General features: G+C 65.4%; 49 protein-coding genes (2 of these 49 only partly in view). 23 read left to right on the top strand and 26 right to left on the bottom strand.

The genetic code is table 11. The features are described from left to right. The 3 genes in view from ACFVJ3_RS16400 to ACFVJ3_RS16390 are tightly spaced (at most 32 nt apart) and all read left to right on the top strand, a layout consistent with a single transcriptional unit that may run on beyond the window. Positions 1 to 928, top strand: the 3' portion of a protein-coding gene (locus ACFVJ3_RS16400) for a carbohydrate ABC transporter permease (protein WP_378453027.1). Its footprint begins 26 nt before the window's first position; the window shows 928 of its 954 coding nt (coding positions 27-954); its start codon lies off the left edge, out of view; the stop codon is at positions 926 to 928. An 8-nt stretch (positions 929 to 936) separates the two neighbouring features. After that, positions 937 to 1,830 carry a carbohydrate ABC transporter permease gene (locus ACFVJ3_RS16395; protein WP_378453026.1) on the top strand — a complete coding sequence of 298 codons (894 nt, stop codon included), beginning with the start codon at positions 937 to 939 and terminating at the stop codon, positions 1,828 to 1,830. Positions 1,831 to 1,862: 32 nt separating this feature from the next. After that, positions 1,863 to 2,705, top strand: a complete 843-nt coding sequence (locus ACFVJ3_RS16390) for a metallophosphoesterase family protein (protein WP_378453025.1) — start codon at positions 1,863 to 1,865, stop codon at positions 2,703 to 2,705. 15 nt (positions 2,706 to 2,720) lie between these two features. Here ACFVJ3_RS16390 and ACFVJ3_RS16385 read toward each other — a convergent pair whose 3' ends face one another. Next, positions 2,721 to 3,806: an Lrp/AsnC family transcriptional regulator gene (locus ACFVJ3_RS16385; RefSeq protein WP_378453024.1), complete on the bottom strand. Its 1,086-nt coding sequence runs from the start codon at positions 3,804 to 3,806 to the stop codon at positions 2,721 to 2,723. Positions 3,807 to 3,891: 85 nt separating this feature from the next. Between ACFVJ3_RS16385 and ACFVJ3_RS16380 the strand changes: the two genes are divergently transcribed. The 4 genes from ACFVJ3_RS16380 (at position 3,892) to ACFVJ3_RS16365 (ending at position 8,973) form a co-directional block, all read left to right on the top strand. Next, positions 3,892 to 5,370, top strand: a complete 1,479-nt coding sequence (locus tag ACFVJ3_RS16380; protein ID WP_378453023.1) for an MFS transporter — start codon at positions 3,892 to 3,894, stop codon at positions 5,368 to 5,370. Between the two features lie 29 nt (positions 5,371 to 5,399). After that, positions 5,400 to 6,800: an amidase gene (locus ACFVJ3_RS16375; protein WP_378453022.1), complete on the top strand. Its 1,401-nt coding sequence runs from the start codon at positions 5,400 to 5,402 to the stop codon at positions 6,798 to 6,800. Positions 6,801 to 6,838: 38 nt separating this feature from the next. Beyond that, the gene (locus ACFVJ3_RS16370) at positions 6,839 to 8,245 is read left to right on the top strand and encodes a M20 family metallopeptidase (protein ID WP_378453021.1); all 1,407 of its coding nucleotides are present in this window, start codon (positions 6,839 to 6,841) and stop codon (positions 8,243 to 8,245) included. A gap of 263 nt (positions 8,246 to 8,508) precedes the next feature. Beyond that, a complete protein-coding gene (locus ACFVJ3_RS16365; RefSeq protein WP_378453020.1) occupies positions 8,509 to 8,973 on the top strand; it encodes a nitroreductase family deazaflavin-dependent oxidoreductase in 465 nt (154 codons plus the stop codon). Here the strand turns inward: ACFVJ3_RS16365 and ACFVJ3_RS16360 are convergent. Further along, on the bottom strand, positions 8,960 to 9,889 hold the full coding sequence (locus ACFVJ3_RS16360; protein ID WP_378453019.1) for a LysR family transcriptional regulator: 930 nt from the start codon (positions 9,887 to 9,889) through the stop codon (positions 8,960 to 8,962). The two genes, ACFVJ3_RS16365 and ACFVJ3_RS16360, sit on opposite strands and share 14 nt — an antisense overlap. A 223-nt stretch (positions 9,890 to 10,112) precedes the next feature. Here ACFVJ3_RS16360 and ACFVJ3_RS16355 point away from each other — a divergent pair, with 223 nt between their 5' ends. Beyond that, entirely contained in the window at positions 10,113 to 11,450 is a 1,338-nt protein-coding gene (locus tag ACFVJ3_RS16355) for an MFS transporter (RefSeq protein WP_378453018.1), read from the top strand. 37 nt (positions 11,451 to 11,487) lie between these two features. On the opposite strand, the gene ACFVJ3_RS16350 is transcribed toward ACFVJ3_RS16355, so the two are convergent. Together ACFVJ3_RS16350 and gntH are read right to left on the bottom strand one after the other, a co-directional pair. Then, complete coding sequence (locus tag ACFVJ3_RS16350) at positions 11,488 to 12,555, bottom strand: CobW family GTP-binding protein (protein ID WP_378453017.1); 1,068 nt, start codon at positions 12,553 to 12,555, stop codon at positions 11,488 to 11,490. A gap of 57 nt (positions 12,556 to 12,612) precedes the next feature. Continuing rightward, positions 12,613 to 13,920, bottom strand: coding sequence for a guanitoxin biosynthesis MBL fold metallo-hydrolase GntH (gene gntH / locus ACFVJ3_RS16345; protein WP_378453016.1), 1,308 nt, complete (start codon positions 13,918 to 13,920; stop codon positions 12,613 to 12,615). A gap of 133 nt (positions 13,921 to 14,053) precedes the next feature. Between gntH and ACFVJ3_RS16340 the strand changes: the two genes are divergently transcribed. The 7 genes from ACFVJ3_RS16340 (at position 14,054) to ACFVJ3_RS16310 (ending at position 22,515) form a co-directional block, all read left to right on the top strand. Beyond that, positions 14,054 to 14,200 carry a hypothetical protein gene (locus ACFVJ3_RS16340; protein WP_378453015.1) on the top strand — a complete coding sequence of 49 codons (147 nt, stop codon included), beginning with the start codon at positions 14,054 to 14,056 and terminating at the stop codon, positions 14,198 to 14,200. Next, positions 14,200 to 15,399, top strand: coding sequence for a DUF2254 family protein (locus tag ACFVJ3_RS16335; protein ID WP_378453014.1), 1,200 nt, complete (start codon positions 14,200 to 14,202; stop codon positions 15,397 to 15,399). Before ACFVJ3_RS16340 ends, ACFVJ3_RS16335 begins: the two co-directional genes overlap by 1 nt. A 74-nt stretch (positions 15,400 to 15,473) precedes the next feature. Further along, on the top strand, positions 15,474 to 16,394 hold the full coding sequence (locus ACFVJ3_RS16330; RefSeq protein ID WP_378453013.1) for an AraC family transcriptional regulator: 921 nt from the start codon (positions 15,474 to 15,476) through the stop codon (positions 16,392 to 16,394). Between the two features lie 120 nt (positions 16,395 to 16,514). Continuing rightward, a complete protein-coding gene (locus ACFVJ3_RS16325) occupies positions 16,515 to 17,978 on the top strand; it encodes a benzaldehyde dehydrogenase (protein ID WP_378453012.1) in 1,464 nt (487 codons plus the stop codon). Between the two features lie 188 nt (positions 17,979 to 18,166). Next, positions 18,167 to 19,753: a benzoylformate decarboxylase gene (gene mdlC / locus ACFVJ3_RS16320; RefSeq protein ID WP_378453011.1), complete on the top strand. Its 1,587-nt coding sequence runs from the start codon at positions 18,167 to 18,169 to the stop codon at positions 19,751 to 19,753. A gap of 20 nt (positions 19,754 to 19,773) precedes the next feature. Then, entirely contained in the window at positions 19,774 to 21,135 is a 1,362-nt protein-coding gene (locus tag ACFVJ3_RS16315; RefSeq protein WP_378453010.1) for an FAD-binding oxidoreductase, read from the top strand. A 39-nt stretch (positions 21,136 to 21,174) separates the two neighbouring features. Continuing rightward, positions 21,175 to 22,515: an amidase family protein gene (locus ACFVJ3_RS16310; RefSeq protein ID WP_378453009.1), complete on the top strand. Its 1,341-nt coding sequence runs from the start codon at positions 21,175 to 21,177 to the stop codon at positions 22,513 to 22,515. Here the strand turns inward: ACFVJ3_RS16310 and ACFVJ3_RS16305 are convergent. From ACFVJ3_RS16305 to ACFVJ3_RS16285, 5 genes are all read right to left on the bottom strand, one after another. Next, entirely contained in the window at positions 22,426 to 23,691 is a 1,266-nt protein-coding gene (locus ACFVJ3_RS16305; RefSeq protein WP_378453008.1) for a serine hydrolase domain-containing protein, read from the bottom strand. The two genes, ACFVJ3_RS16310 and ACFVJ3_RS16305, sit on opposite strands and share 90 nt — an antisense overlap. 61 nt (positions 23,692 to 23,752) lie before the next feature. Next, entirely contained in the window at positions 23,753 to 24,058 is a 306-nt protein-coding gene (locus ACFVJ3_RS16300; protein ID WP_378453007.1) for a DUF202 domain-containing protein, read from the bottom strand. Beyond that, positions 24,055 to 24,393 (bottom strand): YidH family protein, encoded by a 339-nt coding sequence (locus tag ACFVJ3_RS16295; RefSeq protein ID WP_378453006.1) that lies wholly within the window; start codon positions 24,391 to 24,393, stop codon positions 24,055 to 24,057. Before ACFVJ3_RS16295 ends, ACFVJ3_RS16300 begins: the two co-directional genes overlap by 4 nt. Next, positions 24,390 to 25,574 carry an acyl-CoA dehydrogenase family protein gene (locus tag ACFVJ3_RS16290; protein ID WP_378453005.1) on the bottom strand — a complete coding sequence of 395 codons (1,185 nt, stop codon included), beginning with the start codon at positions 25,572 to 25,574 and terminating at the stop codon, positions 24,390 to 24,392. The genes ACFVJ3_RS16295 and ACFVJ3_RS16290 overlap by 4 nt, the downstream gene beginning before the upstream one ends. Positions 25,575 to 25,588: 14 nt before the next feature. After that, complete coding sequence (locus ACFVJ3_RS16285) at positions 25,589 to 27,139, bottom strand: long-chain fatty acid--CoA ligase (RefSeq protein WP_378453004.1); 1,551 nt, start codon at positions 27,137 to 27,139, stop codon at positions 25,589 to 25,591. Between the two features lie 119 nt (positions 27,140 to 27,258). Between ACFVJ3_RS16285 and ACFVJ3_RS16280 the strand changes: the two genes are divergently transcribed. After that, positions 27,259 to 27,861 (top strand): TetR/AcrR family transcriptional regulator, encoded by a 603-nt coding sequence (locus tag ACFVJ3_RS16280; RefSeq protein ID WP_378453003.1) that lies wholly within the window; start codon positions 27,259 to 27,261, stop codon positions 27,859 to 27,861. Here the strand turns inward: ACFVJ3_RS16280 and ACFVJ3_RS16275 are convergent. Next, positions 27,825 to 29,171 (bottom strand): MFS transporter, encoded by a 1,347-nt coding sequence (locus tag ACFVJ3_RS16275; protein ID WP_378453002.1) that lies wholly within the window; start codon positions 29,169 to 29,171, stop codon positions 27,825 to 27,827. The two genes, ACFVJ3_RS16280 and ACFVJ3_RS16275, sit on opposite strands and share 37 nt — an antisense overlap. 331 nt (positions 29,172 to 29,502) lie before the next feature. Here ACFVJ3_RS16275 and ACFVJ3_RS16270 point away from each other — a divergent pair, with 331 nt between their 5' ends. Beyond that, positions 29,503 to 30,183 carry a class I SAM-dependent methyltransferase gene (locus tag ACFVJ3_RS16270; protein ID WP_378453001.1) on the top strand — a complete coding sequence of 227 codons (681 nt, stop codon included), beginning with the start codon at positions 29,503 to 29,505 and terminating at the stop codon, positions 30,181 to 30,183. A gap of 3 nt (positions 30,184 to 30,186) precedes the next feature. Here the strand turns inward: ACFVJ3_RS16270 and ACFVJ3_RS16265 are convergent, their stop codons facing one another. Next, a complete protein-coding gene (locus ACFVJ3_RS16265) occupies positions 30,187 to 31,416 on the bottom strand; it encodes a cytochrome P450 (protein ID WP_378453000.1) in 1,230 nt (409 codons plus the stop codon). A 144-nt stretch (positions 31,417 to 31,560) separates the two neighbouring features. Between ACFVJ3_RS16265 and ACFVJ3_RS16260 the strand changes: the two genes are divergently transcribed. Together ACFVJ3_RS16260 and ACFVJ3_RS16255 are read left to right on the top strand one after the other, a co-directional pair. Continuing rightward, a complete protein-coding gene (locus ACFVJ3_RS16260) occupies positions 31,561 to 32,340 on the top strand; it encodes a hypothetical protein (RefSeq protein ID WP_378452999.1) in 780 nt (259 codons plus the stop codon). A 201-nt stretch (positions 32,341 to 32,541) separates the two neighbouring features. Beyond that, positions 32,542 to 33,948: a guanine deaminase gene (locus ACFVJ3_RS16255; RefSeq protein WP_378452998.1), complete on the top strand. Its 1,407-nt coding sequence runs from the start codon at positions 32,542 to 32,544 to the stop codon at positions 33,946 to 33,948. A gap of 122 nt (positions 33,949 to 34,070) precedes the next feature. Here the strand turns inward: ACFVJ3_RS16255 and ACFVJ3_RS16250 are convergent, their stop codons facing one another. The 3 genes from ACFVJ3_RS16250 to ACFVJ3_RS16240 all read right to left on the bottom strand — a co-directional run bounded on the left by ACFVJ3_RS16250 (position 34,071) and on the right by ACFVJ3_RS16240 (position 37,269). After that, positions 34,071 to 34,538 carry a DUF4440 domain-containing protein gene (locus ACFVJ3_RS16250; protein WP_378452997.1) on the bottom strand — a complete coding sequence of 156 codons (468 nt, stop codon included), beginning with the start codon at positions 34,536 to 34,538 and terminating at the stop codon, positions 34,071 to 34,073. 86 nt (positions 34,539 to 34,624) lie between these two features. Continuing rightward, positions 34,625 to 35,788, bottom strand: a complete 1,164-nt coding sequence (locus ACFVJ3_RS16245; protein ID WP_378452996.1) for a Gfo/Idh/MocA family protein — start codon at positions 35,786 to 35,788, stop codon at positions 34,625 to 34,627. A 629-nt stretch (positions 35,789 to 36,417) separates the two neighbouring features. Further along, positions 36,418 to 37,269, bottom strand: a complete 852-nt coding sequence (locus ACFVJ3_RS16240) for a hypothetical protein (RefSeq protein ID WP_378452995.1) — start codon at positions 37,267 to 37,269, stop codon at positions 36,418 to 36,420. A gap of 84 nt (positions 37,270 to 37,353) precedes the next feature. Here ACFVJ3_RS16240 and ACFVJ3_RS16235 point away from each other — a divergent pair, with 84 nt between their 5' ends. Together ACFVJ3_RS16235 and ACFVJ3_RS16230 are read left to right on the top strand one after the other, a co-directional pair. Continuing rightward, positions 37,354 to 38,802, top strand: coding sequence for a hypothetical protein (locus ACFVJ3_RS16235; RefSeq protein ID WP_378452994.1), 1,449 nt, complete (start codon positions 37,354 to 37,356; stop codon positions 38,800 to 38,802). Further along, the gene (locus ACFVJ3_RS16230) at positions 38,802 to 39,821 is read left to right on the top strand and encodes a glutamate ABC transporter substrate-binding protein (RefSeq protein WP_378452993.1); all 1,020 of its coding nucleotides are present in this window, start codon (positions 38,802 to 38,804) and stop codon (positions 39,819 to 39,821) included. The genes ACFVJ3_RS16235 and ACFVJ3_RS16230 overlap by 1 nt, the downstream gene beginning before the upstream one ends. 401 nt (positions 39,822 to 40,222) lie before the next feature. Here ACFVJ3_RS16230 and ACFVJ3_RS16225 read toward each other — a convergent pair whose 3' ends face one another. The 12 genes from ACFVJ3_RS16225 to ACFVJ3_RS16170 form a co-directional block, all read right to left on the bottom strand. Beyond that, positions 40,223 to 40,984, bottom strand: a complete 762-nt coding sequence (locus ACFVJ3_RS16225; RefSeq protein ID WP_378452992.1) for an alpha/beta hydrolase — start codon at positions 40,982 to 40,984, stop codon at positions 40,223 to 40,225. Positions 40,985 to 42,086: 1,102 nt separating this feature from the next. Further along, entirely contained in the window at positions 42,087 to 42,785 is a 699-nt protein-coding gene (locus tag ACFVJ3_RS16220) for a GntR family transcriptional regulator (protein WP_378452991.1), read from the bottom strand. Positions 42,786 to 42,931: 146 nt separating this feature from the next. Beyond that, complete coding sequence (locus ACFVJ3_RS16215) at positions 42,932 to 45,256, bottom strand: ATP-binding protein (protein ID WP_378452990.1); 2,325 nt, start codon at positions 45,254 to 45,256, stop codon at positions 42,932 to 42,934. A 474-nt stretch (positions 45,257 to 45,730) separates the two neighbouring features. Next, entirely contained in the window at positions 45,731 to 47,044 is a 1,314-nt protein-coding gene (locus ACFVJ3_RS16210; protein WP_378452989.1) for an aminotransferase, read from the bottom strand. Between the two features lie 166 nt (positions 47,045 to 47,210). Next, positions 47,211 to 47,555, bottom strand: coding sequence for a cupin domain-containing protein (locus tag ACFVJ3_RS16205; protein ID WP_378452988.1), 345 nt, complete (start codon positions 47,553 to 47,555; stop codon positions 47,211 to 47,213). Between the two features lie 532 nt (positions 47,556 to 48,087). Then, positions 48,088 to 48,768, bottom strand: a complete 681-nt coding sequence (locus ACFVJ3_RS16200) for a GntR family transcriptional regulator (RefSeq protein WP_378452987.1) — start codon at positions 48,766 to 48,768, stop codon at positions 48,088 to 48,090. Positions 48,769 to 48,805: 37 nt separating this feature from the next. Further along, positions 48,806 to 50,260 (bottom strand): NAD-dependent succinate-semialdehyde dehydrogenase, encoded by a 1,455-nt coding sequence (locus tag ACFVJ3_RS16195; RefSeq protein WP_378452986.1) that lies wholly within the window; start codon positions 50,258 to 50,260, stop codon positions 48,806 to 48,808. 80 nt (positions 50,261 to 50,340) lie between these two features. Then, positions 50,341 to 51,594 carry an aspartate aminotransferase family protein gene (locus tag ACFVJ3_RS16190; RefSeq protein WP_378452985.1) on the bottom strand — a complete coding sequence of 418 codons (1,254 nt, stop codon included), beginning with the start codon at positions 51,592 to 51,594 and terminating at the stop codon, positions 50,341 to 50,343. 126 nt (positions 51,595 to 51,720) lie between these two features. Next, complete coding sequence (gene solA, locus ACFVJ3_RS16185) at positions 51,721 to 52,914, bottom strand: N-methyl-L-tryptophan oxidase (protein WP_378452984.1); 1,194 nt, start codon at positions 52,912 to 52,914, stop codon at positions 51,721 to 51,723. Positions 52,915 to 52,919: 5 nt separating this feature from the next. After that, positions 52,920 to 53,687 (bottom strand): amino acid ABC transporter ATP-binding protein, encoded by a 768-nt coding sequence (locus ACFVJ3_RS16180; protein WP_378452983.1) that lies wholly within the window; start codon positions 53,685 to 53,687, stop codon positions 52,920 to 52,922. Beyond that, a complete protein-coding gene (locus tag ACFVJ3_RS16175; RefSeq protein WP_378452982.1) occupies positions 53,684 to 54,598 on the bottom strand; it encodes an amino acid ABC transporter permease in 915 nt (304 codons plus the stop codon). Before ACFVJ3_RS16175 ends, ACFVJ3_RS16180 begins: the two co-directional genes overlap by 4 nt. 9 nt (positions 54,599 to 54,607) lie before the next feature. Further along, entirely contained in the window at positions 54,608 to 55,525 is a 918-nt protein-coding gene (locus tag ACFVJ3_RS16170; RefSeq protein WP_072937548.1) for an ABC transporter substrate-binding protein, read from the bottom strand. A 394-nt stretch (positions 55,526 to 55,919) separates the two neighbouring features. Between ACFVJ3_RS16170 and ACFVJ3_RS16165 the strand changes: the two genes are divergently transcribed. Then, on the top strand, positions 55,920 to 56,594 hold the full coding sequence (locus ACFVJ3_RS16165) for a haloacid dehalogenase type II (RefSeq protein ID WP_378452981.1): 675 nt from the start codon (positions 55,920 to 55,922) through the stop codon (positions 56,592 to 56,594). Positions 56,595 to 56,620: 26 nt separating this feature from the next. Then, positions 56,621 to 57,671, top strand: the 5' portion of a protein-coding gene (locus ACFVJ3_RS16160; protein WP_378452980.1) for an NAD(P)/FAD-dependent oxidoreductase. 227 nt of this gene lie beyond the right edge of the window; 1,051 of the gene's 1,278 nt are visible here — the first part of the coding sequence; the start codon lies at positions 56,621 to 56,623; its stop codon lies beyond the right edge, outside the window.

Raw genomic sequence — 57,671 nt, 5'->3', positions numbered from 1 at the left:
CTCGGCCGTCCGCGCCGGCACACCGGCAGTTCCGTCGCCGGCCGGCCGGGTGCGACGCGGTCTCGCGCCGTACCTGTACCTCCTGCCCGCCGTAGTCCTGCTGATCGTGTGGATCTACAAGCCGCTCGGAGAGACCATCGGCCTGTCGTTCTACAAGTGGAACATGGTGCCCACCAGCCCGAAGGTTCCGGTGGGAATGGACAACTACGTTCGCGTACTGTCGCTGCCCGAACTCCATCAGGCACTGCGGAACACGATTGTGTACGTCCTCGCGTTCATGGTGTTCTCGTTGCTGCTGCCGATGGTCGTCGCGCTGCTGTCGAACCGGGTGGCCGGACGCTGGAAGACGCTCTACCAGGCCCTGATCTTCGTCCCGTTCCTCATCACCCCGGTGGCAGGCAGTGCGATCTGGCGGTGGCTGTTCAATCCCGAGGGCGGCACGATCCCCCGGGCGGCCGCAACCCTGGGTTTCGAGTTGGGCAACGTCTTTCGAGAACCCGGCCTCGCGATGCTCGGTGTCGTGCTGATCGTCGGGTGGCAGATGCTCGGCTTCGGTGTGCTCGTCATCTCCGCCGGACTGGCCGGAATCAATCCCGACTACGCGTCGGCGGCGGCCCTCGACGGCGCGTCACAGGCGACCATCACCCGCAAGATCACCCTGCCGCTGCTGTCCCCGACGCTCGTGTTCCTCGGCCTCATGACGATCCTGCTGGGCGCGCAGTGGGCGTACCCGATCATCGACATCGTCACGCAGGGCGGCCCGAGCGGCGCCTCCACCAACATCTACTACCTGCTGTACCAGTTCGGATTCCAGAATTTCGACGCAGGATTGTCGGCTGCCGCGGGAACCCTGTTCTTTCTGGGCTTCGGACTGATCGCCGTCGTGTTCGTTCGTGTGTCGGACCGACTGAGCTTCTACGATAACTAGGACACCCCATGGCATTTGCACTTGTCGATGCACCGGCCCGATCGACCACCGTCGCTGCCCCGGCCCGCGATCTCGGCGACGCCCCGGTGGCCACCCGTTCCCGCAGCCGGGTGGCGACCGGGCACGTGGTTCTCGCCGCCGTCACCGTGTTCAGTATCTTCCCGGTGTACTGGATGTTCGCCACCGCATTCCGTCGTCCCGAGGACTCCTTGTCCGTCAGCCCGGTGCCGTCTCCCTTCAGTCTGGACAACTTCCGCTACGTGTGGGAGACCATTCCGATGGCGTCGATGCTCGTCAACACGTTCGTCATGGCACTGGCGATGTCCGTCAGCCAGCTTCTGGTCGCGATCCTGGCCGCCTACGCGTTCGCGCGGTGGACGTTCTTCGGGAAGCAGGTGCTGTTTCTGCTGTTCGTCGGATCGTGGCTGGTGCCGTTCCAGGTCACCATGATTCCGAACTACCTCCTCATCTCTCAGATGGGCCTGCTGAATACCGTTGCCGGGATCGTGATCCCGAATCTGTGCTCGGCGTTCGGTGTTCTGCTGATGCGCCAGCACATGGAGGCGTTTCCGCGAGAATTGCTGGATGCCTCCCACATCGACGGCCAGAACTCGTGGGCAACCCTGTGGAAGGTGGTGCTGCCCAACATGAGACCGGCGCTCGCGGCGCTGGGCATCATGCTGTTCATCTCGGCATGGAACGAGTACCTGTGGCCGTCGCTGATCATGCGCCAGTCGAATGCGGTCGTCCAGATCGGAATTCGCGGCTTCCTCGGCGCAGAAGGCAACAACTGGGGTGCTGTGATGGCGGCGTCGGGCCTCGCGTGCCTGCCCATCTTTCTGATCTACCTGTTCCTGCAGCGCTACGTGCGCGACGCATTCGTCCGGTCCGGCCTCAAATGACGTTCGGCCGGCCACAACCCGAAGGAGCTCCGATGAAGATCGTCCAGATCAGTGACACGCACCTGTCCGCCCGCGGAGGACGCACACAGCAGAACTTCGAACGCGTCGTCGACTACGTGAACAATCAGGTCCGTCCCGATCTCATCGTGCACTCCGGCGACATCGTGATCATCCACCCCGACGATGCCGACGACCGTGCGCACGCCCACACGTTGATGCAGCGGTTCACCGCTCCGGTGCTCGTCGTGCCCGGCAATCACGACGTCGGGGAGCCGGGCTCCGCGCCGTGGAAGGGTATCGGCGTAACCGATGGGCGGGTCGCCGCCTTCGAGACGGCGTGGGGTCCCGATCACTGGCGCCACGACGTCGACGACTGGACGGTGCTCGGGCTGAACAGCGAGCTCTTCGGTTCCGGTCTCGACCGGGAGACCAGCCAGTGGGCCTGGGTCGAGGACGTCGCCGAGAACGTTCCCGACTCGCAGCGGGTGATCGTGTTCCTGCACAAGCCGGTCTGGAAAGCACTGGACGAACCGGTCGGGCATGCCGTCGACATCGGGGAATCCCGTACCCGGCTGCTCACGGCTCTCGGGAAGATGTCACTTGCCGCCGTCGGCAGTGGGCACCTGCACTGCTACCGGCAGACCGTCCGCGACGGGGTGCTCGAGGTCTGGGCGCCGTCCACCGGATTCGTGGCCGGCGAGGGTGACGCCGTTCCCGGGCCGCTCCATCAACTCGGCATCGTCGAGTACGACTGCACCGGCGGGGTCGTGCGCGCGGGCTACCGATCCGTGCCGGGCCTCGAAGACGTGACGGCGACCGCCGTGCCCGAGGTGACCGAGGCCATCGATGCGCTGGGGCCCAGCCCGGTCGGGTGACGTCGATTCGAGCTGTTACGAGCCGACGTCGGTAACAACTTGCCCCGCTTCCTCGGCGTTCACTGCCCTGTCCCGCGTCCGGGGCGGGGCAGGGTCGTCGTGAAGGCTGGACAGTCCGGTGACGAATCCCCGGGCATCCAACAGGCGCCCGAGGTGTACTGCCGGTCGTATGACGACGGCGCGATCGGCGATGCGGGCTCCCGCGAGGACCTTCTCGAGCAAGGCTTCGAATCGGTTGACGTCGGCAAGGTCACGAATCCATAGGGTCATGACGAGGTTGTAGCGGCTCGCGGTGGTGACCGCGAGCCGGACTTCCGCGAGCCGCGACAGCGTCGACCGAAGCCGATCGATCGACGACGCAGGCACTTGCACGAAGTACCAGGCGTTGATCGGCCACCCGGTGTAGCTGCGGGCGACATCCGTCCGTAGTACGAGGTCACCCGAGTGACGGAGTGTCGCAATGGCATCGGCAACTCGCTGATTGCTGACGCCCGCCTGCGCGGCGATGTCACCGGTAGGTGTTCGTCCGTCGCGGTACAACTCGCGGACGATCACCGCCTCGAGGTCGGCGGGAACCTGCCGTGCTGCACGTGGCCGGGGCGCCTTGGCCCGGGGAACCCGCCGAGCCTCCGACTCGGAGAGGGCGTTCAACCTCCAGTCGCTGCCCTCCACGAGAACCTCGGTCACCAGGTGCGTGCGAGCGTGGGTGATCAGACGCTGATCACCCAGACGATCGATCACGAACGCCGACAGCGACTCGAGGTCGGCTGCCGCGACCACGGCGACGAGATCGCGCCCACCGGACGTGTGATCGATGGTGCGCACAATCTCTTCGTCGGCGAGCAGACTCGCAGTCTCGGCGGCTTTCCCCTGCGCACATTCGATCTCGACGATGGCCACTGCGGGGAAGTAGCGACGTTGCCCAGTAATCCACGCAAGCCCCTCATCGGTGATCCTGGCCCATCGCCGGGCGAGCCCGACGGGATCGGTGGCGAGAGCCCGGCCCAGTTCGGTCCACGATGCTCGCGGCTCGAGTTGCAGAGCGTGAATCAGCCGTAGATCGGAGTCTCTGCGCAGAGAATCCGGTTTCGAGGAGGCCACTTTGCATCGTTTCCTGACATTTAACTTATCGGATTTCAACCGGACTGAGGATACGACCACCACACAGATTTCGCTGGAGGAACATATGAGCACTACGCCGCACACCGGCGCGAGGCGGGCCACCGGAACCTCCGCGGCCGTCGGCTTCCTGATCGTCATGGAGTTCGGAAGCGGTCTGTTGCAGGGGTGGTATCCACCGCTTCTCACAAGCATCGGACAACACCACAGGACCTCGGCAGCAGCGCTGAACTGGGTGAATGCGATATTCCTACTCGCATCGGTGGCCTGCGTGCCGATCATCGCCAAGCTCGGTGACATGTACGGCCATCGCAGGATGCTCGTGGCGTCCGCGGCGGCAGTGGCCGTGGGATCCTTCGTCGTCGCGTTCGCCCCGTCGTTCGCCGTCCTTCTCGTGGGCCGTGCCCTGCAGGCCCCGTTGATCGCTTTCCTGCCGTTGGAATTCGCCATCGTCCGGCACCGGGATCCCGACCGGGCGGGGCGCAATATCGGTCGTCTGATCGGGGCACTCACCGGCGGCGTCATCGTCGGCGGATTCCTCGCGGGCTGGTTCATGACCCGCATCGAGAACCTGACCGTCGTGCTGTTGGTTCCCGGGATCATGTTGGCGATCTGCGTTCCCGTCGCCCACTTCCTCGTTCGTGAGACGACCGTACGCAAGGAGGGGCGCATCGATTGGGCAGGGGCGGCTCTCCTGTCGTCCGGCCTGCTCATGGTGATGGGGGGCGTATCCAACGGCAACGCGATCGGGTGGGCAAGCCCGCTGATCGTCGCTCTCGTCGCCGCAGGTGCGGTCGCGTTGGCGGCGTTCGTGGTGGTCGAGAATCGAGTGACCAACCCCCTCATCGACTTCCGCGTCCTGAAGCGGGGCCGTCTCGTGCTCCCGATGCTCATCGCTGCACTGCTCGGAGCTCAGTCGTTCGGTTCCCAGGCGCCCATCTCGTTGTTCTCGCGAGCCGATCCGAATGCGTACGGGTACGGCCTCGGTGTGACAGCCACGGTCGCGGGTCTCCTCCTGTCGATCACTGCCACCGGAGCATTCATCGCCTCGACGATCAGCGACCGGATCGCGCGCACGCTGACACCGCGCTTCGCCGTCGTGTTCGGGGCACTCGTCAGCGCCGCCGGATACGTGGCGATGCTTGTCGCGCACGGAAGTGTGGTCACCTTCTCGATCTGGCTGTTCTTGTTGGGCTTCGGCGTCGGAATACTCGCGGGTGTGGTGCCGGCGATCATCGTCAATCGCGCTCCCGAGGATTCGGTCGGTATCGCCTCCGGCCTCTACAACAGCTCCCGAACCGGAGCGGGATCGGTCGCCGGGGCAATGTTCGCCCTCCTCATGTCATCTCTGGTCACCTCGGTGACCGTGGGCGAGAAGACGAGCTCGATTTCGTCGTTCACCTCCTACGCGACAGTCTGGGCGATCTGTGCGGCCCTCTGCATCGCCATCGCTGTCCTGGCCCCGTTCCTCGGTTCTCGTCGCCCGCGGATCGCTTCCGAGGTCCCCGCGCCGACTGTCGGCGAAAACGAACCGGCTCGCGCCTGATCACGTCATTCAATCGAAAGGAATTACCTGTGCACGACACCGCAATTGCCGGACACCCGACGAGCATCGCCGAACTTAACGAGGCATTCGGCAACGGATCGCTCACGCCGCTCGACGCACTGGAATCGACCATTGAGCGGATCGCAGCGAAGGATGATACGCACCGCGCGATCTACGTGATCGACGCCAACGAAGCTCGTGAGTCCGCGCGGCGCAGCGGCGAGAGGTGGCGCAGCGGCACCGCACTCGGCCCCCTGGACGGCGTGCCGGTCACCATCAAGGAAAACACCGCGAAGATCGGTCTGCCGCAGTCGTACGGAACCGCCGCACGCGAACCCGTGATCGCAACGGAGAACTCACCCGTCGTCGACCGTCTGCAGGAGGCGGGCGCCCTGGTGGTCGCCAGCACCAGCATGCCCGATTTCAGCGGGCTGGGCTCCGGGGTGTCGTCCCGTCACGGCATCGCACGCAACGCCTGGAATCTCGCCTGGAACACGGGCGGCTCGTCATCCGGCGCGGCCGTCGCTGCCTCCCTCGGGTACGCGCCGGTCAACATCGGAACCGACATCGGTGGGTCGATCCGCATACCCGCGGCGATGAACGCGGCGTTCGGGTTCAAGCCGTCCTACGGGCGGGTGCCGATCAACGACACCTACCTCGGCCGCTGCGCGGGTCCGATCACCCGCACGGTGCGCGACGCCGCCCTCACGATGGCTCTCCTCGCTCGCCCTGATGCACGCGACCACAGCGCGCTCCCCGACGAATCGATCGAGTGGACCGACCTCGACATCGACATCCGCGGGCTGCGCATCGGCGTCAATTTCGCTCCGGTGGACGGTAAGACCGCCGATCCCGAGATCGTCGCGGCGATCCGTCGGGCGGTCGCGGTGTTCGAAGCCGCCGGTGCCCGGGTGGAGATCGTCGAGCCCTACCTGTCCCGGGACTACCTGACCACTGGATTCATTCCCTTTTTCACCGCGCATCTGTGGGCGCAGATGAACGACAAGAACATCGTCGACGACCTCTCCAAGGCGAATCAGGAGATGGTGGCGGCGGTGTCGAGCATCGGCTCGCTTTCCTCCCTCGAGCTCATGCAGGCCTACGACTCGATCGGGCCGTTCGTTCAAGAAACCGTGGATATGCTGCGCCGCTACGACGCAGTCCTGTCCCCCACCTCCGGCATCCTCGCCGGGCCGGCCGAAAGCCCCATGATCCACGAGTTCGCGGGCCCGGCCAACTTCACGTCCGCATTCAACGCCGCGGGCACCCCCGCGGCCTCGATCAACTGCGGATTCTCCAAGGACGGAAGGCCGATCGGCCTGCAGATCGCCGCAGGTCGCCGGCAGGACCTGACCGTCCTCCAGGTCGCCGCCTGGTACGAGGCCCATCGGGGTCCCGCGGCAACTCCGCGGTGGGGCTCCCTCGACTGACCATCCCATCACCCTCTCATTCGACGGATAGGAAAGACATGAGCACCACGCACGACCTTGCCCGCCTGATCGACGAGCTTGCACCCCGGTTCAGCGCGCTCAGTGACGCGATCTGGGACAATCCCGAATTACGTTGGGAAGAAACAGCATCAGCAGAAAGTCACATCGAGCTGGCACGCACGGAAGGGTTCCGCATCACCCGGGCGATCGGTGGTGTGCCGACCGCATTCAGCGCGGAGGCCGGTTCGGGTGAACCCGTCATCGCCATTCTGGGTGAATACGACGCGCTCGCCGGCCTGAGCCAGGAATCCGGCAACCCCGAACGCACCCCCGACCCGTCCAACACCTCGGGTAACGGCCAGGGCTGCGGCCACCACCTCCTCGGCGCCGGCTCGCTGCTCGCCGCCACCGCCGTCAAACGCCATCTCGACGAGAACGGGCTACCGGGCACCGTCCGCTACTACGGATGCCCCGCGGAGGAAGCCGCAGCGGGCAAGACCTTCATGGTCAAAGCCGGGGCGTTCGACGACGTCGACGCGTCGATCTGCTGGCATCCGGGCGACAGCACCCTGGTGCAACGTGACCACAGCCTCGCGTACATGCAGTCCTATGTTCGCTTCACGGGCGTCGCCTCCCACGCCGGAGCGTCGCCGGAACTCGGCCGCAGCGCATTGGACGCCCTCGAACTGATGAACGTCGGCGTCAATTTCCTCCGCGAGCACATGCACTCCGACTGCCGCATCCACTACGCCATCCTCGACGGAGGCGGGCGCTCGGCGAACGTCGTCCAGCCGTACGCCGAGGCCTACTATGTCGTCCGGGCACCCAACGTCCGGGACATGCGCGCACTGTTCGAGCGCGTTCGCAAGATCGCCGAGGGCGCCGCGTTGATGACCGAAACCGCGGTGGAGATCGAGATCGACGGTGGCTCCTCGAACCTCTTGGGAAACACGGTGCTGGAAGAATCGATGCAGGACACGCTCCTCGAGCTCGGTCCGGTGCCGTTCGACGAGGAAGACCTGGCAATCGCACGAAAGTTCCGCACGGACAAGCCGATCGACATGTTCGGCACCACAATCGAAGAGGGCGACAGCCCCCTCCACGACGGCGTGATCACCTTCGTCGCCGGCGCGCCCCGGCGCGTGCTCACGGGGTCGACCGATGTCGGCGACGTGAGCTGGGTCACTCCCACCGTGCAATGCACCACCGCCTGTGTCACTCGCGGCACCCCCGCGCATTCATGGCAGCTGGTCGCCCAAGGGAAGCTCCCCGCCGCACACAAGGGCATGATCCACGCGGCCAAGGTCATGGCCGGATCGGCGATGAACCTCCTCACAGATTCAGCCCTGCTGAAGCTCGCGACGGAGGAGTTCCTGGAACGAACCACCAAACAGCCGTACGACTCGCCGATCGACGACGGAGTGATCGCACCACCGCTGCGGTAGGCAGTGAGACGGGCACTCATACGAGTGCCCGTCTCAGGCGTGCGCTGGATCGAATCCCGACATGGTCGTCCTCACCGGCGACCAAAGCGGTCAGGAATCGAGAAGCGCCGACCACCGGGCTACACCTAGCGTCATTGCCATCCACATGAACGAACAGCGCTGAACGCCACCGACGCCGGTCGAGCCGGGAGATACTGTCAGGAGCTGTGGATCTGGCTCTGTCGTAAATGTCGCGAGGCGAATGGACCGAATGGAGAGAGCACATGACGACGAACAACCAAGCAGGCAAGCGGAAGCCCGGAACCCCCGGCGCGTTTTCGCGGTGGATGCAGCGAAAGATGAACGCCCGCATGAACCGCAAGATCCGACGTGGCCACGGCCAGTTCATGGGCATGGACGTACTGATCCTGAACACCGTCGGCCGCCGAAGTGGGGAGCCGCGGCAATCGCCGGTGGCGTGGTTCGACGACGGTGGTGACGCCCGGCTGGTCGTCGCGTCGGGCGGCGGTAGCCAGAACCCGGACTGGCACGCCAATCTGATGGCGCACCCCGACAAGGCGACCATCGAACTGCCCGGCCACGGCGCCACGCCGGTGACCCCGCACCAGCTCGACGGCGCCGAGCGTGAGCAGGCATGGCAGCGCATCGCCACCGCCCAGCCACGCATCGCGAAGTACCAGAGCAAGTCCGACCGGGAATACCCCGTGATCCGACTCACCGCGCGGTAACTACATCCCGATTCCGGCTCGCGTCGGCGCCCAAGGCCCTTCTCACCGTGGCACGGAACCATTCGGTGCCGGGGTCCGGGAGCACCCTCTTGTAGGTGTAGAGCGAAATCTCCACGGCTGGAACGGAAAACGGTAGTTCGAACGTTTTCACGTCGGCCATCCGGCAGAACTTGTCCGACACCGACCGGGGGATGATCGAGAGATGGGGCGTCTTCTCGATCAGCTGCGGAAGGGCCGCGAAATGCGCGATGCGCAACGCGACGTCGCGTGAGTGGCCGAGCAGGGACAACGACCTGTCGACGTCCGTGTGGCCGGCGCTCACATCGACGGCGACATGACGCTCGGCCAGAAATTCGTCGAGCGTCGGATCGGTGCCGACACGCGGATGCGCTGCGCTGCAGATTCCGCAATAGCTGTCACGGAGCAGGACGTCGCGTTCGAAGTCGGGCGCGGTGATCCTCGGGGTGCAGATGACGGCGTCGGCCTGCCCTTGCCGGAGTTCGGTCTCGACCACGGCGAAGTTGAGCGGAATGATGTGGACGTCGACCCCCGGAGCAGTCTCCGCGATGAGACCGAGCACCGGCGGTAGCAGACTCACTTCACCGAGGTCGGTGGCGTGGAGTCGGAAGGTGCGGCGCGACGTCGCGGGATCGAACTGGCCCACACCACTCACCGTGGTGTCGATGACCTCGAACGCCTGACGAAGCCTCGGATACATCGCACTCGCCAGCTCCGTCGGCTGCAGACCTGACGGCGATCGGCTGAAGAGGCTGTCGTTGAACTGTTTCCGCATCCGGCTCAGGGCGTGGCTGACCGACGGCTGGGTGAGCGAGAGGCGCTCGGCAGTTCGTGTGACGCTCCGTGTCTCGTACAGGAGCAGGAACGTCCGCACCAGATTCAGATCGAAGTCGGTCATGAAATGAAATAGACACCATCGATGGGGGTATGTCAAACATTCATTGGAGCTATTCCGCCCCGCCGGATACCGTGACGTGCAGCACAGCGAGGGCCGCCCACCCGGGACACCCCACCGGCGAATTGTCGGCGCAGGTCCCCGGTTCGGTGTGGCGCAGCCAGACCCGACGGCCACTCGCCAGTCGCCCGATGAACCCTCACACCATTGCGAGAGAGAAGCCGACATGAGCGATCAATCAGCCACGGGACAACGAGAAGGGTCCGGGACATCGGCGCGCGTCGTGCTTCTGCTGTGCCTGCTGGCCGTCGTGTTCGAGGGCTACGACATGGTGGCCTACGGGACCACCCTCCCGTCGATGCTCGCCGACCCCGCGTGGAACCTGACCCCGGCGCGGGCCGGAGTGATCGGAAGCTACGCGCTCGTCGGCATGTTGGTCGGCTCGATCCTCGTCGGTGGGATCGCCGACCGACTCGGGCGCCGAACATTGATGATCAGCGCCACCGGGTGGTTCTCGGCCTGGATGGGCGTGTGCGCCATAGCCCCCGACGCCACACTGTTCGGAGTGGCACGCTTCTTCGTCGGCGTGGGCGTCGGCGCACTCATTCCACTGGCCGCCGCCATGGCGGTCGAGTTCTCGCCCACGGGTAAGAACCACACCTACAGTGCCATCGTGTGGGCCGGCTTCCCCGGCGGCGGCGTTCTGGCGTCCCTCCTCGGACTCGTGGTGGTGGATGCGTTCGGTGTCCGGGCCATGTACTGGATCGGCCTCGTACCACTTCTGGTGTTCGTGCCGATCATGCTGAAGTTGCTGCCCGAGTCGCCGAGCTTCCTGCTCGCCCGCGGCAATGTCGACGAAGCGAACCGCATCGCCGACCGCGCCGGAATCGATCGTCCGGAGCCTCCGCGCCCCGGTGAGAAAGTGGGGCCGCGGGCCCTGTTCACCCGGGAGTTGCGGCGCGCAACCCTGCTGTTCGGGCTGCTCAGCGCATGCGGGCTGCTGCTGACCTACGCGCTGAACACGTGGCTTCCCAAGTTGATGCAGTCGTCCGGATTCGGCAGCAGCTCCGCACTGACCTTCCTGCTGGTACTCAATGCCGGCGCCATCATCGTTCCGCTGTTCGCTTCCCGGCTGTCGGACCGGATCGGCCCGCAAGCTGTCACCGCCGCATCGCTGGCGAGTGCCGCGGTGGCGATCCTGGTCCTCAGCACGGATGTGTCCTCGTGGTTGTTGTTCGCCCTCGCCTTCGTCGCCGGTGCCGGAACGATCGGCGCTCAGGTCCTGATCTACGGATTCGCCGCCTCATACTTCCCGGCGTCGAGCCGCGCGGCCGGAACAGCGTGGGTGGCCTCGGTCGGCAGGCTCGGCGGCGTGACGGGTCCGACGCTGACCGGTCTGGTGATCGCCAACGGGTCGAATGTCGCACCCGCCTTCTACCTGTTCGCGCTGATCGCCGTCATCGGTGCGATCGCCGCACTGCTGGTCCCTCGGCAGAGGAAGAATCCGGCCGTCGAACCGGCCGCAACGGTGCCCGGAATCGCGCGGCAGGACGCAACGACGTGAAGCCCGCACAGCACTTTACGGGAGACGTCGTCGATGATCAGGTCCGACGATTGCGGTGGTTGGGTTCAGCCCTGGCGGGTGCCTGTGCCATCTCGATCTGGGCGCGTAGCGCCGCGGCGTCGATGCGGCCAGCGGCGCCGATGACGACGATCCGTGTGCGTGGTGTTCGCTCGCCCCATTGATCCTGGAGCGCGATGTCCACGCGTTTCCCGACCACCTGGAGCACCGCCCGCCGCTCGGGTGCATCCGAGGTGTAGATCACGCCCTTGACCCGGTAGATGTCGGGCGGCAATTTCTGAACCACTTCGCGCAGCGCCTCCAGGGAGAGCGGCAGCTCGCTCTCGTAGCCCCAGGTGCTGAACGTCGTCGACGGGTGGTGTGAGTGGTGGTCGTGACGACAGTGTGGGTCGGTGCAGCCGCCGCTGTCGAGGGCGCGCAGGGTGAGGTCGGCTTGGACCGGATCGAAGCGACCGACGGAGAGCAGGATGTCCAGAGGCACGTCGCCGTGGCTGGCCTCGACGAGCCGGTAACGGTGAAAGCGGCTGTCCAACCAGGCCCGGATGTGGTCGATCTGGGCCCGATCCACCAGATCCACCTTGTTCAGTATGTTCAGGTCGGCGAACGCCATCTGACGGATCTTGAGTTCCATCAACTCGGGGATCGCCAACAGCTGCTCGGCGTCCACGACGCACATGATGCTGTCCAACCGGATGCGGTCACGGAAACAGTCCGCGCCGAAGGTCACCATGATCCCGGACGGGTCGGCGACGCCGCTGGCCTCGAGGAGGATGTACTCGGGCCGCTCGGGGCGGTTGATTGTCGCCATCGTCGTCTCGATGAGATCGTCGCGGATCGTGCAGCAGATGCAGCCGTTGGCCAGGCTGATGACATCGGATTCCACGCCGACGATCAGCTCGGCGTCAACGTTGATGGAGCCGAAGTCGTTGACCAGCACCGCCACCCGCAGTCCGTGGTCGCCGTTCAGGATCCGATTCAGCAGAGTCGTCTTCCCCGCGCCGAGGAAGCCGGTCAAGACCGTCACGGGAATCGGCGCCGGCCCGGCGCCGAGGTCGTGATCAATTGCGTCACAGCTCAACGGTTGCATGGGTTCCCCCGACGACACCGGTGCGCAGCCCCACCTTCTGGCTTCGGATCATGATTGTCAGCCGAGCTTCATGCGGAAGTCCTTGGGGAAGTTGGGTGTCTGTTCCCGATACACATCCGGGGGGTAGTAGTCCTTCGGGTCGATCTCGGCATCGCGGGTGGCCTGCTCCTGGATCTCGTCACGGTAGTACTCGGGGTTCGGGAAGGCGATCTCCGGTGGTGACGTTGCCGGAGTGGGTGATTGGAGCTTGTGAAGATCTTCCGGGCTCAGCAGCAGCGTCGGATCAGGTCGGGCAGGATTGGCCGCGTCGGGGAGGACGGCGTCCCGGACCCAGATTGCGTCCTTGGTGACGTTCACGACCGTCACGTCCACGCCGAATTCGAACCACCCGTCGTAGTGCGTCCGGACCCCCGCGATGATTTCCGGTGCCGTCCCCCTGTCGTACTCGAGGTGGGTGACCATTCCCAGCCGCGGCTCGAGCTGGTTGAGCAGGTATCCGACCGCGTACGGGATGGTGTGGGCACTGTCGATGGTCGTATTGCCGATGAGCTGAGGTATCCCCATCCGCGCCTCCGAGACAGCCCCCAGGTCGGCCTGCACCTCGGTGACGAACACATCCACGTCCTTGGCATGCTTCAGCGTCAGCTTGTCCGGCCGGCCGTCGCCCGTCCACACGAAGGACAGACCGTTCCAGTCGAGGCGATAGGCGCTCGCCCCGTCCATGACGTGTGAACGCGGCCAGTGCCGAACCTGGACACCGTTCTTGTCGTAGCAGAGGCCGTTCTCGTCCTGCCAGTCGAACTCGTTGACCTCTACTTCATATCCATCGCCCACCGCAGACGTCTTGAAGGACTTGGTGTGCCAGTGGGTCATCTGTTTCATGCCCTCGATCATGAACTTCGTGCCATCCTTCGGTGTTCGTCCCGAGGGGCCGTGCACCCGGAGAGGCTTCCATCGGAGCAGCCAGGGGGCGAAGCAATAGAGGTAGGGCAGATCCGCGAAGTGATCGACGTGCAGATGCGAGAGGAAGATGTCGTTGACCGCCATGATCGGCACCTGCATGGCGACGATATTGCGGAGGCAGCCCGAGCCCAGATCGAAGAAAAATCGGTCACCGTTGCCCAGTTCGACCATGATGCTGGTGCCGGCCTGGTCACGGCGCGGCGGGAAGGGGCAGCTTCCCACGAAGGAAATACGCATTTCGTCCGGACCGAGCTTCTCGCCGACCGGGAAGTAGTTGCTGGCGTTCCTCACGCTCGGGGTGGGCCGGAAATAGGGCGGCAGGCTTATACCGCTGCCCGGTCTTCCGCCGTAGGGGTTCTTCGCCGTCGCCGCGCCATCGCCGGGTTCGCTGGATGTTTTCACCGGAGTCTCCTATCCACTGACTAGCAACTACCCAAACGGGCGGGCGATAACCATCAACGGCGATGTCAGCGAACGCCGCGATGGTCGTGCGGGGGGTAGTCGTATCACCTCGGCTTCGGCCATGATTGGTTTCATGGCCGACACGGGTGGCGAGGTGCGGTTCCGCCGGCTGAAGACGCCGCGCTCCGCGGCAGTCGCCGGCATCGTGTTCGCGGTGCGCTTCGCCCCCGGCGTCGTCCTGCTACGTTCTACGGCCGGCCGGATGTCGATGGTGCAGTGATGTCGACACCCCACACCCCGCACGCCCTCCACCGCCTGAGCATCCGCGGTCGGCACACAGGGCATGTCCAGCTGTTGTTCGTGCTCGCCGGGCTGGGGCTGGGCCTCGCCACACCGAGGATCACACGCGGACCCGAAATGCAGGCCAGTCTGGTCACCGGAATGCTGGTCAGTTTGGGACCCGCTGTGCTGGGCGTTGTCACGCTCATCTTCTCGCTGTTGCTGGGGGTGGTGCAGTGGATGTCCTCCACGTTCACACCGCGCCTGACAATGCTCGGCGACTCCCCGCTCGTGCGGCGGACCTACGGGTTCACCGTCGGAGTGACCGTATTCTGCATCACCGTCGCCGTCGACAACAGTATCGCCGGCCGAACCGAGATCTCAGTGATCGTGCCGGGCATCGCCATTCTTCTTCTGGTGGTGGTGGTAGCACTGGTGCGGAAGCTGCTCTTGGGTGCCTTCACCAACATTCAGCTGGCACACAATCTCAGCTCCATCGCGACACAGGGCCGCGAGGTCCTCGACACCTGCTACCCCGAGACGACCGGCCCGACGTCCTCACCCTTGCCCCCGTTGCATTCGACGATCACCTGGCCGAGGCCGGTAACCACATTACAAAAGGTTCACCTGGACCGACTGCTCGCCGCCGCCGAGGCCTCGAACGCGGTCATCGTCCTGCGCGAGACCCCAGGGACCACCCTGCAGCAGGGCACACCCGTCACCGACATCCACGGAGCGGAACTGCCCGCCTCCACCGTTCTGGACGGCCTGGAAGTAGGTACCGCCCGGACATTCGAGCAGGATCCGTTGTTCGCGTTCCAGTTGTTGGCCGACATCGCGTTGCGAGCGCTCCGGACCAATGATCCAGCGTCAACCATCCAGACCCTGGACTACCTCGAGGATCTACTCGGTCGCGCCGTCTCCCAGCAGACCGGACCCCGACGCGTCGCCGACCGCAGCGGGGCACTACGTCTCGTCATCCACTACCCCGGCTGGGAGGACTTCGCCCGGACCGGCCTCGACAGTGTCATCGCCGCCGCGATGGACTTCCCCACGGTCCTCGTCCGCATCAGGTTGCTGCTCGAACGCGTGCGGAACCGGGCCCAGCCCGACCGTCACGACCTGCTCACCGATCGATTGGCCTGGGTCACCGACGAGCTCACCACCCGCTTTACTCACCTACAACGGCACGAGACGTAAGACGGCTACGCATAGCGTCATACTGTTCGAGCAGAACTGTCGTGCAGGCGAAGATGTGGTGTGGTGATGCCGACGTGAATCGAGTGACGGACTACTGGAGCGAGATCATGTCCACCGAATTCGGTGGACTCGCACCTCGGCTTGCCTCGGACGCCCCGGTCACGGGGACGATGCAGTCGGTCCTGCTCGGCAACGTGGAGGCCTTCACCATCTCGGGGACACCGCAGGTGCTGAGCCGCAGCCCCCGAGCCGCTCGGCGGAATCCGTCCGAGTGGTTGAAGCTGTGCGCGGTGAACAAGGGTCGCGCAGTGCTGCATCAAGGGGAGCGGGAACTCGTCGTCGACCGAGGTCGTGCGGTGATGTACGACGTGGCCCTGCCGTACGAACTGTCCTTCACGGACACCTGGTCGTGCTCCGTCGTCACGTTTCCACGCCACTCGTTCGTTCTCACGCCGAACGAGGTCCGGGAGTGTTTGGAACGCACCTACGACGTGCGGGCCGGGTCCGGCGCGCTGCTCGAGCACTTCGTCACGACCGCGGTCGCAGAGGGCGCCGACGTGGACCCCTCGGCTGCCACCCTGCTCGGTGACGCGGGCATGAGCCTCGTGTCGGCGGTGCTCACCGCGCCGGAGACTCGCTCGGCCCCGCCCTCGTCCGCGGTTCGGGACCAGATCCTCCGCCATGTTCGCCGCAATCTCGCCGACCCGGGCCTCAGCGTCGGCTCGATCGCGTCGGCACTGCACATGTCGCCGCGCACATTGCAGCGCATCTTCGCCGACTACGGCCACACCCTCAGCGCGGTCATCCGCCGTGAACGGCTGGCGAGCGTTCACCGGGACCTCACCAACCCGAATCTGCTCGACCGCACCATCTCTTCGCTGGCGTCGCGATACGGCTTCTACGACGCGCCCGCGTTCACGCGCGCGTTCCGTGCCGAGTACGGGATGACACCGTCGGATGCCCGGCACCAGGCCCATCCCCACACTGTCGCCTGACGGCAACAATCCTGTCGCTCCGGGACAACACGGGCCCCCGCATCCGGGGCACAGTGTGTTCCACATCGCTTCGTTCCCGTGAAGTGATCGACATTATCGACTCTATGAATGGGAGCTGACATGACTGACCTTCTCGGCGGCGAGACCTGGTCCGGCAAGATCTTCGACGGCAACTGGGTCACCGCCTCGGGCGGCAGCATCAAGGTGACCGAGCCCGCCACCGGCGCCGTACTCGGCGAAATCGGCGCAGCGGACGCGTCCGACATCGACCGCGCCGCCCGCCGCGCCGCGGCCGCTCAGCCGGCATGGGCCGCCCGCACCGGTCACGCCCGCGCGGACGTATTGCGCAAGGCCGCAATGACACTCGACGCGAACCGCGCCGAGGTCGAACGCTGGCTGATCCGCGAGGGCGGCGCCGTCCCGGGCAAGGCCGCTTTCGAGGTCGACCTGGTGCTCTCCGAGCTGTGGGAAGCGTCGGCCCTGCCCACCCAGCCGTGGGGTCACCTCCTGCCCACCAGCCAGGAAGGCCGCGTCAGCATCGGACGGCGTGTTCCGTTGGGTGTCGTCGGCGTCATCAGCCCGTGGAACTTCCCGCTGGTCCTGGCGATGCGGGCGGTCGCACCCGCCCTCGCTCTCGGTAACGCGGTCGTCCTCAAGCCCGACGTGCAGACCGCGATCAGCGGCGGCGTCGTGATCGCTCAGCTGTTCGCGGCAGCCGGACTGCCGGAAGGAGTACTGCACGTACTCGCCGGGGACGCCGAGCCCGGGCAGGCGCTGTCCGAGCACCCTGTCGTCTCCCTGATCTCGTTCACCGGCTCGACCTCCGTCGGACGCCAGGTCGGTGCAACCGCGGGACGGACACTCAAGCGCGTCTCGCTCGAGCTCGGTGGGAACAACGCCCTGATCGTCCTGGACGACGCCGACCTCGATGCCGCGAGTTCGGCCGGCGCCTGGGGCTCCTTCCTCCACCAGGGCCAGGTCTGCATGACGGCCGGACGGCACATCGTCCTCGAATCGGTGGCCGATCGGTACCTCGAGAAGCTGACGGCGCGCGCCGCCAACCTCCCGGTCGGGGACCCGAACACCGGTCAGGTCGCGCTCGGCCCCCTCATCAACGAGCACCAGGTCGCCAACGTCGATCGCATCGTCCAGGCAACCCGCGACGCCGGAGCCGAGATTCGCACCGGCGGAACATTCGAGGGATTGTTCTACCGGCCGACCGTTCTCGCGGGCGTCACCCCGTCCATGCCGGCCTTCCAGGAAGAGATCTTCGGTCCGGTCGCTCCCGTCGTGGTCGTCAAGGACGAGGCGGAAGCGATCGCCGTCGCCAACGACACCGAGTACGGTCTGGTCGCCGCAATTCAGACGGGTTCGGTCGAACGCGGAGAACGCCTGGCCGATCAGCTCCGCACGGGCATGGTCCACATCAACGACCAGACCCTGAACAACGACGCGTATGCGCCGTTCGGCGGTACCGGAGCGTCCGGAAACGGCACGCGATTCGGAACGCAGAGCAGCTGGGACGAGTTCACCCAGTGGCAGTGGCGCACCAGCCGCTCTGTGGCGCAACAGTTCCCGTTCTGACAATCGCACACCCCTCGGGTCTGCCGGCCGATCGCGTCACACCGCGGTCGGCCGGCAGACTGCGTTCACCAAGTACATGAATACCTTCTATGCCCCTATTGGAAACATTCATTGGAGCTATTGTCCCAGGAGCGTTAGCGTGGACGCGGAGACACAGGCGGTGTCGCCGATCACACGAGGGAGAACCGATGGCAACGGTGAGTGAAGTGACGTACAAACTGTTGCGGGCCCGGGGGCTCACCACCGTGTTCGGCAACCCCGGATCGAACGAACTCCCCTTCCTCTCCGGAATGCCGGACGACTTCCGCTACGTGCTCGGTCTGCACGAAGGCGCCGTCCTGTCGATGGCGGACGGGTACTCGCTGGTCACCGGGGAGGCGACTCTGGTGAATCTGCACGCCGCGTCCGGCTCCGGCAATGCCATGGGCGCGCTGACCAATTCGGTCTACTCGCACAGCCCGCTCGTCGTCACCGCAGGCCAGCAAGTTCGATCGACGATCGGGCAGGAGGTCATGCTGTCCAACGTCGACGCAGGCACGTTGATGAAGCCGCTGGTCAAGTGGAGCAGCGAGCCCTCGTGCGCGGAAGACGTGCCGCGCACCATCAATCAGGCCATCCACACCGCGCTCCTGCCCGCGAAGGGGCCGGTCTACGTGTCCGTTCCCTACGACGACTGGGCGGCGGAAGCTCCCGCGGAATCCGCCGGTCTCGTCGGGCGCGACGTGCACAGTGCCGCTTCCCTGTCCGGTGATCAGATCAGCGATCTGATCGAGACGGTGGAGTCGGCCACGAACCCGGTTCTCGTGCTCGGCCCGGCGGTCGACGCCGATCACGCCAACGCCCATGCGGTGCTCCTGGCCGAGAAACTCCGCGCACCCGTGTGGATCGCCCCGTCCCCCTCACGTTGCCCGTTCCCGACACGGCACCCGACCTTCCGCGGCATTCTGCCCGCCGGCGTCGGTGACTTGTCGAAGACCCTGGAGGGGCACGATCTCATCCTCGTCGTCGGAGCGCCCGTGTTCCGCTACCACCAGTACGTTCCGGGCAACTACCTCCCCGACGGCGCCCGGCTGATCCACGTCACCGACGACGGCGGAGAAGCGGCGCGCGCCCCGATCGGTGAGGCGTACGTCGCCCCCGTCGGGAGCACGCTCGAAATCCTCGCGAACATGGTGAAACCCAGCGACCGCTCCCCACTTCCCCCGCTCGGGAACATCGAGGAGCCCGTCTCGGTCGGTGCCGGACTCGATCCCGCCCATCTGTTCGCCCTGGTCCGAGCGGGCGCTCCGGACGACGCGATCTACGTGAACGAATCGACGTCGACGTCCGACGCGTTCTGGTCGCAGATGGATCTCACGCACCAGGGCAGCTACTACTTCCCCGCGTCCGGAGGTCTCGGTTTCGGGCTTCCCGCCGCTGTCGGGGCGCAACTCGCCTCCCCGGACCGTCAGGTCATCGGCCTGATCGGAGACGGTTCCGCCAATTACGGCATCACCGCTCTGTGGAGCGCCGCGCAGTACAAGATCCCGGTGGTCGTCATCATCTTGAACAACGGCACTTACGGTGCGCTGCGCGGGTTCTCGAAGATCCTGAACACCGGCGAGACTCCGGGTCTCGACGTCCCGGGAATCGACTTCGTCCACCTCGCCGAAGGCTACGGCGTGCGCGGCACCGCGGTCGCGACTGCCGAAGACTTCACCACAGCGTTCAAGTCCGCCCTGGCCTCCGACGAGCCGACCCTGATCGAAGTGCGTACGAACTTCGACGAATCGTGAATGCCGACCGAGGATTACGCATGACTCTCATCGATACCCTGAAGGAACTCGTTCCCGCCGACATCGTCGTCACCGACCCCGACACGATGGAAGGCTACCGCCGCGACAGCGCCGATCTGGTGACGGCAGGCAAGCCGATCGCCGTCCTGCGTCCCCGCACGACCGCACAGGTGTCGAGCATCATGAAGTGGGCAACGCAGACCGACACTGTCGTCGTGCCGCGCGGCGCAGGAACCGGGTTGTCCGGCGGAGCAACCGCTCTCGACAACTGCGTCGTGGTGAGCATGGAGCGCATGGACTCGATCCGCGAGTTCGACTCGACGAACCACACCGTGGTGGTCGAAGCCGGAGTGGTAAACGCAGACGTGGGCCGGGCGGTCGCGGACGCCGGGTTGTTCTACCCACCCGACCCGGGAAGCTTCGAAGTGTCGACGATCGGTGGCAATCTCGCGACCAACGCCGGCGGCATGCGGTGCGTGAAGTACGGGGTCACCCGCAACTCCGTTCTCGGACTCGAGGTCGTTCTCGCCGACGGACGCGTGCTCCGCACGGGCGGAAAGACCGTCAAGAACGTCGCGGGTCTCGACCTGACTCAGCTCTTCGTCGGCTCCGAAGGCGCCCTCGGCATCATCACCGCGGCGACTCTCCGGCTTCGGCCCAAGCCCGCGGCCACCGCGACGTTCGTGGCGAGCTTCCCGACACTCGACGCCGGCGGTCGGGCTTTGAACTCCATCTTCGCCGACGGGGTTTCCCCGAGCATGCTCGAGATCATGGACAACGCGACGATCAACGCGGTCGAGGACTACCAGCGAATGGACTTGGACCGGGGCGCAGCACTTCTCGTGATCGGCCAGGCAGACGGAGCCGACGCTCTCGCGCAGGTCGATCGGATGGTCGCGTGTTGCGACGATGCCGGGGCCGACCTGTCCGTGTCGACGTCGGATCCCGCGGAGTCGGAGATGCTGCTCCAGGCCCGGCGGCTCGCGGGATGGGCCACGATGGAGCAATTTCCGACCATCATCGAAGACGTCGGCGTTCCGCGAACACGGCTGGCCGAACTCCTGTCCACCATCGCCGACATCTCGGAGGACACCGGGGTCCGCATCGCTACCGTCGGTCACGCCGGTGACGGCAACGTCCACCCGATGCTCCTGCTTCCCGACCTCGGTGAGGACGCCCGCAATCAGGCGATGGTCACCGCCGACCGCATCTGCGCTGCAGCGCTCGCCCTCGACGGAACCATCACCGGTGAGCACGGCGTGGGAGAACTCAAGCGGGAGTGGCTCACCCACCAACTCGACGACGTCTCGCTCGATGTGCAGGCAAGCATCAAACGGGCACTCGATCCGAAGATGCTGCTCAATCCCGGCCGCGGGTTCTAGCCGAACGCCTTGTCGATCTCATCACCCGAAGGAATCACGATGACTTTCACGTTCAGCGAATGGCTCGGCTTCGAGTCACACAGGCGCCGAGCGCTTCTGGGTGACTGCCAGGGTGCGGCGGTGGCCGCGAGAATCTCGCACAACGCCTACATCTCGGTGGTGGACCACGTAGATCCACCCATTGCCGACGGTGAGCTCGCGGGTGTGCCGTTCGCGGTGAAGGACAACATCGACGTGGCCGGTATGCCGACCACAGGTGGGAGCCCGCTGTTCGCACTCGACGTCCCCGATATCGACGCCGGTGTGGTCAGCACGTTGCGTGAGGCCGGAGCGGTGGTCGTCGGCAAGACCAATCTGCACGAACTCGCCTTCGGGATCACGAGCAACAACGCCACGTACGGTCCGGTCCGGAACCCGCTGGACGTCTCTCGTGTGGCCGGCGGATCGAGCGGAGGCAGCGCTGCGGCGGTGGCGCTGGGAACGGTGCCGTTCAGTCTCGGCACCGACACCGGAGGATCGGTCACCATACCGTCGGCGTTCTGCGGGATCGTCGGATTCCGTCCCACCACCGGCCGGTATCCGAGCGACGGCGTCGTCAACCTGTCGTTCTCGCGAGACACGATCGGCATTCACGCCCGGACGGTCGAGGACGTGCGCCTCGTCGACCGCGTCATCACCAGAACGAGTCCGATGATCGGGATGCCGGATCCAGCCGATCTGGTACTGGGCACCGTCGCGAGCCGGTACGACGACATGGAACCCGCGGTCGCGGAGGCGACGCACCTCGCGCTCGACGACCTGCGCTCGAGTGGTGTGAAGATCGTGGAGTTGTGCATGCCCGACGATCTGACGCTCGCGGCGGAGCCTGGAATCGAGTTGGTGTTCTACGAGGCTGAACGCTTGCTCGCGGCGCGGGTGAACAATGGTCGCGGACAGACCGGCCCCGTCGACATCGCGGATCTGACCGACGCGATCGGATCGCCGGATGTGCGGGCGATCTTCGAGTCCATCGCCGCCACCCGGGTCACCGCATCGGCGTATGAGCAGGCGCGCCGCAGACGGTGGCAACTTCGGCGTCTGTATGAGGAGACATTTGCCGCCGCCGGGGTGCACGCGCTGATCGCTCCCACCGTTCACGTTCTTCCGCCTCACATCGGACAGGACGACACCATCGACGTCAACGGGCGACCCCAGCCGGTGTTCCCCACGGTGACGCGCAACTCGGCCCCGGGTTCGGTTGCCGGGGTCCCGATGCTGTCCGTCCCCGGCCGGGCTACCGCTGAGGGATTGTCAGTGGGCCTCTGCCTCGAGGGCCGCTTCTTCGAGGACCAGCAGCTTCTCACCGTCGGTGACCTGGTCGGCAACATTCTTCACCGGTGACCCCGACAGGTGTGTCCCGAGCCGGGTGAACACCGCCGGGAACGGTGGCGTCGCGACGCACGGCGAGATGATCTGCGATCCGAAATGTGCGACGACGAGGTCGAGTTCGCGGGAGACGAACAACCGCTGGCCGTGGATTCCGCTGGCCATGAAGGAGTCGAACGGGTCGTTGAGAATCCACCAGTAGTCCCGGTAGCTCATCGTGGCAGGCGAATTCGCCGACGCACGCGGCAACCGCACCTGAGCGGTGGCTCCCTCGGGGACGGTGCTGATCGCACGCACCACCGACTCCGGGACGATCTGGCGTTCGCCGAGAGCGCCACCGCAGCGGAGCATCTCCCCCACCTTGGCGATGTCCCGGAGTGTCGCCGCGTACCCTCCGCATGCGGTTTCGGCGCCGGCGGCGTCGAGGATGTACCGGGCGTCCTCGTCGGCGCCGATCTTCGACCAGAGCAACTCGCTCATCAGTTCCGAGACGGTCGCGCCGGTGACGCGGCTGATCAGCGCGCCCATCGCCTCACAGCTTCCGTTCTCGTAGTGGAAGACCTCACCGTACGGGCCGGTCGCGCGGGCCGTCGTCAATCGGTCGAGCAGGGTCGTCGGGCCGTCGTATCCGTCGGGCCGCATCGCGGGGGCCACGACTGCCCACCACCGGTGCGCCTCGACCTCACGATGGAATTTTCGTCCCCCGTAGGCCACCTGTGTCGTCATGTCGAGTAGATGACGAATGGTGGCGTCGCCGAACGCCGTTCCCGCCAATTCGGGAACGTACGTGGCGACCTGATCGTCCCGCGTGAACAACCCCTGGTCCTCCAGAATCCCGGCGAGCAGGCCGATGAACGCCTTCGCCATCGACGCGGTCAGGTGCAGGTCCTGACGGCGAAGGCCGTGCAGGTACTGCTCGTAGACGACCGCGCCGCGGTGTAGCACGATCATCCCGTCCGAATGCGAGTCGACGAGGAACTGGTACAGGGTGCTCGCTCCGCCGCCGCCGGTCTCGACGGCGAGCCGTGAGAGGTCCTGCAATTGCTCCGGCAGTTCCCAGCGCGAACCGTCGCCGCGCCAGACTCGACGGGTGGGGCCGGTCTCGCCGACGGTGGTCGCCTGCCGGCGGACTTGCGCCGGATCGGTGAATCCGAGCGTCCATTTCAGTTCTGCGAGTGGCAATTGCGACACAGCTGATCTCCTCTGTCGGATCGGGATACGGGTTGGAGATGTCCCGCGGGACATCGGTTTGTCAGGCCAGTGCGGCAAGGGCGGCGCCGGCCGTCGCGACAACGGCGAGGCTGACAGCGGCGGGTATCAGAAGGGCGAGTGGGCGGGGGTCGTCGATGCGCCGGCGGTATCGGCGGTGCCGCGTCACGGCGCCTGCGACCACCGACGCGGCAGCGACGCAGGCTCCGGCTACCGCAACGACGTGGGCGATGTGCGGGTGCACGAGCGCGGCGCGCACGAGTGCGGCGAGGCACAGGCAGACCGCCGGCAGTGTGCGGCGCCACGCCAGCACCGTGCGTTCGGCCTGCAGCCCCGGCAGCGCGGTCACGTCGCCGCCCAGACGACGCCGAGCGCGGCGGCGAGACACACACCCGCGACCACGGCCGGAGCCAGACGCGATGCCGGTAGCGGCACGGCGCGGCGCATCGCGGACTGCACCGACCGCCACCGCAGCAGCGCACCGACCGCGACGAGTGCGGCCAGCAGGATGCAGACCGCGCCCAGCGCGTCGTGGAACGCGGACCCGCCGCGCGGCAGGTAGAACTGGCTGACCGCGACCCCGCCGGCCAGAAGTGCGAGCGCGGTGCGGATCCAGGCCAGGAAGGTCCGCTCGTTGGCGAGCGTGAACCGGTAGTCGGGCTCCGTCTCCGTGTCGGCGCTCACGGGAGCAGGAGGAATCGTGCGATGCCGTTCTTCTGGATCTCGGAGGATCCGGTGAGGATCCGGAACATCCGCAGACGCTGGAACAGCGATTCCACCTCGCTGCCGCGGACGACTCCCGACTTGCCGTGGATCTGCACGGCGGCGTCGGCGATCGCGAACGCCTTCTCCGCCACGAACAATTTGCACATGAAGGCTTCGATCCGCGGCCGCTCGCCCCGGTCGAGCGCGGCGAGTGCGTCGTAGGTCATCGACCGAGCCGCGTAGTAGTCGGTTGCCATGTCCGCGAGCCGGTGCTGGATGCTCTGCAGCATGCCGAGCGGCGCGCCCTGCACCTGCCTGGTGCGGGCGTAGTCGACGGCCAACTCCAGGGCTCGGCGTGCTCCGCCCAGAGCGGTCGGGCAATGCAGCAGTCGGTTGACCGTGACGCGTCCGAGCCCGATCTTCAGCCCCTGCCCCACGTCACCGAGCAACTGTTCCGGTCCGACGTAGCAGTCGTCGAGAACGATGTCGGCCTCGATGTGCTGGCCCGACATCGGGGTCTCGCCTTGGCGCACCGTGCATCCCGGGGTGTCCAGGTCGACGAGGAACGCGGAGTAGCGCGGGTCGGCGTCGCCGTCGTCCGCCATCTTCGCGATGAGGATGGAGAAGTCCGCGAACGGCCCGGCGGTGGAGAACACCTTGTGTCCGGTCAGGCGCCAACCGTCGCCGTCCGGGGTGGCGATGGTGAGCATGCCGCGCACGTCGGAGCCGGCATCGTTCTCCGTGAGTGAGAAGCAGCACGCGCGTTCGCCGCGCGTGACGGGGAGCAGGTATTTCTCGATCTGGTACTCGGTGGCGTACTGGAAGATGCTGCCCACCCGCAGCGGTCCGCCCATGTCGCCGAGTACCGAGGTCGACAGCACCCGCGGTGACGCGCCCACTTCTTCCTTGAGCGCGGCGAGTTCGGTGAACGACAGTCCCGCGCCGCCGAGGTCCGCGGGCAGGCTGACACCGTAGAAGCCGAGTTCCCGGCTGCGTCGCCACACCGGCTCGAGCGTCTCGCGGGTGTACACGCTCTCGGGGGTGACGCCGAGTTCGCGTTCGTAGTCGGCGAGTTCGCCGTCCAGGTAGTTCCGCAGCCGTGCGACGAGGTCGTGCAGGCGAGGGTTGTGATCGTAGGTGGGATTCAGGGTGAAGGTCATCGAAGGCTCCGCTTTCAGTTGACGTGGCGGGCGGCCTGCGCCCAGTAGGATTCGCGCACCGACTTGCGGTCGATCTTGCCGTTGCGGTTGACGGGGAGCCTGTCGACGAAGTCGATCGAGCGGGGCTTCTTCATGCGCGCAAGGCGTTCGGCGCAGTGCTCGATCAGCTCGTCCTCGGTGACCGGGGTGCGCGTGACCACGACGGCTTTGACTGCCTCGCCCCACTTCTCGTCGGGGACACCGACGACGCACGCGCCGGACACGGCCGGGTGCTCGTACAGCGCGGCTTCCACCTCGCTGCAGTAGATGTTGAACCCGCCCGAGATGATCATGTCCTTCTTGCGGTCGACGATGAACAGGTATCCGTCGTGGCGGAAGTATCCGACGTCCCCGGTGTGGACCCAGCCGTCGACGAAGGTCTCGGCACTCAGATCCGGCTCGTGCCAGTACTCGCGCACACAGTCGGGGCCGCGCGCGACGATCTCGCCGATCCCGCCGGCCGGCAGTTCGTTGCCTGCGTCGTCCACCACGCGAACCTCGGTGTCGAATATCGGCCGCCCGCACGACATCAGCAGTTCCGGATCGGATTCGACGCCTCGCACGACGTCGTCATAGGTGAGCACGGTGATGCCACTCGTCGTTTCCCCGAGACCGTATCCCTGCATGATGACGGGGCCGAACATCGCGACGGCGTCGCGCAGCCGTTGCGGTGAGACCGGGGCGCCGCCGACACCGACGCACCGCAGGCTCGACAGGTCGACGTCGTTCGCGGCGGGATGGTCCATCAGCATGTTGAGCATCGTCGGAACGACGAAGGTGGTGGTGATGCGTTCCTTCTCGATGGTGCGCAGGAACAACTCGGTGTCGAAGGCCGGCAGGACGACGACCGCGCCGCCGCGGGCGAGCACGCCGAGCATCATCATCCCGGAGGCGTGGGTGATCGGCCCCGGGGCCAGGTACCGGTCCGTCTCGGTGGGCGCACCCGTCGGGCTCATCAGGCGTTTGCGCATGTTGGCGAGTCGGTTTCCGTACGTCTGCACGGCGGCCTTGAGCTTTCCGGTGGACCCGGAGGTGTAGTTGAGGACGGCAGGCGCGTCTTCGGTGAGGTCGACGGCGACGGGATCGCCGAGTCCGTCGGCGAGGAGATCCGCGTACCGGTCCGCGCCGGGTGCGCTGTTCCCGTAGTCGTAGACGGCGATGTCGAGGCCCAGGTCCGCGACGACCTTCAACGCGACGTCCGCGTGCGCGGGGTCGACGAACAGCGTCGTGACGTTCGCGTCGCGCAGGACGTGGCCGAGTTCGTCGGCTCCCAGGCGCGCGTTGACGGGCACGCGCACGAATCCCGCCTTGCACACGGCCATCTCCGTCACGACGAGTTCTCCGCAGTTGCCGGCGAACGTGGCCACTGCGTCGCCGATCCCGAGGCCGGTGCGCATCAGCGCGGAGGCGAGACGGTTGGTCGAGTCGTCGAGTTCCCGGTAGGTCAGGCGACTCTCGCCGCACACCACGGCCTCGCTGTCCGGCCGGAACTTCGCACTCCGGGTGAGGTAGGTACCGAGATTCATGCAGGCTCCAAGATCGACGTGTTGATCGTTATTGGACATAGTGTCCAGCATCGGGCGCGATGTCAAGGGTGCACTATGCTGACGGGACTGCTGGCGTGAGACGAAGGGCGGAAGTCACCGTGGCCACCGAAGACCGGCGTGTGCGCCGCACCAAGCGGCTGCTGCGCGACGCACTCGTCGCGCTCGTGCTCGAACGGGGCTATTCCGCGGTCACCGTGGAAGACGTCACCGAACGCGCCGACGTCGGCCGCGCGACGTTCTACACGCACTACACGGACAAGGACGAACTGCTCGGCCAGATCGTCGCCGACCTCGGCGAGGACCTGAAGGAGCGGTTGCGGCCCCTCGTGTCCGACTCCTCGGTGGGGTTCACCGGCAAACCGGTACTCGAAATGTTCCGGCACGCCGCCGAGGAACGCGACGCCTACCGTGTCGTACTGCGCGGCGAGGGCGACGGGCGCGCACTGCGGAGATTCGTCGACGAACGCACCGCCCTTGCCGCCCAGATCTTCTCGGCCCGATCCGCCGCGAACGGGGTCACACCCCGCATCGACATGGAAGTGCTGGCGCGGGCGTGGGTGGGCGAACAGGTGGCCGTGCTGCAGTGGTGGCTCGAGTCCGATCCGCCACCGCTCACACCGGAAGCCGTCACCGAAATGTTGTTGGAGCTGTCGCTGCGCGGGCGCTACTGGGCATCCGGCTTCGACGGCTCACCCGCGTAGGACGAAGACGCCACCTGGCAGTCGCGCACGGCGGCGCTGTCTCGTGCGTACGGCCGGTACAGCAGACCCGAGCACAATCCGTTGACAACGGTGAGCACCACGGTCACGAGCAGGAGCGCTCCCTGCAACCCGATCGCATCGCCCAGATAGCCGACCAGCAGCGCATATCCCGCGTATGCGAGCGCCTCCACCGTCGACAATGACACCGCGAACGCCAGCGCCCGCTGTTCCGGGCGCACCACCGCCATGATCAGTGGACGATTGACCACCGGCACCTGCCCTTGCAGGAACCCGACCACCGCGAAGATCGCGACGAAGTATCCGATCGACGACGTCGGCATCTGCAGTTCGGCGAATGCCGCTGCCGCGAAGGCCAACTGACTGGCCTGCAGCATCATCACGCGCCCACTCGCGGGCCACCGGCGGTGCACGGCGTCGTTGAGGCGCCCGCCGACGACGGTTCCGAGCAGATACCCGATCGCGAACGGCGTCGCCGCGATCGCTGCAGTGGCCGTCGAGAATCCGCGCTCCTCCACCAGGAACACGACGCCGAAACTCATCATCACGTTCTGCCCCGAGAACAGCCGCTGCACCAGGATGTAGCGGAACGACTTGATGCGCAGCAGCTCCCGCACACCGGCGACGACGTTCTGCGCCTTCTCCTCCGCTTTCATCGCCGCTTCGCCGGCTCCGCGCTCGCCCCGGCCCGGCCGCGTGTCGTCGAGAAACACGACGACGAGAACACCGATCAGAATGCACATACATCCGGAGAGGACGTAGCCGTACCGCCAGCCGTCGTCGAATCCCGACAGCTGGCCGAACAGCGGGGCGCTCACCCCGGTGATGATGGCGACGCCGCCATACAGCATCCCGGTGGCCCGGCCCCGCCGTCTGTCGTCGTAGAGGTCGCCCATGATCTCGAGAGCGATGGGCCCGGCGCCTGCGAAGCCCGCAGCCGCGATGCCGTACAGGATCACGAACTGGGTGAAACTGCTCGACAGGCCCGCCAGGACGACCCACACACCCCAGAAGCCCGAGCACGTCGCAAGCACCGCACGCCGCGAGAATCGTTTGGCCAGGAACACCCACGGAACCGCGGCGAAGATTCCCACCGCCTTGGACACCGCCACGATGACGCCGAGCGCCGACGACGAGAGCCCCAGCGCCTCCCGCATCAGGGGGAACAGCACCGTGGTGATGCTGTTCTCGGCGTTGTCCATCGCGGTGGAGGCCGTGAGCAGACCCAGGTTCTTACCCCGGTTCCGCCGACCTGCCCTCAGCGTGGGCGTGGTGGAGACGTCCAGTGCCATCTGCGTCCTCTCGACGAGTCACCCTGCGATTCGCGTGGTCCGCATCACAGGAGCCAATGCTGGCGACAGTATCCACAAATAGACGTCGTGTCCATAATCGTCCCTTGAGAAAGTTCCGGATTCTTGACGCGTTTTCCGGACTCGTGCTCGCAGGAGATCGACTGCACCGGGACCGACACCTCATCACCCCTGTTCACAGCCCTGCCATGCAACCGGCAGTCCTGCAAAACCGACCCCGCACCCGTTAATCTTCAAGCGACAACGGCGCAGCCAGTCGACCCGCACGGGTTCGAGCGCCGTGGGAACCCGGATATCGACGAGGAGCGCGCCCATGCCGATGGCACCGTTCGACCCCATCACCGCGATTTACACGCCGGCTCACGCCTGGATGTACGAGACGATCGTGGCACCGGCCGTCTACCGCTCACGCCACGTCATCGACGAGTACTTCCTGCCGCATCTCCCACCCAACGCCCGCATTCTGGACGTCGGATCGGGCGGGGCGCTGTTCACGAACTACCTCGCCGACCAGCGCCCCGACGTGCACATTCTCGGTCTCGATCTGTCGGAGGCCCAGATCAAGCGCGCCACCAAACGCATGCGTCACTACGGCAACCGGGTCCGGTTCGACGTGGGCGACGCCACGCAGCTCGACTTCGCCGACCAGACCTTCGACGGCGTGATCAGCTACGGCTCCATCAAGCACTGGTCGTCGCGTGAGGCCGGGCTCGCCGAGTGCGTGCGCGTCCTCAAACCGGGTGGCCCGCTGCTGATCACCGACGCGGACCGCAGCACGAGTTTCGAGGACGCCGAAAAGTTCGTCGAGAACTACAAGGCGCCGCGCGTTCTCGGCAGCATCAATCTCGCGATCTTCCACACCTGGATCGCCGGCCGCTCCATCAGTCTCGACGAGGCGCGTGACCTCGCGAGCCGACACGATCTCGTCGACGAGCACGTATCCCGCATCACCGATATGCCGCTCGTCATGATTGCCGGGCAGCGGCCTGCGTGAACCTCATCGTCCGTCACGTGTCCGGGCCGGCAGTGCGGCGACGCCATTGATGAACGCGGAGAGCAGCAGTTCCGGTTCGCCCACAGCGTGGAGTGCGGGGTGGGCGGTGAAAAGTTCTTCGAGCATGACACGCAGCTCCAGCCGTGCGAGGTTGATGCCCAGGCAGTGATGGATGTCTTTCGCGCCGAAACCGAGATGCTTGCCGGCGTTCGCCCGGGTGATGTCGAACCGGTCCGGACCGTCGAAGACGCGCTCGTCGTGGTTCGCGGACAGGTACCACATGACCACCTTGTCGCCCGCCGCGATGTGGGCGCCGCCGAGCTCGGTGTCGACGGTCGCGGTGCGCCGCATGGAGGGCACCGGGGAGGCGAAGCGGATCACCTCGTCGATCGTGTTGTCGATGTGGCCGGTGAAATCGGCGAGCAGCAATTCTTTCTGGTCGGGGTGCTCGCTGAGCAGATGCAGCGCCCAGGCCAACGCTTGCCGGGTGGTCTCGAAACCAGCCGTGATCAGCAGGATGACGAACGAACCGAACTCGGTCGGCGTGAGGGTCTCGCCGTCCACCATCGTCGACACGAGCCGGGACGTCAGATCCTCGCCGGGGTCTGCCTTGCGTCTCTCGCCCAGTTCGAGGGCGTATCCGTAGATCTGGCCCAGGCCGGCCGCGCCGCCGGGTGCGGTGACGAACTCCTGATCACCACCTCCGGCAATGACGTCGGCCGCCGCGGCCAGGATCATCGGCCGATCGCTCTCCGGGATCCCGAGCAGCTCGCAGATCACCTGCACCGGCAACCGGGTCGCGACGTCGGGGAGGAAGTCGAACTCGGCATCGCGGGGAAGGTCCGCGGCGATCTGCGCAGCGTCGCCGCGCATCCGCTCGGTGATGCCCCGCACCGAGGTGGCGGTGAATGCCGATTGCACGATGCCCCGCAGACGCTGGTGACGGGGGTTGTCCATGGCGATCATCGACATGGCGAACTCGAGGATCTCGACCGGGACATCGTCGATGGTGAAGCCCTTGGCCGAGGAGAAGACCTCCGGGTTCCGGCTCACCGCCACCACGTCGTCGTATCCGACGACCGACCAGAAGCCCGGACCGGCTGTTTCCGTGTGGAACTCGATCGGCGACCGCTGACGAAGCTCCTCGAACAGGGCGCGACGACCCGCGAAACTGCGGTCCCAGAACGCGCGTGATGCGGGCGAGATGATTTTTTCGGACGCAGAACCCGTCACCGGTCCCCCTCGGTCGGTCGTACAGATACTGCGACCCTACTGGGGAAGCAGTGGTTACGCTGATGAGGCATCACCGCAGGTCAACGGCTATGATCATAGGGTCGCCCGGCGGTGCGCCGGAGATGAAACGGGGAGGATCGACCTGTGGCGTCGAGGATTCGGCTCGGCAACCTGCGAGAGGTGCGCGATCATCCGTTGGGGATGACCGAGGCAGGATTTCGGGCCGAATCGACTCAGCACGAAGCCTTCATCCGAGGTCGCGGCCCCTTTCCCGGTGATGCCGACAGCGTCCGCTCCGAGCGTGAACTGTTCGTCACCGCGCCGGACGACGAGGTGCTCGCGGTGGCGACGATCACCGGAGTCCGCGAGTACGACGACGGACTCATCGTCGATGGAGACCTGGTCGTCGATCACGAGCGGGTGGGGACGAGGCTGCTCATCAGGACCCAGGCCGAGAACGTGTTCTCCTGCGCGGACGAGGAATCGGCGTGGGCGGGCTCGGTCGAGCGGGCTCGATGGGTCTACGTGCGGGCGCTGGTCGAGGTCGCAACGGTCAAGACGGCTTCCTTCGACCGCCGGATCGCCGCAGCAGATCCCGCCGCCGGCCCCGCGATGATCCTGGCCACTGCCAATGAAACGATGCAGGTGGTGCCCCGGTACGTGATGATCCACCGCAGCGGAAAGCTGCGTCTCGGTGGGCCGTACGCCGACACCGCAGACTGGGACAGCCACGTCGAACCCTGGACAGATTACGGATACGTCGATTGCCTGCGCCTCGACGACGTCCTGGGCACCACCGGCGACCTCGACATCGACGTGCTTCGGCCACTCACGTCGCGGGCCGCCGCCGCGGAACTCCTCGAGTCATTGGGCTGGGACAAGGTCATCCGCCGATTCGTCGACAACCGCACACCCTTGCAGTAGCACCCGGCCGGCAGTGATTGCCGCGGGCGCTTGGACTGTTCGGCCGCGACCAGGGTCTGATCGGTGGCATTGTAAGTACGGGCTGTTATCTCATCGTGGGTGCGGCATGGCCGCACTGGTGCTACTCGGCTGGGTTTCGTCCAGCCGCCGAAGTTCATTGCAGAAGGCATGATCCGTTACCACTCGACGGGAGTTCATCGCATGGCCACGCACACTCATCTCGGGCACATCTTCCACATCGCCGGCGCGCCGAAAGTGACCGAAGCCGCGGCTGCCCTGGTATCGATTCCCGACGGCGCCCTGGTGCTGGACGACGGCGGGCGAATCGCGTTCTGCGGTGACAGAGCCGAGATCCCGTCGGAGTACGAGTCCGGCACCGTGCACGACCACAGGCCCGGTTTTCTGCTGCCGGGGTTCGTCGACACCCACATCCATTTCCCGCAGACCTACGCCGGCGACTCCTACGGCGGCGGCCAGCTGCTGGAATGGCTGACCCTGTGCATGTTCCCGTCGGAGACGAAGTTCTCGGACCCGGAGTTCGCGCAGCAGGCGGCAGTCGAATTCACCAACCGGCGCATCTCGGCGGGCACCACGGCCGCCATGGTGTTCGGGTCGGCGTTCCCGCATGCGCAGGACGCGTTGTTCACCGAGACGCAGAAGGCCGGTCTGCGCATCGTCAGCGGCCGCGGAATTCAGACCGTCGGCGGCGAAACCGCTCAGCCGCTGATGACCTCCGAAGAGGACGCAATCCGGCTCACCCGTGAGGAGATCGAGAAATGGCACGGCGCCGACACCGGCGATGTCGCCACCGCGTTGCTGCACGTCGCGATCATCCCGCGGTTCTCGTTGTCGGTGACGCCCGAAACCCTGAAGAACCTCGGGGAGCTCTACGAAGAGGTGCGGGACCGCGGCGTGTACGTGCACTCGCACCTCAACGAGAACAATCGCCCGGGCACTGGCGAGGTCGACTCGACCAAAGAGACCTATCAGGTGGATTCATACCTGGACACCTATGACGGGAAGTTCCTGCCCGGCTCGGAAGTGGGCGGCAAGAGCCTGCTGGGCCGACGCACCATCCTCGCGCACTGTGTGCACTGTCAGGATGTCGAGCTCGAACGGATGGCCGAGACCGGTACGTCCGTCTCGCACTGCCCGATCTCGCAGCTGTTCCTGGGATCCGGAACGATGCCGTGGAAGCGCACCGTCGCCTCTGGCGTGAACATCTCGGTGGGAACCGATTTCGGCGGCGGCGACGAATGGCTGATTCCCCGGGTGCTCGGCGACGCGTTCAAGGTGCACATCACCGAGGCGGGCGACGACGGGGTGTCGATGCATCCGGCCGAGATGCTGTTCGTCGGCACCCTCGGCGGTGCCCGGGCCCTGGACATGGAGAACCGGTTCGGCAACTTCGACGTCGGGAAGGAAGCCGACTTCGTCGTCGTCGACCCGTCCGGCACACCGACGCTCGACGGGCTGCTGCGCAACGCCGTTCGCGCCGCCGACCCCGACCTGGCCCGCGATCAGACCCTGTTCGCGCTGCTGATGGGGATTCACGATACGTCCATCTCCGAGGTCTACGTCGCGGGCCGACGAGCCAAGGCGTCCTAGAGACGACGGTGCGCGCCGTGACCGCCTGCACTGAACACCGAGAGGTGAAAAGTGATGAAAGCTCAGGCGGTCCCGGCGAACACACCGAAATTTGTCAGCGGCCGTCGACCCGTGACTCGGCTCTACGGGTTGACCGAGGAATGGTGGTTGGCGATCAACCACTTTCCGTCTTCGTACCGATAGACCCATGTCACCCTGGCCGCCACATCTTGACCGTTGGCATTGATGACCCAGCGGCCCACGTTGTATGCGAGGTTGCAGTCCGAATATTTGAAACTTTCTTCCATTCGGGCTGTCGGATCGGCCTTGATCAGGTTGACGAAATACTCCGTTATCTCCTCCGGAGTGTCGGCGATTGGCACCGACAGAGTCGGCAGCAGCACCGCGTCCGGCCGGTACAACGCGGCTACCCTGCTCGCGTCGCCGCTTACCAGTGCATCATTCCAACTGGTGAAGAGCGCATCCAGTTCACTGTCTGTAGCGCGGACGCAATTGTCTTCGGAGTCAGAGGAACTGTCCGACGAACAGGCGACCGCCGAAATTGCCAACGCGAGAATTGCAAAGCCCAAGCCGAACGGTTTGGCATTCATACCAACCTCCGCGGAGAAAGGCGCCTACGGGAATTGACCCGATAACCGATAAAGCGTAACCCCGGGGCCAGGCTGTGCGGATCGGATCAGCGCACGTCGACCCATGCACGAGATCCGATCGATGCCGTGATGGCGTCGAGGGTTTCGGCCGCGGCCACGGCGTCGGCGATCGTTGCGCCCTGGGGCTTTCCGTCGACGATCGAGGTGATGAAGTTGTTTCCCTCGATGACCTTGAGGTCGTCGTAGCTCATCGAGGACGCGGAACCCGGCTGGAAGCGGGCGTACGCTCCGGCGTCGGGACCCACCCATACCGTGGTGATCGACTGGTCCTGGTACTTGCTCCCGAGGCTCGTTCCGAGTTCGTTCATCCGGCGGAAGTCCCAGTAGACCGCACCCCTGGTGCCGTGGATCTCGAACCCGTAGTTGTTCTGCTCGCCGACGGCCACGCGGCTGGCGTCCAGCGCTACTCGTCCGCCCGATGACAGGCGAACCAGCGCGCTGACGAAGTCGTCGTTCTCCACCGGCCCCAACTTGCCGCCCGTCGCGCGCGCATGCCCGCTGGTGGCACCCGTCGGGATGGCGCGCTGGGGGATGAAGATCGCAGTGTCGGCCACGACTGCGTCGATGTCGCCGAGCAGGTACCGGACCAGGTCGACACAGTGCGAGGCAAGGTCGCCCAGAACGCCCGACCCACCGCGCGCGTTCTCGTAACGCCAGCTCAGCGCGCCGTCCGGATGCGCGGCGTAGTCGCTGAGGAAGCGGAACCGCGAGTGCGTGATGGTGCCCAGTTCGCCCGACGCGATGAGGTCGTGCGCCATCGCAACGGCCGGTGCGTTTCGGTAGTTGAATCCGACGGTCGACTGGACGCCTGCCTTCTCGACGGCGGCGGCGACCGCCTTCGCATCCTCGGACGACAGGCCGACCGGCTTCTCGATCCAGATGTGCTTGCCCGCCTCGGCCATCGCGACGCCGATCTCGCGGTGCAGGAAGTTGGGTGCGGTGATGCTGACCGCGTCGATGTTCTCGTCGGCGGCGATGTCACGCCAGTCGGTCAGCGCTGCGCCGAACCCGAACTGGGCGGCAGCCTCCTCGGCGCGGCCGGGTACCTCGTCGGCGACGGCGCCCAGACGGATCGACGGCGCTTCCGGGAAGTGGTGGCGCTGACGCAGATACGCGTTCGTGTGCACTCGGCCCATCCAGCCGAATCCGGCGACTGCTACTGCGATTTCGGTGGGGTTGATGTTGGTCAAGATCGACTCCGGAACTGGTCGGTGCGGCGTGTGTCTCTACGACAGTGCTGCGCGCCGAGAGCGAAGTCAATCGTTTGTGCTGACAAACTGGCCCTCGAGGTGATTTTGATGGCTTTCCGACCCATTCCATCAGCGACTACGCGCCCGCGCGTCGAACCAATGCCGGTACGCCGGCGTCGACCTGAACCGCCCACTGATCCAGCGACTCGAACATCTCGTCCCCAGAGGCTCCACCGGGAACGGAGAGTTCATGCAACGCTTGACCGTCCGAAGGAACCAGCGAAACCTGAGGCGGACTGCTTGCTGGGGCCGCCGAACACCGGTTCGTTGGCGGTGCCCTGCCACTGCGTCATCAGGATCTTCGTGCCACCACCGCCCTGGCTGGCATCGAGTCTCGCGTCGCGAACTGCGGCCCCTTCCAGATGTCTCCAAACGAGAAGGAGAATTGATTCGCCTGCCCAGTGGCGAGAAAAAGCCCTGAGGGGTTGTCGACCAAGCTATTTCGGTGTCCCCTCGTCGAATCACGGATGCGACACAGGACCGACCGTACGAGGGATCCGACAGTTGAACCGAGTAGTCGGCTACTCGAATCCCTTGCTCGAGGGCCTGACCGGTCGACGCATCGATGCTCACGGTGGAGGTGCGACACCTGCAGGCAGAGACCAGTCGGACGGGATGAGTCCGGCAAGCTGGTCGATGCGGGGATCGTTCATGGTGTTGTAGCGGTCGATCAACTCCTGGATGGGATCCTGCGCCACCTGCGGTGGGGGTGACGCCGGGTCCTCCGCGAAGGCACCGAGAACGTCACTGGTGTGCTGCTCGGTGGTGCCGTACGTGTTGGCCGATACCGAGAAATCGGGCCCGAAGGACGCGGAAGCGACAATGCCGGGCCCGTAGTCCGACCAGCCCCATTTGGTTCCGGTCACCGACGGCAACCGCCCGGTGCCCCAGTTCTGATGGGTTCCATCGGCGGCGACGGGGGCGGCGGTGGCCATCCACTCCAGAATGCGGCTGTCCGGATCGGTGGTCTTCTTCGCCTCGAGGAAAGTCACGGTGTCCGCGGTGCTGGTAACCGCATCGCCCCAGACGCCGGAGCCACGGGTACTGGTGAGCCGATACTCGGCGGCGATCACATCGATCGACTGCGGGTACTTGGCGTACGCCTGCGAGGCGGCGTTGTCGTCGCTGTCGCGGATCATCCGCTGTCCGAGCGCGAGGTCCTCGGGCGAGCCGTCGCCGTGCCGGAGCATGTAGTCCGCTACATACAGTTTCACGATCGACAACCCCGGCCTGGCTTCCCCCTGATTCGCCGTCCCGACGCGGGTTCCGCTCGGGGTGTGCATGAACGACAGTGCCGTCCGCCCGGGCACCTCGTCGATCCTGTCGGGCGTCGGTGCCGAGTGGGCCGTCCATCCGGACGCGGACGCGACGAGCCCCGCCACCAACAGCGACAGCGCGGAGCGGCACACCCAGCTCTCCATACCGTGCGAGTACCCGGTTCCACCCGGGCTCAGCCGTCCCGATCACCGGAAATCTGGTTCCTACGGTGTCTGTTTCCCGAGTCGGTGCGCCGGTCGGCACCGTCGGTGCACACTGAACTCAGCCCCGCGGCCCGGATCGGTGCTCTTACCGGAACCGCGGAGGCGGTGCAGGAGGACCGGATGTTCCACCGCGGCGATCACGCCGTCACCGAAGCCCCCACGCTCGACGAGGACCTGCTCGTCGAGCCCGAAGCCCGCCGCCGGCCGTGGGTCGAATTCTTCGCGTCCACGCCCGGACGGCTGACCGTGCTGGGGATCGCGCTCATCGCCGCGGTCATCGCCGCGGGCGCGATCACCTCGGCGGCGGTCGGCGCGCGGCAACAGCGGGTCGAGACGCTGCGCACCCACACCGAGCCCCTGGCAAACGCCGCCCAGGCCCTCTACAGCTCGCTGTCGATCGCCGATGCCGCGGCTACCACGTCCTTCGTCTCCGGTGGCGGTGGTGTCGAGTCGACTGCCGGCGCGGAGCAGTTCACCCAGGCGATCGGAGACGCATCGAACGCGCTGGTCACGGCGACCAATGGGGTGTCGTCGCAGGACGCCGAATCGCTGGCGCTGCTGTCGGACGTCGTGCGCAACCTCGCCGAGTACTTCAACCTCGTCGCCACGGCTCAGGCGAACGACCGGGCCGGCAACCCGGTCGGGGTGGCGTATCTGTCCGACGCGTCCGCGCTCATGCAGGACACCATCCTCCCGTTGGCGGAGCGACTCTACGTCCACCAGGCCGAGGCGGTCGCCGAGACCCAGACGCACACCGCCCAACTGCCCGCGGCCGCCTTCACGGTGACCGCGGCCGCCCTCGTCGCCCTCGTCCTCGCCCAGCTGTACCTCATCCGGAAGAGCAAGCGCCGGTTCAACCCCGGCCTCGCTGTCGCCACCCTGCTCATGGCCGGACTCCTGTTCTGGCTGATCGGCGGAAGCCTGGTGTCGACGTCCGCAAGCGAACACGCGAGAACCGAAGGAACGCAACCGATCAACGCTGTCGCCCGCGCTCGCATCCTGGCGCAGCAGGCCCGCGCCGACGAAACCCTCGCCATCCTGAAACGCGGGTCCGACACCCAGTCGGAAATCGACTACGCGCGGCACGCCCAGGCGTTGTCCGACGAACTCACCCGACAGCTGGACAGCTCGCATGGTCGCGCCGCCGAGCAGAACCTCCGCGACGCCGTGACTGCCCGCGACGGCTGGCTGGCCGCGCACCGGGATATCGAGATCGCCCTCGAGCGCGGTGACTACCCGACCGCCGCGGCGATCGCCGCCGGATCCGGCTCCCGCACGTCGTCGGCGCAGTTCGCCGCCCTGGACGAGTCCCTCCGGAACGCGATCGACCGACTCCGCGACGACGAGGCCAACGCTGTGACGGACGCCTACCGATCAATGTCGTCACTGGCCGTGGGTAGCATGGTTATCGGCGTGTCCTGCGGATTCGCCGTCGGCGGGGGTATCTGGCCGCGACTGAACGAGTACCACTGATGACACAGGTGAGGCTTTCGAGACCGGGGGCAAGACGGTGCGCCCGGCACCTCGTCGGCGTACTCGCCGTCGCCGTCCTCGCCGGCTGCGCGGCACCCGACCCTCTCACCCCGACCATCGCGGCCACGTACACCGCACGTCCGATGACGGACGGCGCACAGATCATCCCGCCCACGAACAGTCCTCCGCCGGAACCACCGCTCCCCGAGTCGTGTGGGGCGCTCGCGAGCCTGCGTCCCGGCCCGCAGCCCCCGCCCGGGAAGATGCCGCCCGGTGGATCACTCGCCGAGATCGCGGGGCGGGGCCGATTGATCGTCGGCGTCGACCAGAACACCAATCTGTTCAGCTTCCGAGACCCGACCACGGGCACCCTGCAGGGGTTCGACATCGACTTGGCGAAGGAGGTCGCCCGGGACATCTTCGGCGATCCGACGAAAGTCGAGTTCCGGCTGCTCACCTCCGCCGGCCGGTTCTCCGCACTCGAGAACAATGACGTCGACGTCGTCGTCCACGCCACCTCGATCACGTGTGAACGCGCACGACGCGTCAGCTTCTCCACCGAGTACTTCCGCGCCTTTCAACGCATTCTGGTCCCGCTGGGTTCCGACATCATCGGACCGGCGGACCTGGCGGGAAAACGGGTCTGCACCTTCGTCGATACCACCTCGCTTTCCACCGTCCAACGGGTCGCGCCGGACGCCACGATCATCGCAGTCCCCGACTGGGACGACTGCCTCGTCACCATGCAGAAGAAGCAGGCCGACGCGGTCAGCACCTCCGACTCGCTCCTCGCCGGGCTCGCCTCCCAGGACCGGAATTTTCAGATCGTGGGGCCACAGCTCGAGGCGGAGCACTGGGGAATCGGTGTCAACAAAGGCAAGGAGGACCTGGTGCGGTTCATCAACGGCACCCTCGACCGCATACGCGCCGACGGAATCTGGATGCGCCTGTACGACCGGTGGCTGGCCACTCCGCTCGGGCCGAGCGCGGGCCCACCCCCGGCAACCTATCGCGATTGAGGGGGAAACTATCGCGCCAACCGCCGATGGTGGTGCTGCCGCTTCCGGCCCGTCTGTGTGAGGCCACGGTGGAGACCGGGACGCTGTGTATACGTCGTGGCAGTACTGCGCAGAGAGGCCACCGCAGCCCAGCAGGATCGTCAACCGCCTCCCAATACCGGACCCGACCATCGGAAGTCTCGAACGCGGCCCAAAGCCCCTCGAACTCGAATTCGGGTGGCAGCTCGACCGCGAATTCACTGACCCGGAGATCGCGGCGCATCGAAGTGCTGGGCTTGCGGGTGGGGTCGTTGGTGCTTGGCTTGGCTACCGATGAGGTTGGTCGGGGTGCCGGAGGGCTGGGTTCGTGGCAATGGCGGTATCGGCGTCCGGCGCGGGGCCGGACGCCGATACCGGTCCCGTCAGTCCGAAGCCGTGTCGGCGCCCCGGCCGAGGTGGCGGGCGAAGAACCGGGCCGAGCTGTCGCGCTCGTATTCGGGCACCTGGTTGTGCCTGCCCGGGTGGGCGTGCAGTGTCTTTTCCTTCGAGGCGAAGGCGTCGAACAACGCGACCCCAGAGGTGCGGTCGAATTCCTCGTCGTCCCACGGAATCCGGTACTCGACCGGGACGGTGATCTTCCTTGCCGCCTCGATCAGAGCGTCGCACACGAAAACCCCACCGAAGCTCACGGCAGCGATCCGGGATTCGACAGCCGTCAACATCAGCCCGGTCACGACACCCAACGTCATGCCGCCGTAGCCGATCGGCGCTTCGGCGCCAAACTCGGGCAGCGCCTGCAAGGCGTCCAGGGTCGCCTGCCATTCCGGCACCGCACGCTCCGCCAGCGACATGTTGTAGTCGATGACGATCGGGGCGATCGGCTCGCCCGCCGCCCTGGCCTGATGGATCGCCTCGGCCCACCGCTGATCCTGAAGGTTTCGCGGCCGGTCACCATGTCCGGGCGCGTCGATGGCGGCGACGGCGAACCCATAGGTGGTCACGATGTGGAGTGCACCGGCTACCAGCCCCGGCGCCTTCTTGTGCATGCCGCCGGAGTGCCCCGACAGCAGCAGCGGTGCGCCAACGGTTCCTGATGTGGGCGACCAGAGCACGCCGGTGATCTCATCGAGAGTGAAATTACGTTCGATGACACCGTTAGACGATGTCTCAGAGGTGAAATGCATGGTGTTGCCTTTCGGGATTGCCTTGTTGTACAGGCGCTCCCCGCGACACCTACGTCAATCGCGCAACCGTGAACACGAGTGGGAGCACCCACATGGTTATTGCGTTCATGGGTCTCACCTCCTCGCGTTATGTCACTGTTTCGCACACGCTATCAACCTCAACCGAATCCCGTCCAACCTATTTCCTGCCCACCGACCCGACCGGCTGTCGACACGCTCATCTGCCACCGACCACTCGGATCAAGGAGGGCCGGAAACGTTGGTTGGTGAGACACTGTGGGGTGCTGCGGATTCCCGCGGGTCGGTATCCACCGAGTCTGAAACGGTTGCCGTGTCAGTTCCGGGCGCCGGTGGTACCTACGGCGCCGCGAGACACGATGCGAATCGGCTACGCGCGTTAGCCCGACATGAGACATGTCTCACCGTAGTTTGTCTCGAATTTCCCTGCGCTATTCCACTTTCCGGGCGTGAGACACGTTCGAGCCGATCCCGGCATGACGCCGGGTTGGCGTGATCACATCACCAAGGCGTGGTCTGGGCAGATGAGGCCGTGTCGGGCGTGATTGTGCCTGTCACTGTTACCGGGCCGCGCAGGGCCTCGTTCACCGGTTCGATCGTCACCGGCGCAGGATATCCGGATGCCCCGACATCCCGTGGAGCAAAACCGTGCTGACGTCGGTTTTTGGGAGGATAACTGCGATAACTGAAATTATCGTCGCTGAGTGCGCGCAAACCATGAGTAACACGGCCAGAGCTGCCGAGAGGTTCATCGAAACCGTTGTCGTACCGCCTCCATAACCGCGCCGATCAGCGTGTAATCGCGGGCCTCGACACGGTCGCTCCGCTGCTGACTCGCCGCGGCTTGCGCGGCCTTCACGTGTACCGGCGCACCCTCTTGTTTCACCCCGCAGCGCGGGCGATCGTGCGCTTTCCCAACTGCTGGGACCCGGGCACCGCGAGTCAGTCCCGCAGCACTTTCCTGACCTCGTGTGCGGCAACGCCGTTCAGATCAGTTCGCCGTTCATCACGGCCGATGAGGAGATTCGCTGGCTGATCAGCGGCGACCCCAGGGTTGCCAAGCCAGGAGGGCGAAATGACGCGGCTACACGTTCATTGACCCGTCGCCGTCCCGTTCCCGGCGTGCAGTAGTCAGCGAGTCGACCGCGTGGGTCATGTGCCGGTCGATCTCCGCCAGCATCTCGGCGAGATCGTCCCCGAGTAGCCGGTCGAGCAACCGCTGGTGTTCCTCGACGGCTGTAGGTGGCCGGATGTACCGGTCGTCGAATGCCGACATGCACAGCATGGTCTCGGCGGCCAGGGTGGAGAACATGCGGCTCAGCCGTGGGCTTTGGGCGGCCTCGACCATTGTTTCGTGGAATTGGAGGTCCTCGCGGGCCAGTTTCGGCCAGTCGCCGGCGTCCATGTATTGCGCGATGTTTCGCAGGATTTCTTCGAGACGAGCCACGAGTCCGGGTGGAATCCCGCGTTCGTACACGGTGCTCGCCGCTTCCTTCTCGATGGCGCGCCGGCCGCGGTAGACGTCCTCGATGTCGCCGATGTCGAGCTCGACGACGAACACGCCCCGGTTGCGGTGGCTGACCAGGAGCCCTTCCTGGGCGAGGCGTTGCACGGCCTCTCGCACGGGACCGCGGCTCATCTTCAGCCGTGCGGCCAGTTGTAACTCGCTGATCTGTTCACCCGGTGCGAAGCTGCCGTCCAGGATCCGTTCCCGCAGCTGCTCCGCGATCACCGCAGAGGTGACCCGAAGAGACATGGGGACCATGTTGTCGATGCCGGTCATCTTGCTGCTGCCTTTCCGATGCACCGTCAACTGATAGTTGTTGCCGTGTTTGTCGACCTGTTGACAGTTGGCAAGCCTACACCTTCGCACCCATGGGGCTTCAGTGGCCTCGCCACGCACCGATCGGGGACTTCCGAGACCGGTGCTCAGCCCTGCTCGCTGTGTCTCTGCTCGATGATCCATGCTGCGATCTGGGCACGGGAAGAGAAGCCCAATTTGGAGAGGATGTGCTCGACATGCCCCTGGGCGGTGTGTTGGGAAATGACGAGCTTGCCCGCGATCGCCCGGTTCGTGAGACCCTCGGCGACAAGTTCGGCTACCTGCTGTTCCCGGCGCGTGAGACTCGTCGCTCCCGGCTCGACCGAGATATCGGATCCGCTCGTCTCGTCGACGGCGTACGCTGCGGCATCTTCGAACCGCGCCTCGAAACCGTGCCGGAACTCCGTCTCGAACGCGCGGTCACCGATCGCCCGGCGAACCGCTTGCTCGATCCGCGCATGCTGGAGGTGCAGGTTCGGGTAGATGATGCTCGGATTCCCGACCCTCTGGGCGAGCGCCTCGGCAGCACCCATCAGCTTGGCGGCGCGCCGGGGAACTCCCTCATCCACAGCGATCCACGAGAGGACCTCGATGCACCCTGCAGCGCTGATGCGGTCGTCTACCGATCGAGCGAGTTGAAGCCCCCGCGTGGCGAGAGCTTTCGCACGGGAGTACTCGCCACGCTGCCGGGCCCTCATCCCCGCACTCCACGACACCCATCCCCGGTAGACGGACTCACCTCGCGTCCCGGTCAGCTCGAGAATCTCCTGCCGGCACTCGTCGCTCCGTGACCAGTCGCCGGACGCGTCGCTGGCCAGCGCGAGCCCGAACAGCGACCAGATCATGTACAAGAGGTTGCCGTCCTCGCGAAAGACCGTGAGCGAGGATTCGAAGTGTTCACACGCGGTGGCGGCGTCCTGGGTGAGCAGCGCGTGATGGCCGGCGGCATCGGCCATGAGCGCTTTGGCAGTGCGATCGCCGAGCTGCGCCGCAAGGTCGCCTCCGCGTTCGACGTAAAGTGCCGACGCCTCTGGGTCGCCGTACAGCCCAGAGAGCACACTCAGCACGTATAGCGCCTTGACCTGCGCCGGGCCGGGCTCACCGCCCACCGCCAGAAGTTGCGCGAGCCACCGCATGCCCTCGCGCAGCCTCCCACGCGCCCGCCAATACGGGTAGAGCGCCGCCGCCATGCGACTCCCCGCGTTCGCCTCACCCGGACCGGTCAGGCAGAACTGCAGCGCCGCACGGATGTTGGGTTGCTCGGCGTCGAGGCGCGCAACCCAGGACACCTGCCGTGAACTGATCCAGTCGGACTCCGCCCGCAGCACCAAGTGTTCGTACCAGTCCCGGTGCCGACGCAACAGCGATGCGAACTCAGAGGTCTCCTGTAACCGTTCCATACCGTAGTCGCGCAGTGTCTCCAACAGCCGGTACCGCACCGCTCCCGCGACCTCTTCCCGAATCAGGATCGACTTGTCGATCAGCGACGCCACCACGTCGACAACCTGGGATGACGTCATGGTGTCAGCGCAGATGCCTTCCACCGCGTCGAGCTCGAAGCCGCCCGAGAACACTGTCAGCCGCGCCCACAATTCCCGCTCGGTCGGGGAGCACAACTCGTGGCTCCAGTCGATACACCACTGCAGAGTTTGCTGCCGTGCCGGCGCCCCCCTGCTGCCCGTCGTCAGAAGGGCGTACCGGTCGGTCAGCCGTTGCAGGATCTGCTCCACCGACATCACCCGCAGCCGCACGGCCGCCAGTTCGATTGCAAGCGGCAGACCGTCCAGGCGGCGGCAGATCGCCGCGATGACGTCATTATTGTTCTCGGTGATCTCGAAGTCCGGGACCGCCATCGTCGCGCGTTCGGCAAAGAGGTTCACCGCCTCGTAGTGGCCCAGCCCCCCGCCGACCAGCGACACCTGGTCCGGGTCCGGCATCGTGAGGGGCGGGACTCGGTGCACGGCTTCTCCTCCGATTCCGAGCGGTTCCCGGCTGGTCGCCAGAATCCGGAGTTCCGGGCAGGCGCGGAGAAGGGCTACGGCGAGGTCGGCGACTGGTTCCACGAGGTGCTCGCAGTTGTCCAGTACGAGTAAAAGCTTCCGCGCCGCGAGGTATTCGACGAGCAGTGACTCGGGTGCGGCGCTGCGGCCCTCGCTCAGTCTCAACGCCGACAGCACTGCGTCGACGACCGCGCCCGGGTCGTTCAGTTCGCCCAACCCGACCGACCACACACCGTCATCGAACGCGCGACTGGACTCGGCGGCGACCCGCAGTGCGAGCCTGGTCTTTCCCACACCCCCGACACCAGTCAATGTCACGAGCCGCGACACGGAGAGCAGCCGGCGAACCACGGCGATCTCACGGCGGCGGCCGACGAAGCTCGTCAGTTCGTGGGGAAGGTTTCCCGTGGTCGCCTTGATACCGGGAGGCATGAAACCGCCACCCTTCATCTCGCATTCCCTTGCGACCACGGTACCTTCCGCGAACACCTGCTCGTCGTCGCTCCACGGGCAGCGAGTATCGCCTTGGTGGCGAGAGGTCGGGGGAAGCTACAGCGAGAAAGCCGTGTGCGGTACTGCGAGCGACGCAGTGGCGCTTGCGTCGGCCTGACCCAGCCACGGTGTCGATGTGCATTCGGCACGGCTGGTCCCGGCGAGCGATTTACTCGGCGTCTGCTCACCATGCCCGGCCGGAGCTCGAGGCGCGCGGCGACTACGGCACCGCGCTGGGCGGTTATGACCGTTGGTTGCTCCGTCCGAGGATTCAGACAAGGTAGTGGCGATTCTTGGGCATGCGCCGCAGAGGGCCTCGATCCGCCGGCGTGCGCCCGATCGTCGCGATCGCCTCGCTGACCCACGGCCTAGCGGGGCGGGTGAGTAGCACTTACCCACCACCCCCCGCGGCGGCTACACCGGCGCAAATTCTTGGGACGCACCGGCGCGGTGATTGCGGCGAACGAGTTCGGCGGCCGCTAATCGGATGCAGGTGCACAAACCCTCCACGGCAAGACGCAACTCCTGCTCCGATGGCAAAGTTGGGGCCAACCGGATGTGGCTGTCCCGAGGATCGTCGCCGGACGGGAAAGCAGAACCGGCGGACGTGAGCGTGATGCCGGCCGCGTGTGCCAGGGCCACCACATGCTTGGCCGTACCCGGGAACACTTCGAGATTGACGAAGTAACCTCCGGACGGCCGCGTCCACGACGCGATGCCGGAGTCACCCAATTCCCGCTGCAATGTGGAATTCACCAGGTCGAACTTCGGTGCGAGAATCTGCTGGTGTCTGCGCATGTGGGCGCGAACACCGGCGGCATCGACAAAGAACCGAACGTGCCGCAATTGGTTGATTTTGTCCTGCCCGATGCGCTTACGCGAGAGATGACCCAAGTACCACGCGACGTTCCCGGCGGAGCCAGCAAAGAAGCTCACTCCACCTCCGGCGATAGTCATCTTCGAGGTCGAGGCGAACACGTACGGCCGTTCGGGGTTGCCTGCCCGGAGAGCAATACTCAGGACATCGACAACGGGCGGGGCATCGTCGGTCAAGGGATGAACCGCATACGCGTTGTCCCAGAAGATCCGGAAATCGGGGGCGGCTGTCTCCATGCTCAGCAGGTCGCGGGTGACCTGCTCGGAGTAGGTCACCCCGCTCGGATTGGAATACGTGGGAACACACCATATTCCCTTGATGTGAGGATCCGCGGAGACTAACTCGCGGATCGTAGCGAGGTCGGGGCCATCGGAGAGCAGCGGAACCGGAATCAGCTCGATGCCGAACGACTCGGTGATGGCGAAATGCCGATCGTAGCCGGGCACGGGGCACAGGAACTTCACCGGATCGGAGGACCAGGGTGCGCCCGTTTCGCCAGTACCGTGGATCCAGGCGAACGACAGGACGTCATACATCGTTTCCAGACTCGAGGTGCCACCGGCGATCAGGTTCGTGGGTGCGATATTGAGCACCTCACCGAACAGCTCACGCAGCGCGGGCAAGCCGGCGAGATCACCGTAGTTTCGGCAATCGATCCCATCGATCACGTAGTCACCGTCACCGGGTAGGGCGAGCATCGCTGCGGACAGGTCGAGCTGTTCTGGTGCCGGCTTGCCCCGGGTGATGTCGAGTGCGAGCTGTTGGGCCTTCAGTGCGGCGTAGTCGGCGCGGTACCGGGCAAGCTCGATTTCGAGATCCCGGAGGGCGAGATCGTGCAGGGGTGTGGACATCAACGGCTTCCTTCGGGTGGTGAGGAGTTCGATGAGTGGGGTGGCTGGCGGGTGCGCCGACGTGGAATTTCCCGGAGCGTCAGACGGCACACAGCCAGAAGAGCAGGCAAGATCCACGGGATCTGGCCTGCTCTTCTGCGTCGTGGTGCTGTTTCAGTTCAGCTGATCAGTCGACTGCGCCCGAAATGTCCTGCACAACCCACATCTTGCGGAGCGTCGTGTGGATGGTCCAGGTGCCCTCCCAGCCGGCGGGAGTCACGAACAGCGACCCGGGGCCGATGTCGAAGCTGTTGCCGTTCGATTCGGTGATGGTGGCGGTTCCACTCAGGATCTGGCAGATCTCGTTGTAGCCGTCCCGGGTGCTCGTGAACGTTCCCGGAGTGACCTCCCAGATCCCCGTCCTCAGACCGTTTCCGTCCCAGAGGCCTTGGGACACTTCGGTCTGACCGGGCGTTGTGGATGTGGACTTGAGGATGTGCTTCCCGGGGTCCGCAGTTGTTGCATCACTCATGACGGTCGCCTTGACCATGGTTACTCCGTTCTTGGGCTGCGCCCTTGGCTGACGTGCCTTTGATGGGGTGGCACGAGACCTATCCTAGCAATTGTCAACAATCTACGATAGGCCTGATTATCAGAATTATCTTCTCTCCCTTGCCTTTTCGGTGAATCTGCATCGTGCATGGGTGGATGGGACATCGCCGTCGTCGGCATGTCTCTGGAGGGCTCTGCTCGAAGTGCAGTCCTGATCACACCGACGTCACCGTGCCCTGTTCGGTCCCGTCTTGCTGTGGCGCTGACGTCTCCCCGCCCGGGGTGTCGACCGGTTGTTCGCGACACTCGTGTGGAGGGTCCGGTGCCGTGGGCCGCGAGAGCGCCGGTACCGTTGATCACCACGTGCCGCGTCATGTGGTGGGCGGTTGTACCGGCACGGAACGCCAACCGGCCCGGGGTCGCTCGGTTCGCGGTGACATCCGTCCGCGAGCGGGACTGCCGACGAACCGACTGCAGTCCCCGCCCAGGTATGACGAGGTTTTCGGCCTCAGTTACTCCTGGTGCGTTGTTGCGGTGAGATCGTCGACGGCCTTGTGCATGTGACGACTGATGGCCTGCTGGAGTCCTTCGGTGTCGCCGGCTTCCAGCAAGTCCAAGAGATTCTGGTGCTCCTGGACCAGCACGTCCACGCGAGGATAAGAGACTCGAAGGTTGAGAATGCACATTCTCGATTCGGCTACGAGAGTGTCGTAAATCCGGATCAAGCGCGAGTTTCCTGCCCCTTCAACAAATGAGGTGTGGAATTTCATGTCCAGTCGGGTGAGCGCTTGCCAATCCGACATATCAACCTGCGCTGCCATTTCTGTCAGGGTCTCTTTCAGGAATTGGCAGGTGCGGTTGATTTGTTCCTGTCCGGCGGTCAGGAGGATATCTGCGGAAGCTGATTCCACCGCCTCGCGGACGGCATAGATCTCTTTTATGTCGTCGATCGACAGCTCCGGAACGAAGACGCCGCGGTTCCGCAAGCTGACGAGTATTCCCTCCTGGGCCAGCCGCTGGAGTGCTTCGCGGACTGGTCCCCTGGACGTGTGCAGCTGGCCTGCCAGGACCGATTCGTTGATCTGCTGACCGGGTCGGAAGACCCCTTGAATAATCTGTTCCCGTAGATGATCGGCAATCAATTGTGCCGTGGGTCGTCCCTCTAATACAAGCAGTCCCTCCGGGGTCTCCATGGAATTTCCCTTATCTCATTCATTGGCGCAAAGCGATCTAACGTGCTATTGCGGTGTACTTGTACTCGAGGTATTCATCGATTCCGATCTTGCTGCCTTCGCGTCCCAGCCCGGACTGCTTGACACCGCCGAACGGTGCTACCGGATTCGACACGAGTCCCGTATTGAGGCCGACCATTCCCACTTCCAGCGCGGAGGAAAAGCGCATGGCCGTGTCGACGTTTTCGGTGAATACATATCCGACAAGCCCCCAGTCGGTGTCGTTTGCCAGGTGCACCGCTTCGTCCTCGCTGTCGAAGGGGGTGATCGCCGCGACCGGGCCGAAGATCTCGGTGGTCATCAGTTTCGCATCCAGGGGAACGTCCGTCAGGACAGTGGGAGTGTAGAAGTACCCCGGTCCCTGTGGGCGAGTGGCGCCGGTCAGGATGCGGGCGCCCTTGGCGAGGGCGTCGGCGACCAGGTCTTCGACCTTGTCCCGGCCGGCCTGTTCGATGAGGGGGCCGACCTCGGTTCCTTCCAGGGCGCCGTTGCCTACCTGTAGCTCGGCCATTCTCTTGGCGAATTTCTCGCCGAATTCCTCTGCCAGGGAACGGTGTACGAAGAAGCGGTTCGCGGCCGTGCAAGCCTCGCCCATGTTCCGCATCTTGGCGATCATGGCGCCGTCGACGGCGCGCTCGACGTCTGCGTCGGCCAGGACGATGAAGGGGGCGTTGCCTCCCAGCTCCATGGAGGAGCGCATGACGTTGTCCGCAGCGTGGCGCAGCAGGATCTTGCCGACCGCGGTGGACCCGGTGAAGCTGACCTTGCGCGCGATTCCGCTGCTCATCCACGGCTCCACGACGTCGGCGGCGTTGGAGGTCGTGACGACGTTGAGGACACCGTCGGGCAGGCCGGCCTGCTGGAAGATGTCGACCAGGGCGAGGGACGTCAGGGGTGTCAGTTCCGAGGGCTTGAATACCATCGTGCATCCGGCGGCAATCGCCGGGGCGATCTTGCGAATGCCCATGGTCAGCGGGAAGTTCCACGGCGTCACCAGCACACAGGTTCCCACCGGTTCTTTGGTGATCAGGATTCGGGTCTTGCCGTCGACCGAGGTGGTGTGGTCTCCGCCGATACGAGTGGCCTCCTCGGAGAACCAGCGAAGAAACTCGGCGCCATAGGCGACTTCGCCCTTGGCTTCGGCGAGAGGTTTGCCCATCTCGGCGGTGATGATGGCGGCGAGCCGGTCGGTGTTGGCATTGACCAGGTCGAAGGCGCGGCGCAGGATGTCCGCGCGTTCGCGAGGGGTGGAGGTGGCCCACGTCGCCTGTGCGCGTCCGGCTGCCGCGATGGCGTTGAGGGCGTCGTCGAGTCCGCCGTCGGCGACCTCGGCGATGACTTCGTGTGTTGCCGGGTTTTCCACGTTGAAGGTGGCGCCGCTAGTGGCCTGGCGCCATGCACCGTCGATGAACAGGCCCGTGTGGAGGGCGTTGGGGTCAAAGGAAGGAGTCATCTGACACTTTCGGTGGTCGAGGGGCGGAGTACCGCCGGGTGATCGGTGAGTTTCGGCGGGGCGGAGCCCGTGCGCGGTGTCTATGTGGTGGTTGCCTTCAGCGCCTGAGTGAATTTGTTTAGGCCGCTTTGGATTTCGTCGCTGGTGACATTGAGCGCCGGGATGATGCGGATGACGTTTCCGTATGGACCGCAGGTCAGCAGGAGAAGTTCTTCGGTGACGGCGGCCTGCTGCACGGCCAGGGCCAGCGCCGCGTCGGGGGCATTGTCGGCCGTGGTGAATTCGACGCCCTGCATCAGGCCGTGGCCGCGGATGTTCCCGATTCCGGCGAAGTCGGTTTGGAGGCTTTCCAGGCCCGCGCGCAGCTCCTCGCCCCGAAGGTGGGCGTTCCACACCAGGTTCTCGCGTTCGATGACGCCGAGCGTGGCGACACCGGCGGCGGCGGCGACGGCGTTGCCACCGTACGTGCCACCCTGGGAGCCCGGCCATGCCTTGGACATCAGCTCGGTGGAGGCGGCGATCGCGGAGATGGGGAAACCGCTGGCCAGGCCCTTCGCGGTGATGATGACGTCCGGCCGGATCCCGGCCCAGTCGTGTCCCCAGAACTTGCCGGTGCGCCCGACACCCGCCTGGACTTCATCGACGATGAACACGATGCCGTGCCGATCGGCGCGTTCGCGCAACCCCTGCAGGAAGGCGACAGGGGTGGGAATGTAGCCGCCGTCGCCGAGGACGGGTTCGATGATGAACCCGGCCGTATCGGCGGGGGTGCTGATGGTCTGCAGGAGGTGATCGAGTTCCTTCAGGGCGAAGGTGACCGCTGTTTCTTCATCCCAGCCGTATCGGTAGGTGTGGGGGAAGGGTGCGATGTGCACCCCGCCCATCAGTGGGGAGAAGCCGGAGCGGAATTTGGTGCCGGCGGTGGTCAGCGAGGCAGCACCCACCGTCCTTCCGTGGAAACCGCCGTGGAACGAGATGATGTTGGGTCGTCCGGTCGCCATACGTGCCAGACGGACCGAGGCCTCGACCGCTTCGGAGCCGGAGGTGGCGTAGAAGACGCTGTCGAGTCCCGCGGGCAGGAAGTCGCCGAGTTTCTCGGTGAGCTCGAGCAGCGGCTTGTGCATCACCGTCGTGTACTGGGCATGAACGATTTTGCCGACCTGTTCGCGGGCTGCGGCGACGACGTCCGGGTGGCAGTGCCCGGTGCTGGTCACACCGATTCCGGTGGTGAAGTCGAGGTACTTCTTGCCGTCGGTCGCGTACACCCAACTGCCGGCCGCGTAGTCGACGACGACAGGGGTGGCCTGCTTGAGGACGGGGCTGAGAGTTGCCATGGCTTGATACTTTCCTAAGGATTGTCAATTGTCAACAATTGGCAATTTGGGTTCGGGTATGGCGCGGATGCGTGGCGAGGCGGCGGCGGCCTCGCCACGCGGCGCGTGACTTACGTAGAGCCGCCTTTAGCTTGCGTGCTGACGGTCACCGGGCGCGTCGGTGGACGCGGGGTGGCCGTCGCGCGGGTGGCGTGGCCGGAACCGTTGGGGCCGAACGAAATCGAGCCCCTGGAAGGACCGTGTGCCCAGTGCTTCGGTGGCGGCGATCTCACCGAAGCCGGAGGCCATCTTGAAGCCGGCGCCGGAGAATCCGGTGGCGCAGTAGATTCTGCTGTTCTCCCGTAGGGGCCCGAGAAGGGAGTGTTTGTCCGCGGTGAAGAGGTCCGGGAAGGCGTCGGAGCGGACGATGTTGGGATAGAGGCCTGGCAGGAATTCGGTGACGGTCTCGGTGGTCTCGGCGATTTCGGCCGCCGTGAGGTCCCGGGGCACGGTATCGGCCTGTGGTGTAAAGGCCCCGCGACCGTCCAGGGTTGCCTTGACCGTCACCCCGTCGACGCTGGGGGCCCCGTACATGGAGCGCTCTCCGGAGATGCGGATGAAGATCGGGAACCTGTCCGGGGAGAATTCGGAGGCGTCCCGGGCCACGAACCAGGACAGGAAGATTCGCCGTGTTTCGGTGACCGCCTTCAGATAGTCGGGCATCAGGCGCCGGGACCAGCCGCCCGAGGAGACGATGACGCGCTCGAACTTCCAGGAATTGTTGCCGGCGGTGAGGACCACGCCGTCGTCGGCTTCCCGGATGTCGTGGATCGGGGTGTTGCTGAGGACTGTTGCCCCGTTCGCCTGTGCGGAGGCCACCGCAGCGGTGACCGCGCGGTCGGTCCGCAGGGCACCTGCATGGGGGTCGAACACCGCGTGGTCGTCCGGCCGGAGGTTGTGTTGTGGGTACCGCTCGGCCATCTGTTCGCGGCTCAAGATTTCGTGGTCGGCCCCGTTGATCCGGGTGGTTTCGAGCAGGTGCGGGAGGTAGGGGCCGTCTACCGTTCCGATCGACAATCCGCCGCAGCGCGTCAGGACATGCTGACCTGAGTCGGCCTCGAGCTCGGCCCAGAGGCGGCGGGAGCGTTCGAGGATGGGGTAGTAGCTGGGCGTTCCTCGATACAGCATGCGGAACAGGCGGGTGTCACCGCCGGCGGCGCTGCGGGCATGGCCCGGCGATTGTGCTTCGAATCCGACCACCGAGCCCGACGAGCGGGAAGCCTGCCACAATGCCATGCTTCCGATGCTGCCCAGGCCGATGACGGCTAGTTGTCCGTCCATCGTGGTCAGAGCACCCTTTCCAGGAAGGCCTGGGTCCGTCGTTCCTTCGGGTGGGCAAGGACCTCGCGGGCGTCACCGCGTTCGACGATGCAGCCTTCGTCCATGAACAGCAGGGAGTCCGCTACCTCCCGTGCGAAGCCCATCTCATGGGTGACCACGATCATGGTCATGCCTTTTTGTGCCAGGTCCTTCATGACGGCGAGGACTTCACCGACCTTTTCGGGGTCGAGGGCGCTGGTCGGCTCGTCGAACAGCATGATCTGCGGATCCATGGCCAACGCCCGCGCGATGGCTACGCGCTGTTGCTGTCCTCCGGACAGTTGCGCGGGAAAGTGGCCGCCGAACCCGCTCAGTCCGACGCTCGCCAGCAGTTGCTGCGCCTGCTCGGCTGCCTGCTGCTTGTCACCGTGCTTGACCAGCACGGGGCCGGCCATGATGTTGTCCCGGGCAGTCATGTTGGGAAACAGGTTGAACTGCTGGAAGACGATGCCAACCTTGGTGCGTTGTTCGGCGAGGCGTTTGCGGCTCAGGGCGTGGAATGCGGTGTCCGTTTCGTAGTAGCCGAAGTGCTCTCCGTTGACCTTCAACACCCCCAGATCGACCGTCTCGAGGCCGTTGACGCAGCGCAGCAAGGTCGATTTTCCGGATCCGCTGGGGCCGATGATGCAGCAGATCTCACCACTGGCGATGTCGAGATCGATGTTCTGCAGAACTGTCTTGGAGCCGAAGGATTTACGGATCCCACGGCCGTGAACCGTACCGTCGCAAGTCATCGTGCAATACCTTCCGGGTCTGTCAGCACAACCTTCTTCGCTTTCCGGGGAAGCCTGGAAGTCGAACGGGAGTATTTCTTCTCGAGCTGGGATTGCGGGTAGCTCAGAATGAGGGTCATCACCAGGTACCACAGGCTGGCGACGATCAGGAGTGGGATGGTCTCGTAGGTGCGCGCGTAGATCAGCTGTGCGCTTTGCAGCAGCTCGGCGACGCCCAGCACGCTGACGAGGGATGTCTCCTTGAACATTCCGATGACCTGGTTTCCGGTCGCCGGAATGATCGAGGGCATCGCCTGGGGAATGATGACCTTGCGCATCTTCATCGCGCTGCTCATTCCGAGAGAGTCGGCGGCCTCGATCTGCCCCTTGCCCACCGAGGAGAACCCTCCGCGGATGATCTCCGCCATGTACGCCGCCTGATTGAGCGTCAGGCCGACGACCGCGGCCGTGATCGGGGTGATCAGGGCATTGACGTCGATATCCGTGCCGCCGATGGACAGGTTCGGGTACAGCGCGGCGATGTTGAACCAGAAGATCAGCTGCACCAGCACCGGAGTGCCGCGGAAGAAGGTGATGTACACCCCTGCCGTTGCGGCAACCGGTTTGATGCTCGAGGACCGCATGATCGCCAGAATCAGCCCCAGCAGCGTTCCGAGGACCATGCTGGCGACCGTCAAGTAGATCGTCAGTACCAGCCCGCGCAGGATTGATTCATTGGTGAAGTATTTGGCGACCACATCCCACTGAAAGTTGGGATTGGTCGAGACGGAAACGGCGAGGCCCAGGGCGAGCAGAATACACACCGCCCAGGCCGCGTACTCGAACGTACTTCTCCGCCGGAGTCTCGGTTTGAGGGCGGGATCCATTCCGTTCATCGTCGGGTTACTTTCGTGGGAAGTCAGTTGCACCATGGTCTCTCCCTAGTTGAGCTTGGCGTCGGTGATGCTTCCGGCGGTGAGACCCCAGTTGGAGAGCGACTCTTGGTATTCGGGGCTGTTCAGGACGGATTGAACGGCCGCCTGCAGTGCGGGAGTCAGCGGTGATCCCTTCTTGAGGGCGACGGTGACGATGTGCTCCGAACGCGTGTCGACCTGGGGAGTGAGGACGGTGATCGCGTTGGGCTGCTGCGTTTGCGCCCACACCAGGGCGGGGGTGTCGTAGAAGACGCCGTCGACCCGCTTGGAGGACAGCTGGGTCAGCGCCTCCTGCACGTTGGGCAGGGTGATGCCGTTGATCGCGGGCTTTCCTTGGGAGACGCACGTCCATTCGGAGATGTTGGGCAGGTGCTTGAGCTGTGCGTTCGAGCCCTTCGTCACGGCAATGTTCTTGCCGCACAGATTGTCATTGCTCAGGCCCAGCGGATTTCCGGCGGCAACGGCCACGGACACCCCACCGTTGAAGTAGTCGATCATGTCCAGCACCTTGAGCCGGTCGGGCGTGGGGGACATGGAGGTGGCGGTGAAGTCGAATCGATCACCCTCGATGCCGGGAATGATGGTGTCGAAACTGGTGTTGACGAACTTCAGCCCGAGTCCGAGCTTCTTGGCCACCAGACGGGCCACATCCGGGTTGAGGCCGATCGGGGTGCTGCTGTCGTCGGCAAGGAAGGTGGTCGGCGGGTAGTGGAGGTCCATCGCCACCGTCAGTTCGCCCTTGTCCTTGTATGAGGCCGGCAACAGGGCGACCGCGGCGGGGTCCGCCTGCACACCCTCGGAGATATCGGCCGTATTCGACGTCGAGCCCGCGGCCCCGTCGCTGTCGGCGGTGCTGCACGCGCTCAGGGCCACCAGGAGGGCGACGCCGACCGCTGCGGCTTGGACTCTTGTTCTTGTCTTCATGGGTTTCCTTCGAATGATTTCAGCGGAGGAGGGTGCGCTGAACGGATCGCGGGTTCTCAGACTCCCGGCCGGGTGCGTATCCCGTCGCCGCAGGTCGCGGGGCGTGTGCGTGGGGGCATCTGCACTTCCGGATAGGACTCATCCAACCACTTCCACCCCAGATTGTCGACAGTTAACAGCGACGTTCTTCACAATCGATTCCGGCGGTGCAGTGCATCACACTACGCCGATAGCAAACTGTTGACAATTGACAATTCGGCGGCTTAGGGTCGTTCTAGCAGGCAGCGGAGTCCTGCGCACAGGCGGCGACGACCGCCCGCAACTCCGCCTTCACCCGGGGACGGCAGTGGTTCCCGAATTGGCCACTGCTTCCCCTTCACTGAAACGGATGACCATGGCAGACAAGACTTTCCGGCCGAAGTACGTCTCCTTCGACTGCTACGGCACGCTCATCAACTTCGACATCGATCCCACCACCCGCCGGCTGCTCGCGGGCCGTCTCCCTGAAGAGCAGTGGCCCGCGTTCAAAAAGGTATTCCGCGGGTACCGGTACGACGAGGTCTGCGGCGACTACAAGCCCTACGAGCAGATCCTTCAGGATTCCTTTGACCGGGTGTGCAAGCGGTGGGGCATTGGGCCGACAGAAGGCGCCGGCGCACAGTTCGCTGAGGCTGTACGCGGCTGGGTTGCCCACGAGGACGTGCCTGCTCCGCTCAAGCTCATGGGCGAGAACTACGAGCTGGTGATTCTGTCCAACGCAGACGACAGCTTCCTGGACATCAGCGTTCCGAAGCTCGGAGCCGACTTCCACGCCGTGTATACCGCCGAGCAGGCCCAGGCCTACAAGCCGCGCTACCAGGCGTTCGAGTACATGCTCGACACCCTGAACGCCGAGCCGGAGGACTTCCTCCACGTCTCCTCGCACACACGGTACGACATGATGCCAATGCACGACATGGGCTTCCGGAACCTGGCGTTGCTGGACCGTGGCTACGACCCCATCACCGCGGGCTACGACTACACCACCGTCGATTCGCTCGACGAGCTCAACAAACTCCTCGGTCTCTGATCCGCGGGTAAGGCGAAAGGTCAATCGTGAAACTCATCCCCTATTGGCTCGATACTGCTGAGCCGTCCGGCGATTACCGCCGGACGCCGGTACCCGACGAGGTCGATGTCGCCGTCATCGGCGCCGGATTCACCGGGCTCTCCGCGGCTGTCGAGTTCGCCAACCAAGGAGCGAGCGTTGCTGTCCTCGAACGGCATACGGTCGGTTGGGGCGCATCCGGCCGCAACGGCGGGATGGCGACCACGGGATTGGCGATCGGCTTCAACACCGCGGTGAAGCGGTACGGGGGTACCCGTGCCGTGGAAATGTTCCGGGAGTACAACGATGCCATCGACACCATCGAGAAATTGGTGCACAACTATGGCATCGACTGCGACTTCCAGCGGTTCGGAAAACTTTCGCTGGCCTTTCACCCCTCCCACTACGAGGGAATGCTGAAATCGCAGGAGCAGCTGGCCGCCCTGGCCGACTACGACGTCATCACCATCCCGAAGTCCGAAATTCACAGCGAAATCGGCTCCGATTTTTATCACGGGGCGATGCTCGATCCGCTGGGAGCAGGACTGCACGTCGGGAAGTTCGCGCACGGCCTGGCCGGGGCGGCCGTTGCCGCCGGCGCAGTCGTCTGTGAAAACGCCGCGGTCACTGAACTGCACAAGGTCTCGGGAACCGTGCACGATGTGCACACCACACGCGGGGTGGTGCGAGCGAAGCAGGTGCTGGTGGCCACCAGTGGCTACACCGGCGCCGTGACGTCGTGGCTGCAGCGGCGCGTGATTCCGGTAGGCAGTTTCATCATCGTCACCGAACCGCTGCCGGACGAGGTGATCGACCGCATCCTGCCGAACCGGCGTATGGCGTCGGACAGCAAGATGCTGACCTACTACTTCCGCATCACCCCGGACAACCGGCTGCTGTTCGGCGGCCGGGCCCGCTTCGCGCTCTCCAGCCCGGATTCGGATGTCAAGAGCGGCAAGATCCTTCGCCAGGCCATGATCGAGCTGTTCCCGTACCTGTCCAACGTCAAGGTGGACTACACCTGGGGTGGCCTGGTCGATCTGTCCATGGATCAGATGG

Source organism: Rhodococcus sp. NPDC127593 (assembly GCF_042671975.1).
Taxonomy (GTDB): Bacteria; Actinomycetota; Actinomycetes; order Mycobacteriales; family Mycobacteriaceae; genus Rhodococcus_F.
The sequence above is the reverse complement of the archived record's forward strand: the minus strand, read 5'-3'. Positions and strand labels throughout refer to the sequence as shown.

What these genes read in the sequence shown, in the direction of transcription:
- ACFVJ3_RS16190 (WP_378452985.1), bottom strand. Translation starts at nt 51,594, where the DNA reads ATGGCAACTCTCAGCCCCGTCCTCAAGCAGGCCACCCCTGTCGTCGTC.
- ACFVJ3_RS16365 (WP_378453020.1), top strand. Translation starts at nt 8,509, where the DNA reads ATGACGACGAACAACCAAGCAGGCAAGCGGAAGCCCGGAACCCCCGGC.
- ACFVJ3_RS16355 (WP_378453018.1), top strand. Translation starts at nt 10,113, where the DNA reads ATGAGCGATCAATCAGCCACGGGACAACGAGAAGGGTCCGGGACATCG.
- ACFVJ3_RS16325 (WP_378453012.1), top strand. Translation starts at nt 16,515, where the DNA reads ATGACTGACCTTCTCGGCGGCGAGACCTGGTCCGGCAAGATCTTCGAC.
- solA (WP_378452984.1), bottom strand. Translation starts at nt 52,914, where the DNA reads ATGGACGGACAACTAGCCGTCATCGGCCTGGGCAGCATCGGAAGCATG.
- ACFVJ3_RS16290 (WP_378453005.1), bottom strand. Translation starts at nt 25,574, where the DNA reads ATGACCTTCACCCTGAATCCCACCTACGATCACAACCCTCGCCTGCAC.
- ACFVJ3_RS16165 (WP_378452981.1), top strand. Translation starts at nt 55,920, where the DNA reads ATGGCAGACAAGACTTTCCGGCCGAAGTACGTCTCCTTCGACTGCTAC.
- ACFVJ3_RS16215 (WP_378452990.1), bottom strand. Translation starts at nt 45,256, where the DNA reads ATGCCTCCCGGTATCAAGGCGACCACGGGAAACCTTCCCCACGAACTG.
- ACFVJ3_RS16225 (WP_378452992.1), bottom strand. Translation starts at nt 40,984, where the DNA reads ATGCATTTCACCTCTGAGACATCGTCTAACGGTGTCATCGAACGTAAT.
- ACFVJ3_RS16195 (WP_378452986.1), bottom strand. Translation starts at nt 50,260, where the DNA reads ATGACTCCTTCCTTTGACCCCAACGCCCTCCACACGGGCCTGTTCATC.
- ACFVJ3_RS16175 (WP_378452982.1), bottom strand. Translation starts at nt 54,598, where the DNA reads ATGGTGCAACTGACTTCCCACGAAAGTAACCCGACGATGAACGGAATG.
- ACFVJ3_RS16275 (WP_378453002.1), bottom strand. Translation starts at nt 29,171, where the DNA reads ATGGCACTGGACGTCTCCACCACGCCCACGCTGAGGGCAGGTCGGCGG.
- ACFVJ3_RS16270 (WP_378453001.1), top strand. Translation starts at nt 29,503, where the DNA reads ATGCCGATGGCACCGTTCGACCCCATCACCGCGATTTACACGCCGGCT.
- ACFVJ3_RS16350 (WP_378453017.1), bottom strand. Translation starts at nt 12,555, where the DNA reads ATGCAACCGTTGAGCTGTGACGCAATTGATCACGACCTCGGCGCCGGG.
- ACFVJ3_RS16170 (WP_072937548.1), bottom strand. Translation starts at nt 55,525, where the DNA reads ATGAAGACAAGAACAAGAGTCCAAGCCGCAGCGGTCGGCGTCGCCCTC.
- ACFVJ3_RS16230 (WP_378452993.1), top strand. Translation starts at nt 38,802, where the DNA reads ATGACACAGGTGAGGCTTTCGAGACCGGGGGCAAGACGGTGCGCCCGG.
- ACFVJ3_RS16370 (WP_378453021.1), top strand. Translation starts at nt 6,839, where the DNA reads ATGAGCACCACGCACGACCTTGCCCGCCTGATCGACGAGCTTGCACCC.
- ACFVJ3_RS16390 (WP_378453025.1), top strand. Translation starts at nt 1,863, where the DNA reads ATGAAGATCGTCCAGATCAGTGACACGCACCTGTCCGCCCGCGGAGGA.
- ACFVJ3_RS16380 (WP_378453023.1), top strand. Translation starts at nt 3,892, where the DNA reads ATGAGCACTACGCCGCACACCGGCGCGAGGCGGGCCACCGGAACCTCC.
- ACFVJ3_RS16200 (WP_378452987.1), bottom strand. Translation starts at nt 48,768, where the DNA reads ATGGAGACCCCGGAGGGACTGCTTGTATTAGAGGGACGACCCACGGCA.
- ACFVJ3_RS16210 (WP_378452989.1), bottom strand. Translation starts at nt 47,044, where the DNA reads ATGTCCACACCCCTGCACGATCTCGCCCTCCGGGATCTCGAAATCGAG.
- mdlC (WP_378453011.1), top strand. Translation starts at nt 18,167, where the DNA reads ATGGCAACGGTGAGTGAAGTGACGTACAAACTGTTGCGGGCCCGGGGG.
- ACFVJ3_RS16180 (WP_378452983.1), bottom strand. Translation starts at nt 53,687, where the DNA reads ATGACTTGCGACGGTACGGTTCACGGCCGTGGGATCCGTAAATCCTTC.
- ACFVJ3_RS16340 (WP_378453015.1), top strand. Translation starts at nt 14,054, where the DNA reads ATGGCCGACACGGGTGGCGAGGTGCGGTTCCGCCGGCTGAAGACGCCG.
- ACFVJ3_RS16335 (WP_378453014.1), top strand. Translation starts at nt 14,200, where the DNA reads ATGTCGACACCCCACACCCCGCACGCCCTCCACCGCCTGAGCATCCGC.
- ACFVJ3_RS16395 (WP_378453026.1), top strand. Translation starts at nt 937, where the DNA reads ATGGCATTTGCACTTGTCGATGCACCGGCCCGATCGACCACCGTCGCT.
- ACFVJ3_RS16310 (WP_378453009.1), top strand. Translation starts at nt 21,175, where the DNA reads ATGACTTTCACGTTCAGCGAATGGCTCGGCTTCGAGTCACACAGGCGC.
- ACFVJ3_RS16285 (WP_378453004.1), bottom strand. Translation starts at nt 27,139, where the DNA reads ATGAATCTCGGTACCTACCTCACCCGGAGTGCGAAGTTCCGGCCGGAC.
- ACFVJ3_RS16250 (WP_378452997.1), bottom strand. Translation starts at nt 34,538, where the DNA reads ATGAATGCCAAACCGTTCGGCTTGGGCTTTGCAATTCTCGCGTTGGCA.
- ACFVJ3_RS16240 (WP_378452995.1), bottom strand. Translation starts at nt 37,269, where the DNA reads ATGGAGAGCTGGGTGTGCCGCTCCGCGCTGTCGCTGTTGGTGGCGGGG.
- ACFVJ3_RS16315 (WP_378453010.1), top strand. Translation starts at nt 19,774, where the DNA reads ATGACTCTCATCGATACCCTGAAGGAACTCGTTCCCGCCGACATCGTC.
- ACFVJ3_RS16255 (WP_378452998.1), top strand. Translation starts at nt 32,542, where the DNA reads ATGGCCACGCACACTCATCTCGGGCACATCTTCCACATCGCCGGCGCG.
- ACFVJ3_RS16205 (WP_378452988.1), bottom strand. Translation starts at nt 47,555, where the DNA reads ATGAGTGATGCAACAACTGCGGACCCCGGGAAGCACATCCTCAAGTCC.
- ACFVJ3_RS16360 (WP_378453019.1), bottom strand. Translation starts at nt 9,889, where the DNA reads ATGACCGACTTCGATCTGAATCTGGTGCGGACGTTCCTGCTCCTGTAC.
- ACFVJ3_RS16220 (WP_378452991.1), bottom strand. Translation starts at nt 42,785, where the DNA reads ATGACCGGCATCGACAACATGGTCCCCATGTCTCTTCGGGTCACCTCT.